The sequence below is a fragment of the Nocardioides albidus genome (genome assembly GCF_006335005.1).
GTDB lineage: Bacteria > Actinomycetota > Actinomycetes > Propionibacteriales > Nocardioidaceae > Nocardioides > Nocardioides albidus.
The window spans coordinates 457,089-497,469 of sequence record NZ_VDMP01000027.1 but is presented as its reverse complement, the minus strand read 5'-3'; the positions used below and the strand labels follow the sequence as shown (position 1 = coordinate 497,469).

At 72.6% G+C, this 40,381-nt stretch carries 40 protein-coding genes; 15 read left to right on the top strand and 25 right to left on the bottom strand.

Annotated elements, in window-relative coordinates:
* Nucleotides 1–16 precede the first annotated feature (16 nt).
* On the top strand, nucleotides 17–724 hold the full coding sequence (locus tag FHP29_RS20745; protein WP_139624745.1) for an IspD/TarI family cytidylyltransferase: 708 nt from the start codon (nucleotides 17–19) through the stop codon (nucleotides 722–724).
* A 10-nt stretch (nucleotides 725–734) separates the two neighbouring features.
* On the opposite strand, the gene FHP29_RS20740 is transcribed toward FHP29_RS20745, so the two are convergent.
* Both FHP29_RS20740 and FHP29_RS20735 read right to left on the bottom strand, forming a co-directional pair.
* A complete protein-coding gene (locus FHP29_RS20740) occupies nucleotides 735–1,343 on the bottom strand; it encodes a 2-C-methyl-D-erythritol 4-phosphate cytidylyltransferase (protein ID WP_139624744.1) in 609 nt (202 codons plus the stop codon).
* Between the two features lie 59 nt (nucleotides 1,344–1,402).
* Entirely contained in the window at nucleotides 1,403–1,888 is a 486-nt protein-coding gene (locus FHP29_RS20735) for a CarD family transcriptional regulator (protein WP_028654642.1), read from the bottom strand.
* A 230-nt stretch (nucleotides 1,889–2,118) separates the two neighbouring features.
* Between FHP29_RS20735 and FHP29_RS20730 the strand changes: the two genes are divergently transcribed.
* The 4 genes from FHP29_RS20730 (at nucleotide 2,119) to FHP29_RS20715 (ending at nucleotide 5,560) form a co-directional block, all read left to right on the top strand.
* The gene (locus FHP29_RS20730) at nucleotides 2,119–3,153 is read left to right on the top strand and encodes a UbiA family prenyltransferase (RefSeq protein ID WP_139624743.1); all 1,035 of its coding nucleotides are present in this window, start codon (nucleotides 2,119–2,121) and stop codon (nucleotides 3,151–3,153) included.
* A gap of 52 nt (nucleotides 3,154–3,205) precedes the next feature.
* Nucleotides 3,206–3,898, top strand: a complete 693-nt coding sequence (locus tag FHP29_RS20725; RefSeq protein ID WP_139624742.1) for a copper chaperone PCu(A)C — start codon at nucleotides 3,206–3,208, stop codon at nucleotides 3,896–3,898.
* A complete protein-coding gene (locus FHP29_RS20720; protein WP_139624741.1) occupies nucleotides 3,898–4,644 on the top strand; it encodes a phosphoglyceromutase in 747 nt (248 codons plus the stop codon). Before FHP29_RS20725 ends, FHP29_RS20720 begins: the two co-directional genes overlap by 1 nt.
* Before the next feature lie 97 nt (nucleotides 4,645–4,741).
* A complete protein-coding gene (locus FHP29_RS20715; protein ID WP_139624740.1) occupies nucleotides 4,742–5,560 on the top strand; it encodes a PDDEXK family nuclease in 819 nt (272 codons plus the stop codon).
* A 50-nt stretch (nucleotides 5,561–5,610) separates the two neighbouring features.
* Here the strand turns inward: FHP29_RS20715 and phoU are convergent, their stop codons facing one another.
* On the bottom strand, nucleotides 5,611–6,264 hold the full coding sequence (gene phoU, locus FHP29_RS20710) for a phosphate signaling complex protein PhoU (protein WP_139624739.1): 654 nt from the start codon (nucleotides 6,262–6,264) through the stop codon (nucleotides 5,611–5,613).
* Between the two features lie 122 nt (nucleotides 6,265–6,386).
* Here phoU and FHP29_RS20705 point away from each other — a divergent pair, with 122 nt between their 5' ends.
* The 3 genes from FHP29_RS20705 to FHP29_RS20695 are packed head-to-tail and all read left to right on the top strand — an operon-like array spanning nucleotide 6,387 to nucleotide 10,149.
* Nucleotides 6,387–7,511, top strand: coding sequence for a sensor histidine kinase (locus FHP29_RS20705; protein WP_139624738.1), 1,125 nt, complete (start codon nucleotides 6,387–6,389; stop codon nucleotides 7,509–7,511).
* Nucleotides 7,512–7,527: 16 nt separating this feature from the next.
* Nucleotides 7,528–8,205 carry a response regulator transcription factor gene (locus FHP29_RS20700; RefSeq protein ID WP_139624737.1) on the top strand — a complete coding sequence of 226 codons (678 nt, stop codon included), beginning with the start codon at nucleotides 7,528–7,530 and terminating at the stop codon, nucleotides 8,203–8,205.
* A gap of 48 nt (nucleotides 8,206–8,253) precedes the next feature.
* Nucleotides 8,254–10,149: a diguanylate cyclase domain-containing protein gene (locus FHP29_RS20695; RefSeq protein WP_139624736.1), complete on the top strand. Its 1,896-nt coding sequence runs from the start codon at nucleotides 8,254–8,256 to the stop codon at nucleotides 10,147–10,149.
* Between the two features lie 47 nt (nucleotides 10,150–10,196).
* On the opposite strand, the gene FHP29_RS20690 is transcribed toward FHP29_RS20695, so the two are convergent.
* On the bottom strand, nucleotides 10,197–11,120 hold the full coding sequence (locus FHP29_RS20690; protein WP_192904051.1) for a DMT family transporter: 924 nt from the start codon (nucleotides 11,118–11,120) through the stop codon (nucleotides 10,197–10,199).
* Between the two features lie 131 nt (nucleotides 11,121–11,251).
* Here FHP29_RS20690 and FHP29_RS20685 point away from each other — a divergent pair, with 131 nt between their 5' ends.
* The 3 genes from FHP29_RS20685 to FHP29_RS20675 all read left to right on the top strand — a co-directional run bounded on the left by FHP29_RS20685 (nucleotide 11,252) and on the right by FHP29_RS20675 (nucleotide 13,743).
* Nucleotides 11,252–11,665 (top strand): YciI family protein, encoded by a 414-nt coding sequence (locus FHP29_RS20685; protein WP_139624735.1) that lies wholly within the window; start codon nucleotides 11,252–11,254, stop codon nucleotides 11,663–11,665.
* Nucleotides 11,662–12,831, top strand: a complete 1,170-nt coding sequence (locus FHP29_RS20680) for an RNA polymerase sigma factor (RefSeq protein ID WP_139624734.1) — start codon at nucleotides 11,662–11,664, stop codon at nucleotides 12,829–12,831. Before FHP29_RS20685 ends, FHP29_RS20680 begins: the two co-directional genes overlap by 4 nt.
* Nucleotides 12,832–12,897: 66 nt before the next feature.
* Complete coding sequence (locus tag FHP29_RS20675; RefSeq protein ID WP_139624733.1) at nucleotides 12,898–13,743, top strand: hypothetical protein; 846 nt, start codon at nucleotides 12,898–12,900, stop codon at nucleotides 13,741–13,743.
* A 45-nt stretch (nucleotides 13,744–13,788) separates the two neighbouring features.
* On the opposite strand, the gene FHP29_RS20670 is transcribed toward FHP29_RS20675, so the two are convergent.
* From FHP29_RS20670 to FHP29_RS20655, 4 genes are all read right to left on the bottom strand, one after another.
* On the bottom strand, nucleotides 13,789–14,619 hold the full coding sequence (locus FHP29_RS20670) for an isocitrate lyase/PEP mutase family protein (RefSeq protein WP_139624732.1): 831 nt from the start codon (nucleotides 14,617–14,619) through the stop codon (nucleotides 13,789–13,791).
* Between the two features lie 28 nt (nucleotides 14,620–14,647).
* A complete protein-coding gene (locus tag FHP29_RS20665) occupies nucleotides 14,648–15,160 on the bottom strand; it encodes a type III secretion system chaperone family protein (protein WP_139624731.1) in 513 nt (170 codons plus the stop codon).
* Nucleotides 15,157–16,437, bottom strand: coding sequence for a D-inositol-3-phosphate glycosyltransferase (gene mshA / locus FHP29_RS20660; RefSeq protein WP_139624730.1), 1,281 nt, complete (start codon nucleotides 16,435–16,437; stop codon nucleotides 15,157–15,159). The genes FHP29_RS20665 and mshA overlap by 4 nt, the downstream gene beginning before the upstream one ends.
* A gap of 395 nt (nucleotides 16,438–16,832) precedes the next feature.
* Nucleotides 16,833–17,522 carry an aspartate/glutamate racemase family protein gene (locus FHP29_RS20655; protein ID WP_139624729.1) on the bottom strand — a complete coding sequence of 230 codons (690 nt, stop codon included), beginning with the start codon at nucleotides 17,520–17,522 and terminating at the stop codon, nucleotides 16,833–16,835.
* Nucleotides 17,523–17,588: 66 nt separating this feature from the next.
* On the opposite strand from FHP29_RS20655, the gene typA reads away from it, so the two are divergent.
* Nucleotides 17,589–19,505, top strand: coding sequence for a translational GTPase TypA (gene typA, locus FHP29_RS20650; protein WP_139624728.1), 1,917 nt, complete (start codon nucleotides 17,589–17,591; stop codon nucleotides 19,503–19,505).
* Between the two features lie 14 nt (nucleotides 19,506–19,519).
* The gene (locus tag FHP29_RS20645) at nucleotides 19,520–20,188 is read left to right on the top strand and encodes a histidine phosphatase family protein (protein WP_139624727.1); all 669 of its coding nucleotides are present in this window, start codon (nucleotides 19,520–19,522) and stop codon (nucleotides 20,186–20,188) included.
* A gap of 10 nt (nucleotides 20,189–20,198) precedes the next feature.
* Here the strand turns inward: FHP29_RS20645 and FHP29_RS20640 are convergent, their stop codons facing one another.
* Nucleotides 20,199–21,320: an FAD-dependent monooxygenase gene (locus FHP29_RS20640; RefSeq protein ID WP_139624726.1), complete on the bottom strand. Its 1,122-nt coding sequence runs from the start codon at nucleotides 21,318–21,320 to the stop codon at nucleotides 20,199–20,201.
* A 160-nt stretch (nucleotides 21,321–21,480) separates the two neighbouring features.
* Here FHP29_RS20640 and FHP29_RS20635 point away from each other — a divergent pair, with 160 nt between their 5' ends.
* On the top strand, nucleotides 21,481–22,014 hold the full coding sequence (locus FHP29_RS20635) for a MarR family winged helix-turn-helix transcriptional regulator (RefSeq protein WP_139624725.1): 534 nt from the start codon (nucleotides 21,481–21,483) through the stop codon (nucleotides 22,012–22,014).
* A gap of 35 nt (nucleotides 22,015–22,049) precedes the next feature.
* Here FHP29_RS20635 and FHP29_RS20630 read toward each other — a convergent pair whose 3' ends face one another.
* The 10 genes from FHP29_RS20630 to FHP29_RS20585 form a co-directional block, all read right to left on the bottom strand.
* Nucleotides 22,050–22,877 (bottom strand): ABC transporter ATP-binding protein, encoded by an 828-nt coding sequence (locus tag FHP29_RS20630; protein WP_139624724.1) that lies wholly within the window; start codon nucleotides 22,875–22,877, stop codon nucleotides 22,050–22,052.
* Entirely contained in the window at nucleotides 22,870–23,730 is an 861-nt protein-coding gene (locus FHP29_RS20625; RefSeq protein ID WP_139624723.1) for an ABC transporter permease, read from the bottom strand. Before FHP29_RS20625 ends, FHP29_RS20630 begins: the two co-directional genes overlap by 8 nt.
* The gene (locus FHP29_RS20620) at nucleotides 23,727–24,518 is read right to left on the bottom strand and encodes an ABC transporter permease (RefSeq protein WP_139624722.1); all 792 of its coding nucleotides are present in this window, start codon (nucleotides 24,516–24,518) and stop codon (nucleotides 23,727–23,729) included. Before FHP29_RS20620 ends, FHP29_RS20625 begins: the two co-directional genes overlap by 4 nt.
* 7 nt (nucleotides 24,519–24,525) lie before the next feature.
* The gene (locus FHP29_RS20615; RefSeq protein ID WP_139624721.1) at nucleotides 24,526–25,488 is read right to left on the bottom strand and encodes an ABC transporter substrate-binding protein; all 963 of its coding nucleotides are present in this window, start codon (nucleotides 25,486–25,488) and stop codon (nucleotides 24,526–24,528) included.
* 126 nt (nucleotides 25,489–25,614) lie between these two features.
* Entirely contained in the window at nucleotides 25,615–26,832 is a 1,218-nt protein-coding gene (locus FHP29_RS20610; protein WP_139624720.1) for an acetyl-CoA C-acetyltransferase, read from the bottom strand.
* Between the two features lie 35 nt (nucleotides 26,833–26,867).
* The gene (locus tag FHP29_RS20605; protein WP_139624719.1) at nucleotides 26,868–27,635 is read right to left on the bottom strand and encodes an SDR family oxidoreductase; all 768 of its coding nucleotides are present in this window, start codon (nucleotides 27,633–27,635) and stop codon (nucleotides 26,868–26,870) included.
* A 57-nt stretch (nucleotides 27,636–27,692) separates the two neighbouring features.
* The gene (locus FHP29_RS20600) at nucleotides 27,693–29,180 is read right to left on the bottom strand and encodes a DUF6297 family protein (RefSeq protein ID WP_139624718.1); all 1,488 of its coding nucleotides are present in this window, start codon (nucleotides 29,178–29,180) and stop codon (nucleotides 27,693–27,695) included.
* Nucleotides 29,181–29,187: 7 nt separating this feature from the next.
* A complete protein-coding gene (locus FHP29_RS20595; protein ID WP_139624717.1) occupies nucleotides 29,188–29,823 on the bottom strand; it encodes an ABC transporter ATP-binding protein in 636 nt (211 codons plus the stop codon).
* A gap of 34 nt (nucleotides 29,824–29,857) precedes the next feature.
* Nucleotides 29,858–31,282: a phospholipase D-like domain-containing protein gene (locus FHP29_RS20590; protein WP_158296662.1), complete on the bottom strand. Its 1,425-nt coding sequence runs from the start codon at nucleotides 31,280–31,282 to the stop codon at nucleotides 29,858–29,860.
* 46 nt (nucleotides 31,283–31,328) lie between these two features.
* Nucleotides 31,329–32,570, bottom strand: coding sequence for an MFS transporter (locus tag FHP29_RS20585; RefSeq protein ID WP_205014303.1), 1,242 nt, complete (start codon nucleotides 32,568–32,570; stop codon nucleotides 31,329–31,331).
* A gap of 70 nt (nucleotides 32,571–32,640) precedes the next feature.
* On the opposite strand from FHP29_RS20585, the gene FHP29_RS20580 reads away from it, so the two are divergent.
* Nucleotides 32,641–33,549, top strand: a complete 909-nt coding sequence (locus FHP29_RS20580; protein WP_240044639.1) for a LysR family transcriptional regulator — start codon at nucleotides 32,641–32,643, stop codon at nucleotides 33,547–33,549.
* A gap of 30 nt (nucleotides 33,550–33,579) precedes the next feature.
* Here the strand turns inward: FHP29_RS20580 and FHP29_RS20575 are convergent, their stop codons facing one another.
* From FHP29_RS20575 to FHP29_RS20550, 6 genes are all read right to left on the bottom strand, one after another.
* The gene (locus tag FHP29_RS20575; RefSeq protein WP_139624714.1) at nucleotides 33,580–33,888 is read right to left on the bottom strand and encodes a putative quinol monooxygenase; all 309 of its coding nucleotides are present in this window, start codon (nucleotides 33,886–33,888) and stop codon (nucleotides 33,580–33,582) included.
* Entirely contained in the window at nucleotides 33,885–35,108 is a 1,224-nt protein-coding gene (locus FHP29_RS20570) for an acyl-CoA dehydrogenase family protein (RefSeq protein ID WP_139624713.1), read from the bottom strand. Before FHP29_RS20570 ends, FHP29_RS20575 begins: the two co-directional genes overlap by 4 nt.
* Before the next feature lie 36 nt (nucleotides 35,109–35,144).
* The gene (locus FHP29_RS20565) at nucleotides 35,145–35,783 is read right to left on the bottom strand and encodes an HAD family hydrolase (protein ID WP_139624712.1); all 639 of its coding nucleotides are present in this window, start codon (nucleotides 35,781–35,783) and stop codon (nucleotides 35,145–35,147) included.
* 55 nt (nucleotides 35,784–35,838) lie between these two features.
* Nucleotides 35,839–37,209: an MFS transporter gene (locus FHP29_RS20560; protein WP_139624711.1), complete on the bottom strand. Its 1,371-nt coding sequence runs from the start codon at nucleotides 37,207–37,209 to the stop codon at nucleotides 35,839–35,841.
* Between the two features lie 139 nt (nucleotides 37,210–37,348).
* Nucleotides 37,349–38,104: a 3-oxoacyl-ACP reductase FabG gene (gene fabG / locus FHP29_RS20555; protein ID WP_139624710.1), complete on the bottom strand. Its 756-nt coding sequence runs from the start codon at nucleotides 38,102–38,104 to the stop codon at nucleotides 37,349–37,351.
* Nucleotides 38,105–38,148: 44 nt separating this feature from the next.
* Nucleotides 38,149–40,381: acetyl-CoA carboxylase family protein (locus tag FHP29_RS20550; RefSeq protein WP_205014302.1), on the bottom strand; the 2,233-nt coding region annotated here is incomplete at its 5' end.

The window sequence follows — 40,381 nt, the reverse complement described above, 5'->3', positions numbered from 1 at the left end:
CCTCTAACCTCCCCCTGTGACCACACCGAGCGCAGCCGTCGTCATCCTCGCCGCGGGCAGCGGCACCCGGGTGGGCGCCGAGGTCAACAAGGTCCTGCTGCCGCTGCGCGGCCGGCCGGTCCTGGCCTGGTCGGTGCTCACGGCCCTCGCGGTGGAGGGGGTCGACCCGGTCGTGGTCGTCCACCGGCCCGGCGAGCGCGCGGACGTCGGCGCGGCCCTCCTGCCGGTGATCGGGGAGCGCGAGGTGCTGCTCGTCGAGGGCGGCGCCACCCGGCAGGACTCCGAGCAGGCCGCCCTGGCGGCTCTCGCCCCCCGGGTCGCCGACGGCAGCCTCGACGTCATCGCGATCCACGACGGGGCCCGCCCGCTGGCCGGCCCGGGACTCTTCGAGGCGACCATCGCCGCCGCACGCGCGCACGGCGGCGCCGTACCCACGCACGAGCTCGCCGGTCTCCTCCCCCGCGACGCCGCTGCCGCACCCGCCCCGGGCGGACCCGGCACCCGGCTGGTCGGTGTCGCCACGCCACAGGCGTTCCGCGCGGGACCGCTCCTCGACGCCTACCGCGCCGCGGCCCGGGCGGGCTTCGACGGCACCGACACCGCGGCAGCCTTCGCGCAGTTCGCCCCGGCCGGGCACGAGGTGCGCGCCGTGCCGTCCGGCCCCGGCAACCTCAAGGTGACCTTCGCCGAGGACCTCGAGGTGGCCGCCCGGCTGTTGGCGTAGTCCCAGCGGGTCAGCGGGGGTCGGTCAGCGCGGCGAGCACCGCGACGTCGGCGTCGGAGGAGACCCGGCGCGCCTGGGGCGGGGCCTCGACGAGCAGGACCCGCTCGTCGCCGTACCGGTCGCGCAGGCCGGTCACGAGCGCGGTGAAGTCCGTCGACGGCAGCGAGCCGCCCGCGTCGAAGAGATCGGCGACGACCGAGGCGGGCAGCACCACGGGCGAGCAGACGGCCACCAGGGCGTCACGGTCCACCGTCGCGCCGACCGCCTCGCCGCCCTCGACCGGGTGGACCTCCTTGACGGTGTCGGTGACCGGGCGGACGCCGACCACGATCCGGTCCTCGACGGCGGCACGCTCGGCGCAGCGGCGCAGGAAGTCCGGCGGCGTCATCGGGCACAGGGGGTCGTGCAGCAGCAGCGGCTCGGCTCGCTCGACCACGACGTCCCACGGGACGGTCTGGTCGAGCAGGTCGACTCCGGCCTCGCCGGCCGCCCACGCGGCGGCGGCGACGAGCGACTCGCCGTGGATCAGGTGGAAGGGCAGGGCCCCACGGTCCTCCTCCACCACGATCCCGGAGACGGGGGCGAAAAGGTCGACGGCGTCATACGGGTGCGGGTTCATCGGAACCCACCGTATGACGCCGTCGCGTTGTTCTGCTGGTCAGGAGGACCCGCGAGCGTTCAGCTCGCCAGCACCTCGTCGAGGATGGTCTCGGCCTTGTCCTCGTTGGTGTTCTCGCAGAGGGCGAGCTCGGAGACCAGGATCTGGCGGGCCTTGGCGAGCATCCGCTTCTCGCCTGCCGACAGACCGCGGTCGCGCTCGCGGCGCCACAGGTCGCGCACGACCTCGGCCACCTTCATGACGTCGCCACTGTGGAGCTTCTCGAGGTTCGCCTTGTAGCGCCTCGACCAGTTGGTCGGCTCCTCGACGTGCTCCGCGCGGAGCACTCCGAAGACCCGGTCCAGCCCGTCCTTGTCCACGACATCCCGAACACCCACGAGATCGAGGTTGTCGGCCGGCACGCGGACCACGAGGTCCTGCTGGGCGACAATCCGAAGCACGAGGTACTGCCGTTCCTGGCCCTTGATCGTCCGCATCTCGATGTTCTCGATGACAGCGGCCCCGTGATTGGGGTAGACGACCGTTTCGCCGACGGTGAAAGTCATATGAGCAAAACCCCTTCCTAGGGTGACCTATCTTACCACGGCTTCTACGACTCTCCGAATGCGTTTGCGCAGGTCAGGGCCACAATCGACGGCTTGACAAGTAGCCGGACGTGTGGTCGCCGCAGGTCGGGTGGGTGTGGCGGAGGTCACCGGCGCCCTGCGGGCGGCCGCTCGGGCCCGTTCGGCGGGGGCGCGCCCATCGGGCTCCGGGGTGGTCAATACTGCTGGCCATGGCGAAGATGCAGCGCTGGCGGCCCGGCCGCTCCTCCACGGAGCGGACCCTCGTGGAGGAGACCCCGGACCCGGGTCCCGAGGACGCTCCCGAGAGCGCGCCCGAGACCGCCGCGGACATCACCGCGGAGGAGCCCGACGACGCCGACGAGGCGCCCGAGGTGAGCGCGGACGAGGCTGACGACGACGAGCTCGCCGCCGAGCCGGTCGAGGAGTCCGAGCCGGCCGAGGACGAGCCGGTCGACGACGAGGACGAGCTCGAGCGGCCCGTGCTGCCCGCCGAGCCGGTCCGCACCGGTCTGGGCGGCTGGCTGCTGGGTGGGCGCACACCCGCCGATGTGGTCCCGCTCCAGCTGCTCCAGGCCGCCCACGCCAAGCAGGCCGTCACCACGGCCCTCGCGATGGGACTGGTCGCCGCCGTCGCCGGTCGACCGGCCCGCGAGGCCGGGATCGTCCTGCTGACCGTGCTCGTGGGCCAGACCATCCTCGGCTGGCACAACGACATCGTCGACCGCCAGCGCGACCAGGCCCACGGACTGACCGGCAAGCCGATCGCCGCGGGACGGCTGGAGGTGGGGACGGCGTGGTACGCCATCGTGGTCGCCTTCCTGCTGCTCGTGCCGCTCGCCACGATGACCGGCGCCTGGGCGGCCATGTACTACGCCGCTTCCCTCGCGGTCGCGATGCTCGGCAACATCGTGCTGCGCACGGGCGTCCTGTCGTGGTGGTCGTGGGCGGCGTCGTACGCCCTCCTGCCGGCGTACCTCTCCTACGGCGGCTGGGGCGGCCAGGCGGTCGGCGAGGCACCGGAGCCGGCGATCGTGGCCCTGGCCGCGCTGCTCGGGGTCGGCATCCACTTCATGCGGGCGGTGTGGGGCCTGGTGGCCGACCACGAGGACGGATGGACCTATCTGCCGCTCAAGCTGGGGCTCAAGCTCGGCGCGACCCGACTCCTGGCCCTGTCCACACTGTTCACCGTGGCGGTCGTGGTGGCGATGATCGTCGTCGGTGCCCGGGTCGGCCTCAGCCGCTGACCGACGCTAGAGTGAGCCCGCTTCGACCCATCTGACCCGGAGGCCTGCCGACATGCCCCACCTGCGCCGATCCGCGCTCGCCGGACTGCTGCTGGCAGTCGTCCCCGCCGCCGCCCTGAGCGCCTGCGGCTTCGACTACCCCACCGACCGGGTCAACACCATCGCAGCCGGCGTCAACGACCGCAGCGGCGACGTGGACGCCCTCGGCATCCGGATCCTCGCCACGGCCCAGGGCGAGGGCCGGCTCATCGGCTCGCTGGCCAACAACCTGCGCGAGGACGCCTCCCTCGACGAGGTGAGCTCGGCCGACGGTGTCACGGCCGACTTCGAGCCGGTGGAGGTCGCCGGGCGCGGCACCGTCAACCTGGCCACCGACACCGTGGTCCCGGTCAGCGGCGACTTCACCGCCGGCGACGTCGTGCCGCTCGACCTGACCTTCAGCGACGGCACGACGCTGAGCCTCGACGTACCGGTCGTGAAGCCCTGCTTCCAGTACACCCAGGTCCCGACGGACCTCCCGAGTGCGTCGGAGTCGCCGTCGGAGAAGGGCTCCGGCAAGAGCACCGAGGCCAGCACCGAGGGCACCGAGGGCGAGGACGCCCACGCCGAGGAGGGCGAGGACGCCCACACCGAGGAGAGCGAGGACGCCCACGCCGAGGAGAGCGAGGACGCCCACGCCGAGGAGGGCGGAGACGCGACGTTCAACTGCGCGGACGAGGCCCCCGCACCGGAGGGTGCGCACTGATGAGCCTCACGCTGGTCCTGCTCCGCCACGGCGAGAGCGAGTGGAACGCCAAGAACCTGTTCACCGGCTGGGTGGACGTCGCGCTGACCGAGAAGGGCCGCGCCGAGGCGGTGCGGGGCGGTGAGCTCCTCAAGGAGGCCGGCATCCTGCCGGACGTCGTCCACACCTCGCTGCAGCGCCGCGCGATCAACACCGCCGCGCTCGCGCTCGACGCCGCGGATCGGCACTGGATCCCGGTGCGGCGCTCCTGGCGGCTCAACGAGCGTCACTACGGCGCTCTGCAGGGCAAGGACAAGAAGGCGATCAAGGACGAGTACGGCGAGGAGCAGTTCATGCTCTGGCGCCGCTCCTTCGACACCCCGCCGCCCCCGCTGGCCGACGACGACGAGTACTCCCAGGCCGACGACCCCCGCTACGCCGACCTCGGCGACGAGCTGCCGCGCGCCGAGGCGCTCAAGCAGGTCATCGAGCGGCTGCTGCCCTACTGGGACGCCGGGATCGTGCCGGACCTGCGCGCGGGCCACACCGTGCTCGTCGCCGCGCACGGCAACAGCCTGCGCGCGATCGTGAAGCACCTCGACGGCATCAGCGACGCCGACATCGCCGGCCTCAACATCCCCACCGGGATGCCCCTGGTCTACGAGCTCGACGAGAGCACCCTCGCCCCCGTCGTCCCCGGCGGCCGCTATCTCGACCCCGAGGCGGCCGCCGCGGCAGCCGCTGCCGTCGCCAACCAGGGTCGCTGACCGGCCCGTCCCCCATCCAGGCCCCGCTTCGCGGGAGAGCCTGTGGACGACCGCGAGCCGGGTTCGCGCTGCCTCGGCCTGCGGGCAACCCCCGGGGATGAACCCCGACGTCCTCGATCTCGCCGCCGGCCAGGCCGGCCTGATCGCGCGCAGGCAGCTGACGGCGCTCGGCTGCGACTGGGACCGCGTCCAGCGTCAGGTCGGCGCCGGTCGCTGGGCCGAGCGCTCACCGCGCGTCCTGAGCATCACCACCGGTGAGCTCACGACCGAGCAGCGGCGCTGGCTCGGCGTGCTGCACGCTGGTCCGCGCAGCATCGTGGGTGGTCTGACGGCCGGCGCCCGCCACGGACTGCGCGGTTGGGAGCGCAGCGACGTCACCGTCCTCGTCGACGACGAGCTCGCGTTCGAGCCGGTCGACGGCATCCGCTTCTTCCGCTCGCGGCGACCGTTCGATCTGCTGCGCGATCCTCGCCCCGGCATCCCGTCCGCCCGACTGGAGTGGGTGGAGCAGCTGCGACCGCTGCGCCGGGCGGGCGGCTTCCGGCGGATGCTCCACGATGTCGAGGGCGGAGTGCACTCGGGTGCCGAGCGGGACGTCGCGCGGCTGTGCCGCCGGTTCGGGCTGCCCCTGCCCGTGCGGCAGACCAGCAGGGTGGACAGCGCGGGCCGGCGCCGATGGACGGACTGCGAGTGGCGCCTGGGCGGCGGCCGCGTGCTGGTCCTGGAGGTCGACGGCTCGTTCCACGTCGAGGTGGAGCAGTGGATCGCCGACCTGCGCCGCGACCGGCGGCTCACCGCGGCCGAGAGGGTCGTCGTCCGGGCCTCGGCGTTCGAGATCCGCCACGAGCCCGAGGAGGTCGCCCGGGACCTGGTGGCGCTCGGCGTACGCCCGCTCGACGCGAGGTCGTGTGCCTGACGACCCGCGGAGAGGCGTTCTCAGGCACACGACCCCCGCGGAGCGGAGGCTCAGGCGGCGGGGGCGGGGTGGTGGCCGGTGACGACGAAGATGACCCGGTTGGCGACCGAGACGGCGTGGTCGGCGATCCGCTCGTAGTAGCGCCCGAGGAGAGCGATGTCGACAGCAGCCTCGACGCCGTGACTCCAGTCGTCGCCGAGCAGCTCGGTGAAGCTGCGGCGACGCAGCTGGTCCATCTCCTCGTCGTCGCGGCCGAGCGCGATGGCGGCCTCGACGTCGCGCCCGGAGATCACCTGGGTGACCCGGCCGACCATGTCCTCGGCGACCTCGGCCATCCGGGCCATGGTGGGGCGCACCTCCTCGGGCACGGCGACGGCGGGCACCCGCAGGCGGGCGATCTTGGCGACGTGGACCGACAGGTCGCCCATCCGCTCGAGCTCACCGACCATGCGCAGCGCGGCGACCACGGTGCGCAGGTCGCCGGCGACCGGCTGCTGCAGGGAGAGCAGGGCGAACGCGGAGTCCTCGACCCTCTCGCGGGCCCGGTCGATCTCGGCGTCCCGGCTGATCACCGTCTCCGCGAGGGAGGAGTTGCCGGTCATGAGCGCCTCGGTGGCCTCCCCGACCGCGGCCTGCACCCGGCGGGAGATGCCGGCGAGGTCGTCGAAGATCGCGTCGAGCTGGTCGGTGTAGACATCACGCATGGCGCCGAGCGTAGGCAGCGCAGGTGACCGGGCGGCGCGATGCGGTGAACGGGGGGTGAACATCGCGAAGCACGGCTTCGCTGATTGGCGGGCGGAGGCCGCGAGCGCCGTACGATCGAGGCGTGGATCCGACGACGCAGGCCTTCCTGGCCGCGCTGCTCGGCGCCCTCGTGGCCGGCGGCGCGGTGCTCGCCTGGCACCTCAGCGACCGGCAGCAGCGCGTCTTCCAGAAGCCCGAGGAGCCGCTCCTGCCCGACGGGGTGGCCGCGGTGCTCTCGGTGCTGCGCAGCAGCGCGGTGGTCGTCGACGAGTCCGACGCGGTCGTGAAGGCGTCCGCTCCGGCCTACGCGATGGGCTTCGTGCGCGGCACCACCCTGCTGTCCGACGAGCTGGGCGACCTGATCCGTCAGGTACGACGCGACGGCCAGATCCGCGAGACCGAGCTGATCGTCCCGCGGGCCGCCGGGTCGCCCCGCCATGTCACCGCACGGGTGGCGCCGCTGGGCTCGCGGCTCGTGCTGGCGCTGGTCGAGGACCGCACCCGCGAGCGCCAGGTCGACGCCGTACGACGCGACTTCGTGGCCAACGTGAGCCACGAGCTCAAGACGCCGGTCGGCGCCATGCGGCTGCTCGCCGAGGCCGTCCAGGACGCCGCGGACGATCCCGAGGCCGTCGACCGGTTCGCCTCCCGCATGCTCACCGAGAGCGCCCGGCTCTCGCGCCTGGTCCAGCAGATCATCGAGCTCTCGCGCCTCCAGGGCGACGAGCCACTCGACTCCCCCGTCCCGGTCTCGATCGACGACGTGGTCGCCTCGGCGGTCGACTTCGTCGACATGAGCGCGGGCGCCAAGGAGATCCAGCTCGTCGCCGAGGGCGAGGCGGGGCTGAAGGTGCTCGGCAGCGAGAAGCAGGTCAGCGCCGCCGTCTCCAACCTCGTCGCGAACGCGGTCGCCTACTCCGAGCCGGGCTCCCGGGTGGTGGTGACCCGCCGACGGGTCGGGACCACCGTCGAGATCTCGGTCATCGACCAGGGCATCGGCATCCCCGAGGCCGAGGTCGAGCGCATCTTCGAGCGGTTCTACCGGGTCGACCCGGCCCGGCACCGCTCGACCGGCGGCACCGGCCTGGGGCTGTCGATCGTCAAGCACGTGGCCGCCACCCATGGCGGCGAGGTGCGGGTGTGGTCGGTGGAGGGTCAGGGCTCGACCTTCACCCTCATCCTGCCGCAGCACCCGCGCCACGAATGACCAGGAGGACTCAGACATGACTCGCGTACTCGTCGTCGAGGACGAGGAGAGCTACAGCGACGCCCTCGCCTACCTCCTCCGCAAGGAGGGCTTCGAGGTCGCCGTCGCGGCCGACGGCAACGAGGCCCTCAGGGAGTTCGACCGCAACGGCGCCGACATCGTGCTGCTGGACCTGATGCTGCCCGGGATCCCCGGCACCGAGGTGTGCCGCACGATCCGGCAGACCTCGAACGTCCCGGTGATCATGGTCAGCGCCAAGGACGACGAGGTCGACAAGGTCGTCGGGCTCGAGCTCGGCGCGGACGACTACGTCACCAAGCCCTACTCCCCCCGTGAGCTGGTCGCCCGGATCCGGGCGGTGCTCCGCCGTGGCGTGGGCGAGGACCTGCTGCCCGACACCCTCGAGGCGGGGCCGGTGCGGATGGACGTCGAGCGCCACGTCGTGACCGTGGACGGCACCGAGCAGCGCCTTCCGCTCAAGGAGTTCGAGCTGCTCGAGATGTTCCTGCGCAATCCCGGACGGGTGCTCACCCGCGGTCAGCTCATCGACCGGGTGTGGGGCTCGGACTACGTCGGCGCCACCAAGACCCTCGACGTCCACGTGAAGCGGCTGCGCGCCAAGCTCGAGCCGGAGCCGAGCGAGCCGAAGTACCTCGTCACCGTCCGCGGTCTGGGCTACAAGCTGGACGTGTAAATCGACCTCAGCCCTCAGCTCGCGGGCCGTCCCGCCGACGAGGGTGTCATGTCGACCCCGCTCCGAGGCGTGCCCTTCCGTGACGGCGCCCGCCTCGTGGCCTGGGCGGCGACGTTCGTCGCGGCCGGGGCCCTGGGCCGGATGACGATCATCGACGGCGGAGCGCTGAGCCTGGTCTGGCCGGCGGCGGGCGTGGCGATGCTGTGGTTCGCGACCGGCGAGCGTCGTACCCGCCCGCTCGACGGGGCGGTCTTCATGGCGGCCACCTACGCGGTCAACGTCGCGACCGGGGCCCCGCCGGTGCTGGGGCTGGTGTTCGTGACCGCGAACGTGATCCAGGTGCTGGTGTTCCTGCTCCTGGCGCGGCGCTGGATCCCCGAGATCTGGGGGTTCGGGGGCAGGCGTCCGCTCGGCCGCCTCGACGAGCTCGGCGCGCTGGTGGCCGCGGCGCTGGTCGGCGCCCTGCTCGCCGCGCTGCTCGGAACGGTCGGGCTGACCCTCACCGGCACCGGCGGGAGCCTGCTGAGCTTCGTCGCCTGGTGGGGACGCAACGCGGTGGGACTCGTCGCGGTCGGCCTGGTCGGGCTGCTGGCCGGTCCCCCGCTCGCCGACGCCTTCCGTCGGCGCGGGATGCGCGGCGTCGCGGCGACCGCCTGGCATGCCGTGCGGCCCGACAGCCGGGCCAAGGGGGTCGAGGCCGTGCTGCTGCTCGCCGTGACGCTCGGCGTGTACGTCGTCGTGTTCGACCTGCCCGCGGGCGCGCCCCTGGCGTTCCTGGTCCTGGTGCCGACGTTCTGGGCGGGGATGCGGTTCTCGCCCCTGACGGCCACCGTGCACAGCATGGGGTGCGCCGCGACGGCCATCGGGTTCACCCTGTCGGGCTCGGGACCGTTCCTGGTGTTCGACGAGCCGCTCGCCCAGGCGCTGGTCGCCCAGCTGTGCGTGCTGATGACGATGATCGCCGGGCTCTCGCTGGCGTTCAGCCACGCCCTCGAGCGACACGTCGCCGCCGAGCTCACCTCCCTGATGAATGCGAGCCGGCTCGCGGCGATGATCACCACCGACCTCGACGGGCACGTGCGCACCTTCGGGGTCGGCGCCGAGCGGCTCCTCGGGTACGCCGCGCACGAGCTGGTCGGCAGGCGCTCGCCGGCGGACTTCATGGACCCCGCCGAGCTGGGTGCGGCGGCCGAGGAGCTCGGGGTCGGCCTGGCCGACGTGCTGCCGGAGCTGGCCCGCCGCGAGGCCGAGCCGCGCACCTGGACCTTCGTCCGGCGCGACGGCAGCCGCCTGCTCGTGCGGATGGCCCTGAGTCGGCTGCTGACGCCCGGCGGCGTCGTCACCGGCTACCTCGGCGTCGCCATCGACGTCAGCCAGGCGATCCGCGACCAGCAGGAGCTCGCCGACGCCCAGGCGCGGCTGGCCCACCTCGCCCACCACGACGCGCTCACTGGCCTGCCCAACCGGCGCTGGTTCCTGCAGGAGCTGCACGCCCACCTCGACCGGTGCGGACGGCGCCGGCGCGGCGCGCTGCTCATGCTCGACCTCGACCACTTCAAGGCCGTCAACGACACCCTGGGCCACGCCGCGGGCGACGACCTGCTGGTCTCCCTGGCCGAGGTGCTGCGCGGGCGCCTGCGTCGTACCGACGCCGTGGCCCGGCTCGGCGGGGACGAGTTCGCGATCCTGCTCGCCGACGCCGACGCGGGCGCCGTCGAGGAGACGGCGGCGGCCCTGGTCCGCGCCGTGCGGGCGCACGCGAGCACGCTGGACGGGGTGTGTCGCGAGGTCAGTGTCAGCGTCGGCGGCGTCCTCATCGACGACAGGGACGCCCGCGGGCTGCTGAACGCCGCCGACGTCGCGCTGTACGACGCCAAGCGGGCCGGGCGCGACCGGCACGTGGTGCGCGGCGCGGTGCCGGCGACCCTCGGCCGGACCGGATGACCCCGGCTGATCGCTGCTGACCCCGGCTGACCCCGGCTGACCGAAGCTCAGCCGACCGGGTCGGGGTCCGGATCGACGCAGATCGCGACCTCCGCCGCCGGATCGGCCGGGGCCACCGCCGCCGGGCGGGACCCGGCGGCCACGAAGCAGCCGACCAGGATCAGCGGGAAGCCGACGAGCATCCCCGTCGTGACCCGCTCGTCCAGCAGCAGGACGCCGAGCAGGAGCGCCACGGCCGGGTTGACGTAGGTGATGATCGTCGAGCGGGTCGGGCCCGCGACCTTGATCAGCTCGAGGAACACCACGAAGGCCAGGGCGGTGCACACCAGCGCCAGCACCACGACACTGACCCAGGCCTCGGCCGCGAGGTCGGTCGGCGGGTCCACCAGGGCGAACGGCGAGTAGACCAGCGCGGTCAGGCTGAGGGCGCAGGCCATCACGCCGAGCCCGGGGACGTCCGAGAGCCACCGGGTCAGGATCAGCGGTCCGGTCGCGTAGCACACCGCGACGCCCAGCATCTCCGCCACCGCCAGCACGTCGACGTGACCGAGGTCGAGACCCACGAGGGAGGCCACGCCCACGAATCCGAGCGCGAGACCACCCACCTGGGCGGGCGTGAACCGCTCGGCGTGGCTGGTGACCAGGAAGGCGAGGGCCCCGAACAGCGGCACGGCCGAGACGAGCAGTCCGGCCAGGGAGGAGGAGATGCGCTGCTCGGCATGGCCGAGGAGGACCCACGGGACCATGATCTCGATGACCGCGAACAGCACCAGCGGCCGCCACCGGGCCAGCACCGGGGCCACCTCCCGCCGGGCGAGTGCGAGCGGGAGCAGGATGACGGCCGCGAGCGCCGTACGGAGGAAGACGAGGCCCGCCGGGGAGACGTGCTCGACGGCGATCCGGATGAACAGGTACGGCAGGCCCCAGATCAGGCACATCGCCAGGAACAGCGACCATCCGCGCTTCGTCACAGCAGAACCCTAGGGACCCCCACGGACATCGGCGCGCGGATTTCCTGCCAGTCGATGTCGAGATCCTGTCGACGGCTCCGTCCCAGGGGTGAAGGCGGCAGGATGGCCGTCTCGGACACAAGGAGAGCACCATGGCGAAGTACCTCTTGCTCAAGCACTACCGCGGCGACCACGCGATCGCGAAGGACGAGCTGGTCCCGATGGACCGGTGGACGCCGGAGGAGGTCACCGCGCACATCGAGTTCATGCGGATGGTCGCCGACGAGCTGCGCGAGCGTGGCGAGTTCGTCGACGAGCAGGCCCTCTCCCCCGAGGGCACCTTCGTCCGGTACGACGGCGAGGGTCGCCCGCCCGTGACCGACGGCCCGTTCGCGGAGACCAAGGACCTGATCGCCGGGTGGATGGTCATCGACGTCGACAGCCAGGAGCGGGCGTACGAGGCCGCGGCGAGGCTGTCCTCGGCGCCGGGGCCCGGCGGCCGGCCGATCCACGAGTGGATCGAGGTCCGGCCGTTCTACGGCGAGCCGCCGGTCGTCACGGAATGAACGACGACCGGCCGGGGCTGGGCGAGCTGCTGCGCGATCTCACGCCCCAGGTCCTCGGCATCCTCGTCCGCCGCGGAGCCGACTTCGCGGCGGCCGAGGACGCCGTCCAGGAGGCGCTGATCGAGGCGCTGCGGCACTGGCCGGACGACCGGCCGGACGCCTGGCCGGACAGCCCGCGGGCCTGGCTGGTGAGGGTCGCCGGCCGCAAGCTGGTCGACGCCCAGCGCTCGGCCTACGCGCGAGAGCGCCGCGAGCTGCGCGTCCACCTCGAGCCCGAGCCGGGGCCGCGCGAGCAGGCCGACGACACGCTGCTGCTCCTCAGCCGCTGCTGTCACCCCTCCCTGACCGCGGCGTCCGCGATCGCGTTGACCCTGCGCGCGGTCGGCGGCCTGACCACCGCGCAGATCGCCGAGGCGTTCCTCGTGCCGGAGGCGACGATGGCCCAGCGGATCACCCGGGCCAAGCGCACGGTCAGCGGCGAGCGGTTCGACGTTCCCGGCGAGGTGGCCGCGGTGCTGCGCGTCCTCTACCTGATCTTCAACGAGGGCTTCAGCGGCACGGTCGACCTCGCCGAGGAGGCGATCCGGCTGACCCGGCAGCTGGCCGCGGCCACCGACGATCCGGAGGTCGACGGGCTGTTGGCGCTGATGCTGCTGCACCACGCCCGCCGCCGCGCCCGTCGTACCTCATCGGGGGCGGTGGTCCCGCTCGCCGAGCAGGACCGCTCGCTGTGGGACACCGCGATGATCGCCGAGGGCGTCGAGGTGCTGCAGGCGGCGCTGGCCCGCGACGCGCTCGGCGAGTACCAGGCCCAGGCCGCGATCGCCGCGCTCCACGACGACGCGGCGAGCGCCGAGGAGACCGACTGGACGCAGGTGCTGGAGTGGTACGACGAGCTGCTGCGGCTGGCGCCCGGCCCGGTCGTCGCGCTCAACCGGGCGGTCGCCGTCGGCGAGGTCGACGGGCCGCTCGCGGGCCTGCGCCAGGTCGAGGGGCTGCCGGACGACCTGCCCCGCCGCGACGCCGTCGCCGCGTGGCTCCACGAGCGGGCGGGCGACCGCCGCGAGGCGGCGCGCCTGTACCGGCTGGCCGCCGAGCGGGCGACCAATGTCGCCGAGCGCGACCACCTCACGCGGCAGGCGAGCCGGCTCAACGCCGGAAGGTAGATGTATCAGCGCGGTGCGCCCGCGGGTCCGAGGAGACGTCAGCAGTCCCCCTCGAAAGGACCAGCCATGCGCCGTCTCGCGCTCACGACCGCGGGCGTCATCGCCCTCGGCAGCCTCACCGCCCTCACCGGCCTCACCGCCACCCCGGCCCTGGCGGCGGTGCGCACCGTCACCTACCCGCTGCCGGTCGTCGTACCGGACGCCGGCTCCACCACGGCGACGCTCGACGTCGCCAACCTGCCCGGCACGATCACCGACGTCGACGTCGTGCTCAACAACGTGCATTACAGCTACCCGCAGGACCTCGACCTCTACCTCCGCGCGCCGGGGTCCACCAAGGTCGTCAAGCTGTTGTCCGACGTGTGCGGCACCAGCGTCACGCCGCTCGCCGGATCGGTGCTGACCGTCGACGACGAGGCCGGGATCTCGTTCCCGGTGGCGTCGGCATGCCCCACGGGCAGCTACCGCCCCACCAACGCCGACACCGTCGGAGACACCGATCTGGTGCCGCCGGGCACGACCTTCGCCGCGAGTCTCTCGGCCTTCGACGGAGGCAACCCCAACGGCGCCTGGACGCTGTACGCCTCCGACGATCTCGGGCTCTTCAGCGGGCAGTTGGCGGGCGGCTTCAGCCTCGTCGTCACCACCGACGACGCGCCCGGGCACACCACCATCACGTCGCACCCGAGGAAGCGCACGCGCAGCCACCGCGCCACCATCGGCTTCAGCGCCGACAAGACCAACGTGACCTTCCAGTGCAAGGTCGATGACAAGGCCTGGAAGGCGTGCACCTCCCCGCTGACGCTCAAGCGCCTCAAGGTCGGCAAGCACAAGGTGCGGGTCCGCTCGGTCGGCGCCTCCGGCCAGCTCGAGGCCACGCCCGCCGTCTTCAAGTGGCGGGTCCGTCGCTGACCCGGCGAGCTCGCCGCGGAGCCCGAGAACAGCGCAGGAGGCGGGTCAGCCGGGCTGGCCCGCCTCCGTCGTGCGGTCGAACAGGGCGTTCAGGTCGGCTCCGGGAACGGCGCGCTCGAACCCGTCGAACCGGCCCTCGACCAGGCCGGCGGCGGCGCGCTCGAACCCGCCCCACGCGGCCCGGGCCAGCGCTCCGCCGACGCTGATCCGGCGTACGCCGAGCGCGGCGATCTCCGCAACCGTCAGCGAGCTGGGGCCGCCGACGAGGACGTTGACCGGCTTCGGCGCGACGGCCTCGACGATGGTGCGCAGCGCCTCGGGATCGGCGACGCCGGGGGCGTAGAGACAGTCGGCGCCGGCCGCGGCGTAGGCGCGGAGGCGGTCGACCACATCGCCCAGGTCGGGCCGCCCGGCGATGAAGCCCTCGGCCCGTCCGACCAGCAGCACGTCGTGGCCGGTGGAGTCGATCGCCTCCCGGGCGGCCGCGAGCCGCTCGACGGCGACGTCGAGGTCGTAGAGCTCGCCGTCGAGGGCATCCTCGACGGACAGTCCGGCCACGCCCGTCTCGACAGCGAGCCGCACACTCTCGGCCACCTCGTCAGGAGTCGCGCCGTAGCCGTTCTCGAAGTCGGCGTTCACCGGCAGCGAGGTCGCAGCCACGATGTCGGCGAGGTGGTCGAGCGCGTCGTCCAGTGTCGCCGAGCCGTCGGGACGGCCCCGGCTCCACGCCGCCCCCGAGCTCGTGGTGGCGAGGGCGGCGAAGCCGAGGTGCTCCAGGTAGCGCGCGGAGCCACGGTCCCACGGGTTGGGCAGGACGAAGCAGCCGCGCTCGTGGAGGGCGCGGAAGGCGGTGCGGCGCTCGGCGATGCTCGTCATGCCCCGACCGTAGACCGGGCTGCCGACATCACTTCGCGGCGTCGGCCTCCAGCCAGCCGCGGAACGCCTCCAGGTTGGCGGTCGACTCGCCCCGCTCGATGCGCCACGCCCACTCCTTGCGGATGGAGGACTCGAAGCCGAGCTCGAGGATGGTGTTGAACGCGGAGTCGGCGTTGCTGAGGACCGAGCCCAGGACCCGGTCGAGGTCGTCGGAGGTGACCGAGGAGAGCGGCAGCCGGGCGTCGAGGTAGATGTCGCCGTGACGGTCGATCCCGAACGCGACGGCGTACATCCGCATGTTGCGCTCGAGCAGCCAGCGGTGGACCCGCTCGAACTCCTCGTCGGGCCGCCGGCACACGAAGGCGTGCACGCCGAGCGCGTGGACGCCGAGGTCGAGGCGGACCGGGGTCTGGAGCTTCTTCTCGCCGGGGAGCGCGAAGCTGAAGGTGCCGTCCTCGGTCTCCTCGAACTCGAGCTCGTTGGCGGCGAGCCAGCCGCGGATCACGTCCGCGGGACCGGACCGGTCGGTGGTGTCCGTCATCGGGTGAGTGCCTCCTGCCGGATCAGCGCGTGCGCGCGCTGGTAGACCTCCACGGTGTGGGCGGCGGTCGCCTCCCACGAGAACTGGCGGGCCTGCTCGAGCGCCCCGGTCGCGAGGCGGTCGCGGTAGGCCGCATCGGTGACGACCCGCTCCAGGGCGAGCGCCCAGTCGTGCGGCTCGTGGGTGTCGACGAGCAGGCCGCTGTGCCCGTCGCGCACCACGGTGGTCAGCCCGCCGACGGCGGCCGCCACGACCGGCGCCCCGGAGGCCTGCGCCTCCGCGGCGACCAGGCCGAAGGACTCGTTGTAGGACGGGACCGCGACGAGGGTCGCGGCGGAGTACCAGCCGGCGAGCTCGGGCTGCGGGACGGGCGGCACGAACCGGACCACGTCGTCGATGCGGAGCTCGGCGGCGAGGTTGGCCAGTGCGGTGGGGCGCTCGAGGCCGCTCCCGGAGGGTCCGCCGACCACGGGTACGACGAGCCGGGAGCGCAGGTCCGGGCGGCGCGCGACCAGCTCGGCGACCGCCCGCAGCAGCACGTCGGGCGCCTTGAGCGGCTGGATCCGGCCCGCGAAGAGCAGCACCAGCGCGTCGTCGCCGAGCCCGCGCTCACGGCGGGCGCGGGCCCGCTCGGCCGGGGTGCGGGCGCGGAACACGTCCGTGTCGACGCCCGGGTGGACCACCTCGACCCGGCCGGGGTCGGCGTCGTACAGGTTGATCAGCTGCTTGGCCTCGAGATCGGTGTTGGCGATGAGCACGTCGGCGGCCTCGACCACCTGCTCCTCGCCGATCACCCGGGCCTGCGGCTCCGGGGTGTCACCGGTCGCCAGCGCCTCGTTCTTGACCTTCGCCATCGTGTGCATCGAGTGGACCAGCGGGACGCCCCACCGGTCCCGGGCGAGCGCGCCGACCTGGCCGGAGAGCCAGTAGTGCGAGTGGACGACGTCGAAGTGGCCGGCCGGGTGCGCGGCCTCGGCGCGCAGCACCTCGCGGGCGAACACGCACAGCTGGCCGGGCAGCTGCTCCTTGGTGAGCCCCTCGAACGGGCCGGCGTGCACGTTGTGGACCGTCACCCCGTCCCGGACGGGGACGACCGGGTCGAGCCGCGAGCTCGTCGCGCGGGTGAAGATGTCGACGGCGGTGCCCTGCTCCGCGAGGCGTCGGGCCAGCTCGACGACGTAGACGTTCATGCCGCCCGCGTCGCCCGTGCCCGGCTGGTCGAGCGGCGAGGTGTGCAGGCTGATCATGGCGACGCGCCCGATCGCCGACTCCCCCATCGCGCCTCCCTGATCGCCGTGCCCGCCTGATGCTGGCTCAGTCGGTCAACCCTGTCAGTGTGCCCGGCATTCCCGTGCTGCTCCAGAAAGGGCCAGGACCTCGCGGACCGCCGTCGTCACCGGCGCCTCGGGCGGGGTCAGCGCCGCACGAGGCGGCGTGGGCCCGAAGCGATCGGGCGTCGAGCGGGCGCGGGCACCGGTGCGGTGGATCTAGGTCCTGGACCGGCACGACGGCCCGCTGCGCGTCGTACCCGTCACGGGGCGGCGGTCTTCACCAGCCTGCTTGAGCACGGCGACCGCAACGAGAGCTTCGTCGGCGACCTCCGGCGTACCCACCGTCGCACCTCCCGCCCCAGTGGTCACACCGGTCAGGGAGTTCATGCAGCCGCGAGCCCTCAGGCCAGCGCCCGGTCCAGCGCCGCGGTGACGTGCAGGGTGGTGCAGGGGAAGACGGGGATCTCGGAGTCGGCCTGGCGGATGAGCAGCTCGAGCTCGGAGCAGCCGAGGATGACCCCACCGGCGCCGGCGTCCCAGAGCTCGCTGATCATGGCGACGACCTCGCGCCGGGAGTCGTCGACGACCTTCCCGTGCACCAGCTCGTCGTAGATGATCCGGTTGAGCTCGTCGTGGTGGCCGGCGTCGGGGACCAGGACCTCGAGGCCGTGGCCGGCGATCCGGTCGGTGAAGAAGGTGCGCGACATCGCGAACTCGGTGCCCAGCAGGGCGACGCTCTCGACGCCCTCGGCCTTGCACGCCTCGGCGACGACGTCGCCCAGGTGGAGCAGCGGGATGGAGACGGCGTCCTGGACCTGCTCGGCGACGCGGTGGAAGGTGGTGGTGCAGAGCATGAGGAAGTCGGCTCCGGCCCGCTCGACCGACTCGGCCGCGGAGCGCAGGATGCCGGCGACGCCGTCCCAGTCCTCGGCCTCCTGGAGCTCGGTGACCTCGGCGAACTCGACCGACGCCATCACCGTCCGCGCCGAGTGGAGGCCCCCGAGCCGCTCCTCGACACCGCGGTTCAGCGCCTCGTAGTACGCCGCACTGCTCTCCCAGGACATGCCGCCGACGAGGCCGATGGTCTGCATGGGCCGAGTCTAGGGTCATCGCGACGATGCGAGGCGGGAGGTCCGCGGCCAGTAGGCTGGACCCTCGTGTCCCAGACTCGTCGCACCGATCTCCGCAACGTCGCCATCGTCGCCCACGTCGACCACGGCAAGACGACCCTCGTCGACGCGATGCTCCGCCAGGCCGGTGCGTTCACCGAGCACCAGGCCGAGAGCGTCGCCGACCGGGTGATGGACTCCGGAGACCTCGAGCGCGAGAAGGGCATCACCATCCTCGCGAAGAACACCGCGGTGCACTACCGCGGCCCGTCCGCGCGGGAGATGCTCGGCGACGGTGCCGCCGACGGCATGGTCATCAACATCATCGACACCCCCGGCCACGCCGACTTCGGTGGCGAGGTCGAGCGCGGGCTGTCGATGGTCGACGGCATCGTGCTCCTCGTCGACGCCTCCGAGGGCCCGCTCCCCCAGACCCGGTTCGTGCTGCGCAAGGCGCTCAACGCCGACATGCCGGTGATCCTCGTGGTCAACAAGACCGACCGCGGCGACGCCCGCATCGACGAGGTCGTCGACGAGACGTACGAGCTGTTCATGGACCTCCTCGACGACAACCACAGCCAGGACGCGCTCGACTTCCCCGTCGTCTTCGCCTCCGGCAAGGCGGGCATCGCCTCGCTGACCAAGCCCGAGAACGGCACCCTGCCCGAGGGCACCGACCTCGAGCCGCTGTTCCGCACGATCCTGGAGACCATCCCCGCTCCGGTGTACGACGAGGGCGCGCCCCTCCAGGCCCACGTCACCAACCTCGACGCCTCCCCGTTCCTGGGTCGTCTCGCGCTGCTGCGCATCAAGCAGGGCAACCTCAAGAAGGGCCAGCAGGTCGCCTGGATGCGCCGCGACGGCGCGGTCAAGAACGTCAAGATCACCGAGCTCCTCATCACCGAGGGCCTCGAGCGCAAGCCCGGCGAGTCCGCGGGCCCCGGCGACATCGTCGCCGTCGCCGGCATCCCGGACATCACCATCGGCGAGACCCTGGCCGACCCGGACAACCCGGTCGCGCTGCCGCTCATCCACGTCGACGAGCCGGCCATCTCGATGACCATCGGCACCAACACCTCGCCGCTGGTGGGCAAGGGCGGCAAGGGCCACAAGGTCACCGCCCGCCTGGTCAAGGACCGCCTCGACTCCGAGCTGATCGGCAACGTCTCGCTCCGCGTCCTGCCGACCGAGCGCCCCGACGCCTGGGAGGTCCAGGGCCGCGGCGAGCTGGCGCTGGCGATCCTGGTCGAGCAGATGCGCCGCGAGGGCTACGAGCTCACCGTCGGCAAGCCGCAGGTGGTCACGCGCGAGGTCGACGGCAAGGTGCACGAGCCCTTCGAGCGCCTCACCATCGACGCGCCCGAGGAGTTCCTCGGCACGATCACCGAGCTCCTCGCCAACCGCAAGGGCCGGATGGAGGGCATGACCAACCACGGCACCGGCTGGGTGCGGATGGAGTTCGTCGTCCCGGCGCGCGGTCTGATCGGCTTCCGCACCGACTTCCTCACCGAGACCCGCGGCACGGGCATCGCCCACCACATCTCCGAGGGCTACTTCCCCTGGGCCGGCGAGATCCGCTCCCGCAACTCCGGCTCGCTGGTGGCCGACCGCTCGGGCGCCGCGACGGCGTACGCCATGACCTCCCTGCAGGAGCGCGGCGTGCTGTTCGTCGAGCCCGCGACCGAGGTCTACGAGGGCATGATCGTCGGCGAGAACTCCCGCGCCGACGACATGGACGTCAACATCACCAAGGAGAAGCAGCAGACCAACATCCGCTCCGCCACCTCCGACAACTTCGAGAAGCTCATCCCGCCGAAGAAGCTGTCGCTGGAGCAGTGCCTGGAGTTCTGCCGCGAGGACGAGTGCGTGGAGATCACGCCCGAGACCGTCCGCATCCGCAAGGTGGTCCTCGACGCCAACGAGCGCGCCAAGATCACCAGCCGGGCGCGCAAGGCCAACAAGTAGGTCTCGGGACCGACGTGAGACTCCTCCTGCTGCGCCACGGCCAGACCACCTCGAACGTCGCCGGAGCGCTGGACACCGGCACGCCGGGCGCCGACCTCACCGAGCTCGGCCGGGCCCAGGCCGAGGCCGCGGCCGCGGTGCTGGCCGATCGCGACATCGCGTCGATCCACTGCTCGACGCTGGTCCGCACGCAGCAGACCGCCGCGCCCCTCGCGCAGCGGCTCGGGCTGCGCCCGACGATCCACGACGGGCTCCGCGAGATCACGGCCGGCGACCTGGAGATGCGCACGGACACGGCGTCCGCGCACGCCTACCGCCACCTGATCGCGTCCTGGCTCCTCGAGGGCGACCTCGACGCGCGCCTGCCCGGCGGCGAGACGGCCCACGACTTCCTGGAGCGGTACGACGCCGCGATCGACGAGATCCGCGCCACGACCCGCGGCACGGCGCTGGTCGTCAGCCACGGCGCCGCGATCCGGTCGTGGGTGGGCCTGCGCGGCGGGGACATCCCCGAGCATCTGCACGAGCTGGCCGTCGAGTACCTGCAGAACACCGGCTGCATCGAGCTGACCGACGATTCCGGCCGGGGCTGGGAGATCGTGGACTGGCTGAGCCATCCGGTCGGCGGGCACCTGCTCGAGGACGACACCGCGGCCGACCCCACCGGCCGCGCGCCCGAGTAGCCAGGTCCGATCAGACCGCTGTCGTCCACGCGTCGTAGCCGTAGACCCAGTCGCCGTTGCCGGCGTCCTTGAGCCACTCGTTGCCGCGCGATCCGATCTGGATCCGTGCGGTGCGCTCGCGGCGAGCCGTCTCGTAGGCCCGCAGCTGCTGGGCGACCTCCACGTCGAGCTCGGTCAGCGCACGGGACAGCACGACGGCGTCCTCCACCGCCTGTCCGGCGCCCTGGGCCATGAACGGCATCATCGGATGACAGGCGTCGCCCAGCAGCGTGACACGGTCGGTCGACCAGGACGGCAGCGGGTCGCGCACGTAGAGCGCGGACTTGAGGACCTCGTCGACGGCGTCGAGGAGGCCGCGCGCCTCGGGGTGGAAGTCGGCGTACATCGCCCGCAGCTCGTCGGCGTCTCCGGCGGTGGTCCACGACTCCTCGGTCCAGGAGTCCTGGGGCGCGGTGGCGAAGACGAAGATGTCCTCGCCCCGGCTGAGGGGGAAGGTGACGATCTGGGTCTCGGGGTTCGGCCCCCACCACTTGGTGAAGGCGCCGAGGTTCGGCAGTCCGGCGAGGCGCTCGGCCGGCACGACGGCGCGGAACGCGACCACGCCGGTGAAGTCCGGGTGTTCGGGACCGTGCAGCGCGGTGCGGACCACCGAGTGGATCCCGTCCGCGCCGATCACCACGTCCGCCGTGGACGTGCTGCCGTCGTCGAAGGCCAGGTGCACCTCGTCGGGCTCCTCGACCAGGCCGGTGAGCCGGCGGCCGAGGACGAGCGCGTCCGGCGGCACGGCGTCCTCGAGCGCCCCCAGCAGGTCGGCGCGGTGCAGGGTGAGCTGCGGGGAGCCGTAGCGCTCCTCGGCCGCGCCTCCCATCACGAGCCGGGAGGTCTCCTCGCCGGTGTCCCAGGTCCGGCTGATCCGGTGGCTGGGCCGCGCGGCCGTACGCCGCAGCGCGTCGCCGATCCCGATGCCGTCGAGCCCGCGCACGGCGTTGGGCGTGAGGTTGATGTCGGCTCCGACGCGCGCGAACCGAGGGGCCTGCTCGTAGACGCGCACGTCGCGCCCGGCCCGGGCCAGGGCGATCGCGGCGGTGAGCCCGCCGATCCCACCGCCGATCACAGCCACCCTCGCGGTCATGGCGTCTCCAATCTATAAGTGCTTATATATTAAGCGCAAACATAGATCCGGGACGGCGGTCCGTCAAGGGGCTCGCGCCGAGGCCCGTCGGGGGCCCGACCCGACGGCGTGGCACGATCAGCCGGCGACCCGGGACACGGCGAGGGGCGGAGGAACACAGGTGACGGAGGCCGACGACGGCGTCGAGCGGATCATCGAGGAGTGGCGGCGCGAACGGCCCGACATCGACGCGTCGAGCATCGGCGTCTTCGGCCGGATCAACCGTCTGCAGCCGCTGCAGCGGGCGGCGACGGCCCACCTGCACGAGCGGCACGGACTGAGCGTGGCAGCCTTCGACGTACTGGCCAGCCTGCGACGCTCGGGAGCGCCGTTCCGCAAGACCGTCGGCGAACTCGCGGCGTCCTCGCTGCTGACGTCGAGCGCGGTGACCCTGCGCCTGGACAACCTCGAGCGCGACGGCCTCGTACGTCGCGTCCGCACGGGCACCGACCGGCGCCAGGTCCACGCCGAGCTGACCGAGCAGGGCCGCGAGCGGATCGACGCCATCTTCGAGGAGCACATCGGCCTGGAGCAGCGGATGATGGCCGCCCTGACGGCGACCGAGCAAGCCGAGCTCGCCGGCCTCCTGCACAAGCTCACGGCCTCGGTGCGCGCGGAGGCCGCGCGCAACGGGGCGGCCGACGACGCCACCTGAGCCCGAGCCCGGCCCGGGCCCGGCCCGAGGGTCCCTCAGACCCCGACTTCGAGGGTGTCGTCGGGCGTGGCCGCCTCCGGCTCCGCCTCGCCGCGCAGCAGCCGGAGCACGTGGGCGCGCGCGTGCACGAACTCGGGCTCCTCCTTGGTGGCGATCTGGTCGCGGGGGCGGGCCAGGCCCACCCGGATGACCTCCTGGACGGTGCTCGGCGCCTTGGACATCACGATGATGTTGTCGGCGAGATAGACGCTCTCGTCGATGTCGTGGGTCACGACCAGCACCGTCACGTTGAGTCGCGTCTGGATCTCGAGCAGCAGGTCCTCGAGCTCGGCGCGGGTCTGCGCGTCGACGGAGGCATAGGGCTCGTCCATGACCAGCAGGCGCGGGTGGCAGGCCAGGGCGCGGGCGATCGCGACCCGCTGCTGCATGCCGCCGGACATCTGCCACGGGTAGAGCCGCTCCTTGCCCTCCAGGCCCACCGCCTGCAGCGCCTCGAGGACGCGGCGGCGGCGCTCGGCCTTCTCCACGCCGCGGCGCAGCGGGAAGGCGACGTTGTCCTCCACGCGCATCCACGGGAACAGCGAGCGGGAGTAGTCCTGGAAGACCATCGCCAGTCCGTCCGGAACGCCCTTGATGGGCGAGCCGTCGAACAGCACCCGACCGGTGGTGGGAGTGTCGAGGCCGCTGATGATCCGCAGGAGCGTGGTCTTGCCGGCGCCGGAGGGGCCGACGATCACGGTGACCTCCCCGGCCGGGACCTGGGCGTTGATCTCGTCGATCGCGCGGGTGACCCCGTAGACCTTGGAGATCGCCTCCAGTTCGAGCGAGGCCGGAGCCGTGCGCTCGGTCGTGTGCTCAGTCATGCTGTGCCGTCACTCCTCTGTGCCAGGCGAGGACCCGGCGCTCGATCTGGATCATGATCACGTTGAGGACGATGCCGACGACCGCGAGGACGACGAGCACGGTCCAGAATCCTGGATAGTCGAAGTTGCGCTGGCTGTAGACCAGCAGGTAGCCGAGTCCGTTCTTGGCCTTCTGCAGCTCGGAGATCACCATCATGATCAGCGAGAGCGAGAGCGCGACGCGCACGCCCGCGAAGATCTTGGGGGCCGCGCCGGGGAGCACGATCCGGAGCAGGACGTCGCGGCTGGGGATCTTGAAGACGGACGCGACGTGGGCCCGGGCCGTGCCGATGCCCTGCACGCCGTCGATGGTGTTGAAGAGGATCGGCCAGACGACGCCGAACGCGATGAGCAGGACCTTGGGCCAGTCGCCGGTGCCGAACAGCAGGAAGAAGACACCGATCAGGGCGGGCGTGGGCAGGGAGCGGCCCAGGTGGACGAGCGGCTGGAAGAGGGCCGCGAGCACCGGCCGCAGGCCGAGCACGATGCCGAGCCCGACCCCGACCACGACGGCGAGCCAGAAGCCCAGCGCCGCCCGCCACAGGCTCGGGACCAGGTCGTGGCGGGCGACCTCGCCGAGGAAGAGATCGCCCGGATGGGGGCTGAGGAAGTCGCTCAGCGTGCGGTCGAGGACGTCGCGCGGCGGGGCGATGAAGAGGCCGTTGACGGCACTCTCCGAGCCCCACCACCACAGCGCCACGAGCAGTGCCGGCACCACGAGCGGGAGGATCGCCGAGGAGCCTGCGCGCCGGATACGACGGGAGACGGCCGACGGCGCCGGGCGCACCGCCCGGTCCCGGGTGATCGCGCTCATGGGGCCAACCCCGCCTTCCAGCCGAAGAGCAGCCGGTCGGCGACCGCGAACAGGACGCTGACCAGCACGCCCATCACCCCCGCGACCAGGGTCGCGGCGTACACCGCGTCGAGGTTCGAGGCGCTGGTGCTGGCGAGCAGGATGTAGCCGCCGATGCCGACCCCGTTGCCGAGGAGGAGCTCGGCGCTGACCGCGACGATGAGGCCGATCGAGGCGGCGACCCGGATGCCGGTGAACATGAACGGCAGCGCCGCGGGGAGGCGGATCCTGGTCAGGATGCCGAGCGGCGAGACGTGCAGCGTGCGTGCGGTCTGGATCGCGACCGGGTCCACCGCCTTGGCGGCGTACATCGAGTTGAACAGGATCGGCCAGGTGCAGGCGATGGCGACGGTGACCGCCAGCGGAAGCATCCCGTCGCCGATCAGGAGCACCAGGAGCGGGCCGACCGCGATCGCCGGCAGTGGGCGCAGGATCTCGACGGTCAGCGCGAACAGCTTGAAGACCGTGCGCGAGGCACCCATCAGGCCGCCGAGGACGACGCCGGCGACCGACGCGATGGCCAGGCCGAGCATCCACTCGCGCAGGGTGTAGAGGATCTGCGACCAGAAGTCGACGTCACCGAGCAGACCCCGGGCCTGGTCCGCCACGGCGCTGGGAAGGGGCAGACCCGACCCGGTGACGATCTCGAGGCGGATCAGGAGCTCCAGCACCAGCGCCGACCCGAGCACCCCCGCGACGCCGAGGACGACCTCGGAGCGCCGGGAGAGGGGTTCGTGGATGAGCTGCATGGCGTGCTCAGCTGGCGTCGAAGTTGTATTCGGCGGCGGCGTAGCCGTCCTTCACGAGTCCGAGCTCGATCAGGATGTCGGCGACCTTCTGCATGCCGTCGTCGGTGAGGCCGATGCTGAAGTCCGGCAGGTTCATCTGCTCGGAGGCGGAGACGTCGAGACCGAGGCCGTCGGGCATCCACGCGCGGTACGCCGCGGTGTCGGCGGCGATCTGCTCGCGCGCCTCGTCGAGGGCGGCCGCGAACTTCTCGACCGTCTCGGGGTTCTTGGCGGCGTAGGTCTTGCTGGTGATGAAGGTGGCACCGGGGAGGCTGACGTTGTCGGCCTGGATCAGGCTCGCCACATCGCGCAGGCCGGCAGCCCGGGCCGCCGTGGCGAAGGGCTCGGGGAGGTAGCCGGCGTCGACGGATCCGTTCTTGACGCCGTCGATCATCGCGGGGAAGGGCACCTCGACCCAGTTCGGCTCGGCCTCGACGCCCTTGCTCTTGGCGAGGTTGGCGAAGAGCACGTCGCCGACGTTCTGCGTGGTGTTGATGCCGACGGTCTTGCCGTCGAGGTCGGCCATGTCCTGGATCGGCGAGTCGGGCTTCACGAAGACGCCGAGCTCGCCCTCGCCCCAGCCGGAGGTGACCGACACCGTCTCGACGGGCGCGCCCTTGCTGGTCGCGATGGCCGAGCTGATCGGGTTGCTGAAGCTGAAGTCCAGCTGGCCGGCGACGACCTGCTGCAGACCGACCGGTCCGCCCTGGAGCGGCTCGAACTTCACCTCGAGGCCCTGCTTCTCGAACAGGCCCTTGTCCTGGGCCCAGTAGACGGGGCCGTAGTCGGCGAGCGGGAGGACGCCGACGGTGACCGACGCCTCGCCGCCGCCCGCTGCCTTCTCCTCGCTGCCGCAGGCGCTCAGGGTGGTCGCTGCGACGACTGCGGCGACCGCGGACAGCGCGGCGACCTTCCAACGACGGTGCTTCATGGCGGGGCTCCTCGGGTCTCGACCGGGTCCGACCGACCCGGCAATGCCCCCGAGTGTGACTGGGTTAACACTAAGAGGTCAAGCCCTAAGTCATTTTGTTCTTAGCCATTTACCCCGCGGGTCGGATCAGCTGAGCCGCTCCAGCACCATCGCCATCCCCTGCCCGCCGGCGGCGCACATCGTCTCGAGGCCGAACCGCGCGTCCCGCTCCTGCAGACCGTGGATCAGGGTGGTGGCCATCCGGGCGCCGGTCGAGCCGAAGGGGTGCCCCAGGGCGATGGCGCCGCCGTTGACGTTGACCCGGTCGAGGTCGAGGCCGAGCCGATCGACGCACGGCAGCACCTGCGCAGCGAAGGCCTCGTTCATCTCGACGAGGTCGATGTCGCCGATCGCGAGCCCGGCGCGGGCGATCGCCTGGAGACTGGCCTCGACCGGTCCGAGGCCCATGATCTCGGGGCTCAGCGCGGAGACCCCGGTGGACACGACGCGCGCCAGCGGCGTGATGCCCAGCTCGGCGGCCCGGGTGTCGCTCATGATCACCAGCGCGGCGGCGCCGTCGTTGAGCGGGCAGCAGTTGGCGGCGGTGACCGTGCCCTCGGGGTGGAAGACGGGCTGCATCGAGGCGACCTTCTCCAGCGTCACCCCGGCGCGCGGGCCGTCGTCGGCGTCGACGACGGTGCCGTCGGCGAGCGTCACGGGCGTGATGTCGGTCTTCCAGAAGCCGCGCTCGGCGGCGGCCTCGGCGAGGTTCTGGCTGCGCACGGCGTACTCGTCCTGGGCGGCCCGGGAGACGTTGCAGTACGACGCGACGTTCTCGGCGGTCTCCCCCATCGCCAGGTAGACGTCGGGCAGCTCGCCGAGGGAGCGCGGGTCCACCCAGGGCTCCCGGGCCGCGGCCCGGTCGGCCGCCCGGGCCGCCGCGTCGGCGTACCGCGGGTTGCGGGTGTCCGGCATGCCGTCGGCCTTGCCGTACTGGAAGCGGGAGACGGTCTCGACGCCGGCGGCGACGAACACGTCGCCCTCGCCGGAGCGGATGGCGTGCAGCGCCATCCGGGTCGCCTGCAGCGAGGACGCGCAGTAGCGGTGGACGGTGGTGCCGGGGACGCCGTCCAGGCCGAGGCGCAGGGCGACCATCCGGCCGATGTTGTAGCCCTGCTCGCCGGCGGGCTGCGCGCAGCCCATCATCAGGTCCTCGACGAGGGTGCGGTCGAGCTCGGGGACGGCGGACAGCGCGGCGTCGACCATCTGGGCGGCGAGGTCGTCAGGCCTCATCTCGCGCAGCGAGCCCTTGTAGGCACGGCCGATCGGCGAGCGGGCGGCGGAGACGATGACTGCTTCGGGCACGGAGAGGCTCCTGCTGGTCGGGCGGATGTGACAGGTCAGGCGTTGGGGGTGTGCTGCAGGAACGCGGGCCACTCGCCGCCGCCGTCGACGTTGAGGACGGCGCCGGTGACGTGGGCGGCCAGCGGCGAGGAGAGGAGGACGCAGGCCTGTCCGACCTCGAGCGGCGTGGCGAAGACGCCGCGCGGGATGGTGGCCGCGACCCGCGCGAACTGCTCCGCGTCGCCGTAGTGGTCGGCCGATCCGGGCGTCGCCACGAGGCCGCAGCTGACCGCGTTGACGCGGACGTCGGGAGCCCACTCGACGCCGAGGCTGGCGGTGAGGCTCTCCAGCGCGGCCTTGGCGGCGCCGTAGACGGCGGTGCCGGGACTGGCCCGCCGCGCGGAGATCGAGGTGACGTTGACCATCGAGCCGCGGGCGGCCGCGAGGTGCGGGCGCACGGCGAGGGCGACGTAGACCGCCGACATGAAGTTGAGGTCGTTGATCTTGGCGTGGAAGCGCGGGGAGGCGGTGTCGAACTGCGCGAACGGCGCGCCGCCGGCGTTGTTGACCGCCACATCGAGCCGCCCGTGACGTCGTAGGACGTCCTCGACCCAGGCCGCGACCTGGTCGGCCTCGCGGACATCGACCGCGGAGAAGCGGGCCGTGCGCCCGTCGACCTCGCGCAGCGACTCGGGCGTGCTGCGACCGCAGATCTCGACCGCGGCGCCGGCCTCGAGATAGGCCTGCACGATGCCGTCGCCGACACCGCGGCCGCCGCCGGTCACGAGGACCACCTGGCCGGTCATGTCGATGGTGTATGCCACGGGATCCCTTTCGTCGTCCTCCGAGCGACGATCATAGGGGAAGATACCAAGCAAGTGCTAGGTTGCTCGCCGTCCGCACAGGAAGCCGACCACGCCGACCGAGACGACGAGAGAGACCGCCGCGCCGCCGGAGGTCGGACTGAGCAGCATCGGCAGCGCGGTCAGCACGGCGATGTCGAAGCCGCGCAGCACGCTGCCGTAGAGGTTCGTCGGCACTCCCCCGGCGGGCGTGGAGACGAGCGGTCGGGCATAGTCCGGCGGCCGGCCGGTGACCCAGCGCACGCCCGCGGCCAGGCCGGCGACACCCGAGGCGACACCCAGCAGGGCGAGATCGCCGGGCGACCGGTCGAGGGTGCGGTGCAGGGCGGGCGCGCTGAGCAGGCCGTGCCCGACGAGCAGCACGCCGGGGACGACGATGGCCGCGGCGCGGGTCGGGCCCCACGCGGTCGGGAACATCCGGACCATCCCGGACGAGCGGGTCAGCACCCGCAGCGAGACCAGGAACGGCACCACGAGCACGAAGCAGACCAGCACCTCGACCAGCACGACCACGACCCGGCCGCCGACCGCGGCGGTGGCGTAGGGCAGCACGAGGGAGCCGGCCAGCAGCGCCAGCCGTGCTGGGTGGCGGCGGATTCGGATGACGTCGCGCCAGGCGAGCGCGGCGAGTCCCTGCGGTCCACCCCGGCGCGGGCGCGCCGCCGCGCGCCGCCCGGCGGCATGGTCGACGAGGACGTCGAACATGAGGGCCAGGTCGAGGGTGGCCAGCGCCCCGCCGAGACCGGGCACGAGGACGCCGCCCGGGGCGACGTCGCGTCGTCGCAGGCGGCTGGTGAGCACGCGGGCGCGCAGCAGCACCGCGACCACGCCCGCCCAGACCAGGGCGATGCCGACCAGGGCCGGCGCCCCCAGGATGGCCGACGCGTCGACCTCCGGGGCGCGCGAGGCCGCGATGGCGGCGAGGCCCGCGCCCACCGCGAGCAGGCTGACCGGGCCCAGCAGGAGCGCCGGATGGCGCGCGCGAGCAGCGGCCTGGGCGCGCACCAGCGCGCCGACGCCGTACGCCGCCAGACCGGCCGCGCCCACGGTGAACGCCACCAGCGGACCCACTCCGAACCCGGCCAGGGTTGCGGCCGCGGCGGCCACCGGAGCGACCAGCGCGGCAGCGAGCAGCGTCGTGCCGCGGGCCCGGCCGCGGAGCAGCTCGCCCCGGTCGACCGGGGCAGGCAGCAGCCAGGCGGCCGCACCGGGGCCGACCGCCACGGGGCCGACCAGCCGGGCGAGCGACCAGAGCACCGCCAGGAGGGTGCCCACGACCAGCCAGGGCAGCAGGGAGCGGGCCGACGCGCAGTCCGAGGCGACGCACGCGCGGTCGCCGACGTCGGAGAGGTTGACCAGGACGCTGACCAGCATCGAGCCGAGCATCAGGACGGCGAAGACCCCGATGTAGAGGTCCTGCAGCGCCTCGCCGAGGGAGAGCGTGCGGCGGCTGCGCCGCCAGTGGCGGATGTCGGCGCGCAGCTCGGCCGACTCGGAGCGCCTCACCGACGGCTCACGTCGGGCGCGCCAGGGTGACGACGTCGTCGGCGATCGCGTCCACGAGCACCTGCGAGTGGCTGGCCAGCACGATCGCCAGCCCCGCCGCCTTCTCGGCCAGCAGCCGGTCCACCAGCCAGGCGAGGCCCTCCTGGTCGAGCCGCTGCTCCGGCTCGTCGAGGACGAGCAGCCGGCGCGGCCGGACGAAGGCGCTGGCGAGCGCCAGCCGCCGACGCTGTCCCGAGGAGAGCGAGGCCGGGAGCTGCCCGGACTGGGCGATCAGGCCCACCTCCTCGAGGACGTCGTCGACGACATCGTCGGCGTCCGGCGTGCGGTGCGCCCGGGCGAACAGGTCGAGGTGCTCCACGACGGTGAGGTCGGGGAAGAAGTCGAGGTCGTCCATCACCACGGCCATCGCGGCCCGGACCGTGGCCGAGCGCTCGTCGAGCGGCTCCCCCAGCACCTCCACGGTGCCGGCGTCGGGCTGGTCCGCACCCGTGATGCACCGCAGGGCCGTGGACTTGCCGGCTCCGTTGGGCCCGACGAGGACGGCCGCCGCGCCGGCACGGACCTCGAGGTCGAGGTCTGCGAGGACACGGTGGTCGCCGAACGAGCGGGCGATCCCGCGCACGGTCAGGACGGGCTCGCTCACGGGGCAAGGATGGCAGCCGCCCCCCAGCCGGGGGTCAGCTCAGCTCGGCCTCGAGCTCGTGGAAGGGATACTCCTTCGGTCCGAGGTACTCCGTGTCGGAATGGCCGCGGGTGCGCGGCGTCGGGTCCGGGTCGGCTGAGTTGACGTAGTTGCTCAGCTTGCGGGGCGCCTCGCGGTAGATCAGGTCCACGTGGTCCATGTACTTCTGCGTCAGCGCCGGGTCGTCGCGGATGATGATGTTCTCCTCGTCGGAGTGCCATCCGAGCCGCGTCCAGTTCTCGCTGCTGGACAGCACGACGTTGCCGTCGGGACGGCCGTCCACGTTGCCCTGGACGGCGAGCCCCTTCATGTGGACGTAGCGATCCTTGAACTTGTCGGCCGTCGCTCCGATGATGTAGACCATCTGCTTGGCCCGCGTCCCTCGGAGGATGTGCCGGATCCGGCGCTGCATCATCATGAAGACGATCTCGACGTCGCAGCCGGCGCGATCGAGCTCGCGCACCTTCCGCGCGATCCGGGCCCCTCGCGCCTCGCCCCAGACCGCGTTCGCCACGCGCACCTTGGTGCGCCCGTCGGGCGTGTTCGTCGCCCCGGTGCACTGCACCTTGTTGAGCACGCTCAGCGCGGGGTCGATCTCGCCCTTGTGAGGCGCGAACATCGTGGTGACGTTGCCGGTGGTGAACCGCATCGGCGGGAAGTTGCGGTCCTGGACCGCCTGGTCCCACATCTGCATCCAGCCGTCGTAGAGCGGCTGGTTCTCGGTGACGGTGGTCCAGTCGTTGAACTGCTGGACCGCGGCGGCGCCGGTGAGGTTGCCCGAGCCCTGCATCACGATCCAGTTGGTGGCGCCCGAGCGGTTGACCAGCATCAGCTTGGAGTGCATCGACCCCTTCCGGCCGCGGCAGGTCTGCTTGCAGGTCCGGATCCAGCTCTGCAGCTCCTTGGGCCGGTCGTCGTTGCCGCGCTCGAAGGCACGCCGCACCATCGGGTAGGAGCGGGCCAGGTTGTTGCCCTGGGACCGGGCCAGACCGCGGGACATGATGATCTGCACCGAGACGCCGCGCTCGTGGGCGGCGATGAACCGGTGCGCCAGATAGGGCGAGTCGAAGTTCCAGGTGATCACCCGGACCTGGCCGCCGGCGGGCACGTTCTTCAGCGTCTTGGCGATCTTGCGGTGGATCTTGCCGCGCTGGCCGTCACGGAACGGGTGGTTGAAGGTGATGCCGGGCGTCACGACGTACGCCGGGTTCGGCTTGGCCGCGCGCCCCGCCCCGACCACCTGGGCCGACCGGTCCGCAGGGGCCGCCTGGGCCGAAGCGGCCGCCTGGGCCGGGACGAGCAGGCCGTGCCCCCCGGCCAGGGCCGTCAGGGCGAGCAGCAGACCGAGTGCCGCCGCGGCCACCCGCTTGCGGGCCGCCCGGCCCTTCGAAGCGATCCCCCATGCACTCGCCACGATCACGTGTCTCCTCCATCGGTCCTGCTGACTCAGGGACACTACCCAACGATCACCGGCCATGAACCGGAAGCACGGGTATCCGTCGCAACCGCCCGGTGGCGAGCCCCGCGACGGCCAGGAGCGCGAGACCGAGGACACCGACGCCGGGCCAGCCGTACGCCGTCCAGGCGCTCCCGCCGAGACTGCCGAAGACCGACGATCCGAGGTAGTAGGCACACAGGTAGAAGGCGGCCGCCTGGCTGGCGCCGGCGCCCGCGAGGTGGGCGCGGACGGCCACCCAGCCGCTGGCGAGTCCGTGCATCACGAAGAACCCGGCCGTCAGGAGGGCCAGACCGACGACGATCGCGGCCAGGGACGGCAGCAGGGTCAGCCCGACCCCCGCGACCGCGAGCGCGCATCCCGACGGCAGGACGGCGCGGCGGCCGAGCCGGTCGGCGAGCGCACCGGAGACCGTGGAGCTCACCGTCCCGAGGGGGTAGACGAGGTAGAGCAGGCTGATCGCGGCGAGGCTGAGGTCGTACGGCGCCCCGCTGAGCCGGAAGCCGAGCGCGTTGAAGACCGCGACCAGCGTGCCGACCGCGCAGGCTCCCAGCACGTAGAGCGCGCGCAGCGCGGGGTCCGCCACCGCGGCCCGGGCCATCGAGCGGAGCCGGGCGCCGTCGCGCCGGCGGGGCGCGAAGTGGCGTGAGGCCGGCAGGGTGAGGGTGACCGCGACGGCGCAGCCGAGGGCGAAGACGGCCGCGGCGGCCATCGCCCACCGCCACCCCGCGAGATCGGCCACCGGGGCCGTGAGCAGCCGGCCGGCCATCCCGCCGAGGGCCGTGCCGCCGATGTAGAGGCCCGTCGCCCGGGCCAGGGCGGCGGGGTGCAGCTCCTCGCGCAGATAGGCCGTGGCGACCGCCGGGAGCCCGGCGAGCACGACGCCCTCGAGCAGGCGCAGGCCGAGGAAGACGTGCCAGGACGGGGAGAACGGCGTCAGGCAGGCGACGGCGGTGGCGGCCCAGGTGGATCCCAGGATGAGGGGCGTGCGGCCGATCGCCTCGGAGGCCGGGCCGGCGACCAGGAGGCCGAGCGCCAGTCCCGCCGTCGTCAGCGACATGCTCAAGGTGGCCGCGGTCGGGCTGACGCCGAAGGTCGCGCTCAGCTCCGGCAGCAGGGCCTGGGTCGCGTACAGGAGCACGAACGTCGCCATGCCGGCGGCGAACATGGCCGCCATGATCCGCCGGTATCCGCCGCTGCCCGGCGCGTGCCGACCGGTCTCGAGCGGCCGGCTCTCGAGGGTGCTGCTCACCCGCCCAGACTGCGCCTGGATGATCAATACGTCCAATGTCGGACGCGTGCCATCATCATACGCTTGACGTATGATGTGGGGCGTGCTGGTGCGGGACCTCGAGTGGATCGTGGCGTTGGCCGACCACGAGCACGTCACCGACACGGCCGCGGTCCTCGGCGTCAGCCAGCCGACCCTCTCGCGCACCCTGGCGCGGGTGGAGTCCGAGCTCGGGGTCCGGCTCTTCGAGCGCGTCCCGCACGGCCTGGTCGCCTCACCGGACGGGGACCTGGTGGTCGCCGCGGCCCGGGACCTGCTGGGCCGCTATCAGCAGCTGCGCCACGAGCTCGAGACACGCCACGACCCGGAGCGCGGCTTGGTCCGGCTCGCCTTCCTCGACTCGATGGCGACCTCGCTGGTCCCGCGGATCCTGCGCGCCTTCCACGAGGAGGCTCCCCTGGTCCGGGTCGAGCTGGCCCAGGAGCCGGGCCACGACATCATCAGGGACCTGGCCACCGGCGCGGTGGAGCTCGCGATCACCTCGACCCGCCCCGACGGTGAGTTCGCCTGGGTCCAGCTCCAGGAGGAGCGTCTGGTCGTCGCGGTCGCGCCCTCCCACCGGCTGCACGCCCGCAAGCGCGTCGACCTGGCCGAGCTCGCCGACGAGGAGCTGGTGACGACACCGGCCGGGTTCGGCCACCGGACCCTCGTCAACGGCCTGCTCGCCGACGCCGGCGTCGCGCCGCCGGTCTCCTTCGAGAGCGCCGACCTGGCCACCATCGAGGGCCTGGTCGCCGCCGGCCTCGGCGTCGCGATCATCCCCGAGGCGATGGTGGGCCTGTCGGGGACGATCGGGCTGCGGATCAGCCATCCGGGTGCGCGACGCGTCATCGGGCTGACCTGGCGCAGCGACCGGCCACTGGCACCCGTGGCCGCGCGCCTGCGCGACCACGTCGTCGCACGGGCGCCGTACGACGCGGGCCCGGGGGCCGTCCGCTAGGGCGGACGGCCCCCGGGCCGCGGGGACGGATCAGGCCAGGGCCACCTGGTCGCCGACGGGCTCGTAGACCGTCACGACCGGCGGGCCGGCCACGACGTCGGCGAGCTCGGCGCCGAACGCGGCGAACGCCTCGGAGGAGCCGTGCTCGCGCAGCGCGGCAGGCGACTCCCAGCACTCGAGCATCACGTAGTCGACCTCGCTGCGACGGACGCGCTGGAGGTCGTAGCGGTGGCAGTCCGGGTTCTGGATCACCTGGGCCCGAGCTCGCGCGACGGCCGCCTCGAACTCGGCCGACCGGCCGGCGCGCACCGTGAGCGCGGCGACCACGTTGATCGTCATCGGGCCTTCTTCCACTCGGGGTCGCGACGACGCAGCTCGGTCATGGCGATGGTGCGCTTGTGCACCTCGTCGGGACCATCGGCGAGGCGCAGGGTGCGCATGTGGGCGTACATGGAGGCCAGCGGGAAGTCGTCGGAGACGCCGCCGCCGCCGTGCACCTGGATGGCCCGGTCGATCACCTTGAGCGCGACGTTCGGCGCGGCGATCTTGATCGCGGCGATCTCGACGCGCGCCTTCTGGTTGCCGACGGTGTCCATCAGCCATGCGGCCTTGAGGGTGAGCAGGCGGGCCATCTCGATGTCGATGCGCGACTCGGCGATCCAGTCCTGGATGTTGGCCCGCTCGGCGACGGGGGCGCCGAACGTGACCCGCGACTGGGCACGGTCGATCATCAGGTCGAGGGCACGCTCGGCCATGCCGATCGAGCGCATGCAGTGGTGGATGCGTCCCGGGCCGAGCCGGGCCTGGCTGATCATGAAGCCGTCGCCCTCGCCGGCGAGCAGCGCGGTCACGGGGACCCGCACGTTCTCGAAGAGCACCTCGGCGTGACCCTCGCGGTCGGCGTACCCGAAGACGGGGAGGTTGCGCAGCACCGTGATGCCGGGGGTGTCGATCGGGACGACCATCATGGACTGCTGACGGTGCTTGGGCGCGTCGAAGTCGGTCTTGCCCATGACGATGAGCACCTTGCAGTTCTTGTGCAGGGCGTTGGAGGTCCACCACTTGCGGCCGTTGAGGACGTACTCGTCGCCGTCGCGCTCCATGCGCAGCTGGATGTTGGTCGCGTCGGAGCTGGCGACCTCCGGCTCGGTCATGGCGAACGCCGAGGCGATCTCGCCGTTGAGGAGCGGCTTGAGCCACTTCTCCTTGTGCTCGTCGGTCCCGAAGAGGGTGAGCACCTCCATGTTGCCGGTGTCGGGCGCGTTGCAGTTCATCGCCTCGGGCGCCAGCTCGGCGCTGCGGCCCATGATCTCGGCGAGATGGGCGTACTCGAGGTTGGTCAGGCCCGGGCCCCACTCGGGGTGCGGGTGGAAGAGGTTCCACAGGCCCCGCTCCTTGGCCTCGGCCTTGAGCTCCTCGAGGATCGGCGGGTGGAAGTGCGGGTCGCCCGACTCCCTCATCTGCTGGTGGTAGATCGCCTCGGACGGGTAGATGCGCTCGTCCATGAACGCGATCAGCTTGTCGCGGTATTCACGGCCTCGCTCGGACAGCTCCAGCATGGGTGACTCCTTCTCGTTCTGCAGGGGTGCGGGGGGTCAGGCGGTGGGACAGGTGGCGAGGAGCGCGTCGAGCTCGGCAGCCGACGTCGCCGCGTCACGGTGGACGACGCCGGCGATGCCCACCCGGGCGGCGGCGACGATGTTCTGCTCGAGGTCGTCGACCATGACGGTCTCCTCGGGTGCGACGCCGAGGCGCTCGCAGGCGATGAGGTAGGCACGGCGCGACGGCTTGCGGACGCCGATCTCCGCGGAGATCGTCACGGCGTCGAACATCGCGGGCAGGTCGAAGCCGGCGTAGCAGTCGTCGCCGAGGGAGTTGGACAGCAGACCGACCCGGTGGCCCGCCTCGCGCAGTCGCGCGACGAGGTCGATCGTGTCGCGGTCAGGGGTGAGGCCGGCCTGCATCCGGCGCAGCAGGCCCTCGGCCGGGACGGGCGCGCCATGGGCGGCGAAGCGCTCGGCCAGGCCGGCTTCGAAGGTCGCCGCATCGATGCGGCCCTCCTCGTGGTCGGTGAGCAGCGTCTTGCCGACGGGATCCTGGGACAGGACGCGCAGGGGCAGCCGGGCGTCGCCGATCTGGCGGCCGAAGTCCGCGAAGGCGTCGAGGACGCTGGCGGTGAGGACACCGCCGAAGTCGAACATGACGGCGGTGCGCGCGGTGGACGGCGTACTCATAGGGCTCCTCGGACGTGGCTCGATGGCGCGACGCTACTTGAATCCGACCTCAAGTTCAAGAGACGCCGCCTGCCCGGTGCGCGCCACCCACCCGCGGGATCGCGAGGGTCGCGGGGATCGCGAGGAGGAAGAGCACGCCGAGCACGAAGAAGCTGATCAGGTAGCCGGCCTCGGTCGAACGCCCGTCGGTCAGCGCGGTCGCGGTCAGCACACTGGCCGTCAGGGCCGTGCCGAAGGCCCCTCCGACGTTGCGGATGTTGGTGTTCATCCCGCTCGCGGCACCGGTCTGCTCCGGAGGGACCGATGCCACCACGACCACGGCGAGTGCCGCGAAGGCCACGCCGATCCCGAGGCCCGCCACCGCGAACGACACGACGACCTCCCACACCCGGTCGTGGGCGAGGACGAACCAGAACGTGCCGGCCGCGGAGAGGCAGGAGCCGAGGATCAACGTCGCCCGGGCCCCGATCCGGACCTCCAGGAGCGAGGCGAGCCAACCCGAGAAGCCGAACACGACTGCCGTCGGCAGGACCATCAGCCCCGACTCGGTCACCGTGGCGCCCAGCCCGAAGCCGCCGGCCGGATCGGTCTGCATGAACTGCGGGGAGAAGGCGTACGACGCGAACATGCCCCCGCCGAGGACGAGCGCGACGAGGTTGGCGGCCCAGATCGGGCGCCGGCGCATCATCGCCATGTCGATGAACGGCGAGCGGGCCCGCAGCTCCGCGCGCACCCACCCGGCGGTGAGGACGACGCTGGCCGCGAGCAGGCCGAGGATCGCGGGCGACGTCCAGCCGTGCCGCGGGGCCTGGGTGACGCCCAGCAGCAGGGCGACGAGGGCGAGGGCCATCAGCAGGGGCGGCACGACACCCGGGCGCGCGGCGCCGGTGGCCTCGGAGCGCGGCAGCCAGCGCACGACGAGCGCCGCGGCGACCGCCGTGACCAGGCCGGGCAGCCAGAACAGCCACGGCACGCCCAGCAGGTCGATGACCGGACCCCCGAGAACGGTGCCCGCCGCCATGCCGACGGCGATGAGCGAGCTGAGGACGCTGACCGCCCGGGCGACGCGCTCGGCGGGGAAGGTGTCCCGGACGATCCCGAAGGACAGCGGCATCAGGCCCCCCGCGAAGCCCTGGACGACGCGAGCCGCGAGCAGCAGCTGGATGTTGGGGGCGAGGGCCGCGAGGGCGGATCCGGCGCTGAGCAGCAGGAGGGTGGCGACCAGGCAGCGCTTGCGTCCGAAGCTGTCGCCGAGTCGACCGATGATCGGTGTCGCCACCGATGCCGAGACGAGATAGGTGGTCAGCACCCACGACGCCGTGCCGAGATCGGTGCGGTAGTGGTGCTGGAGCGCGCTCAGCACCGGGATGGTCATGGCCTGCACGAGACCGAACGACGTCGCGCCGACGGCGAGCAGGGCGAACACGACGCCCGTCCTCACCTCGGCCGGCACGACGGCAGGTGGATCGGCAGGTGCGGCGGCAGGTGTGGCGGCCGAGGCTCCGGCCGTCCCGAGAGAAGGGGCACCGGCCGGGCCCGTCACCGGGCCCGGCCGGTCCCGCTGCTCAGTCGCGGGGACCGCCGGCGACGTAGATGACCTGGCCCGAGACGAACCCGGCGCCCTCGCTCACGAGGAACGAGACGGTGTGCGCGATGTCGTCGGGCGTGCCGGTCCGGCCGACCGGGATCTGCTCGGCCGCCATCTTCTTGAAGTCCTCGAAGGGCACCCCGACCCGGGCCGCGGTCTCGGCGGTCATCTCGGTCTCGATGAAGCCGGGACCGATCGCGTTGGCGGTCACGCCGAAGCGGCCGAGCTCGATGGCCAGGGTCTTCGTGAAGCCCTGGAGACCCGCCTTCGCGGCCGAGTAGTTGACCTGGCCGCGGTTGCCGAGCGCCGAGACGCTGGACAGGTTGACGATCCGACCGAAGCCGGCGTCGACCATGGCGCTCTGGACGGCGCGGGTCATGAGGAACGAGCCGCGCAGGTGCACGTTCATCACCGAGTCCCAGTCGGCGACGCTCATCTTGAACAGCAGGTTGTCGCGGATGATGCCGGCGTTGTTGACCAGCACGGTCACCGGACCGGCCTCGGCCGTGATCCGCTCGACGGCCGCCTTGACGGCGTCCTCGTCGGCGACGTCGGCGCCGACCGCCATGGCGCTGCCACCGGCGGCGACGATCTCGTCAGCGACCGTCTGGCAGGCGGCCTCGTCGAGGTCGAGGACCGCGACGGTCATCCCGTCGGCGGCGAGGCGGCGGGCCACGCCGGCCCCGATCCCCCGCGCTGCTCCGGTGACGATCGCGACGCGCTGCGTGCTCATGGTTCTCCTCTGACTGTGGTGGTTGTTGTTGTCGGAAACGGTGATCACCAGGTGTCGACGAAGCGCCGCGGGCGCGGCGTCCGCTCGGCACCGGGAGCGGGCAGGGCGGCGATCACCCGGGCCCGGGTCTCGGCCGGGTCGATCACGTCGTCGAGCTCGAAGACGGCGGCGGCGTTGACCGCCTTGCCCTGCTCGTACTGGTCGGCGAGCAGGGCGTCGAACGCCTTGGCCCGCTCGTCGAGGTCCTCGATCGCCTCCAGCTCGCGGCGGTAGCCCAGGCGCACGGCGCCTTCGAGGCCCATCCCGCCGATCTCGCCGGTGGGCCAGGCGAGGGTGACGGCCGGTCCGTGGAAGCTGCCGCCGACCATGCCCTGCGCGCCGAGGCCGTAGCCCTTGCGCAGGACGACGGCGACGACGGGGACGCTCAGGTGGGCGCCGACGACGAAGAGCCGGCTGAAGTGCCGCACGGTCGCCGAGCGCTCCGACTCCGGCCCGACCATGAAGCCGGGGGTGTCGCACAGCGTGACGACGGGGAGCCCGTGGGCGTCGCACAGCTGGAGGAACCGGGCGAGCTTGTCCGCGCTGGGGGCGTCGATCGCGCCGCCGAGGTGCGTGGGGTCGTTGGCGACCAGACCGATGGGACGGCCCTCGATCCGGGCCAGGCTCGTCACGACGCTGCGCCCGAACTCCGGGCGCAGCTCGAGCACCGACCCGGTGTCGGCGACCAGCTCCACCACGCGGCGTACGTCGTAGGCGCGGACGCGGTTCTCCGGCAGCGCCGAGCGCAGCAGCCGCTGGTCGGCGCACTCCCACTCCTCGAGCGGGCCCTGGAAGTAGGACAGGTAGCGCCGGGCGACCGAGACCGCCTCCGCCTCGTCGTCGACGAGGACGTCGATGACGCCGTTGGGCACCTGCACGGACGTCGGCCCGACCTCCTCGGGCGTGAAGACGCCCAGCCCACCGCCCTCGATCATCGCGGGGCCACCCATGCCGATGTTGGCGTCGCGGGTGGCGATGATGACGTCGCAGCAGCCGAGGAGGGCGGCGTTGCCGGCGAAGCAGCGGCCGGCGACCACGCCGACGGTGGGAACGAGCCCGCTGAGCCGGCCCATGCTGGTGAACGTGCGCACGTCGAGGCCGGACACGTGGGCGGTGTCGGTGTCGCCCGGGCGTCCGCCGCCACCCTCCGCGAAGAGGACGACGGGCAGCTCCTGGCGCTCGGCCAGCTCGAGCATGCGGTCGGTCTTCTTGTGGTTGATCATGCCCTGGGTGCCGGCCAGGACCGTGTAGTCGTAGGACATCACGACGGCGCGGCTGCGGGAGCCGCCCACCAGGTCGCGGTTGATCGAGCCCACGCCGGTCACCATGCCGTCGGCGGGCGTGTTGACGATGAGGTCCTCGAGCGACCGCCGCTGCCGCTGAGCGGCGATCGTCAGGGCGCCGTACTCGGCGAACGATCCCTCGTCGACGAGGTCCGCGATGTTCTCCCGCGCAGTGCGGTGGCCGGTACGACGACGCCGGGCGACGGCATCGGGGCGCGCCTCGTCGAGGCCGTGCCGGTGCCGCTCGACGACCTCGGCCAGGTCGGGGCGGACGTGGTCGGGATCGACGGCGACGACGTCGTCGGCCACCTCGCTGTCGGTGCCGTCGGGGACCAGCCGCACGACGACCTCGCCCTCGGCGAGGGTCTGTCCGACCACGGCGGGGATCTCGGCGACCGCCCCGGAGGTCGGGGCGACCAGGACGTGCTCCATCTTCATCGACTCGACGACGAGGAGGGGGCTCCCCTTGCTGACGCCGTCCCCCACCGCGGCGGTGACCGCCACGACCGTGCCGGTGAAGGGCGAGCGCACCTCGTCGGCCGAGCCGACCGGTGCGGCCGGCTCCTCGTCGGGCAGAAGCTCGTCCAGGTGGGTGTCGACGAAGGACGTGCCGGCCGTCCCGGCGACCAGCTCGGGACGGGCGAGGATCGCCCGCAGCAGGGCGACGTTGGAGGCCGGTCCGTCGATCCGGAAGTCGGCGAGGGCCTCGTCGGCGAGCCGGACGGCCGCCGTCAGGTCGTCGGTCGGGACATGGGTGATGACCTTCGCGAGCAGCGAGTCGTAGCCGCCGGCGACCTCGAGGCCGCTGAAGCCCGCGGTGTCGACGCGCACGCCCGGTCCGGTCGGGACCTCGAAGCGGGTGATCGTGCCGGTGGAGGCACGGGCCGACCCGTCGGCCGAGAGCCGTTCGAGGTTGACCCGGGACTGGATCGCGATGCCCCGGGGCTCCGGCACG

Bases quoted from the DNA above. Each gene is read 5' to 3' on its own strand.
- FHP29_RS20680 (WP_139624734.1), top strand. From the start codon at position 11,662: ATGAACGACGACCGGCCGGGGCTGGGCGAGCTGCTGCGCGATCTCACG.
- FHP29_RS20655 (WP_139624729.1), bottom strand. From the start codon at position 17,522: ATGCAGACCATCGGCCTCGTCGGCGGCATGTCCTGGGAGAGCAGTGCG.
- FHP29_RS20620 (WP_139624722.1), bottom strand. From the start codon at position 24,518: ATGCAGCTCATCCACGAACCCCTCTCCCGGCGCTCCGAGGTCGTCCTC.
- FHP29_RS20640 (WP_139624726.1), bottom strand. From the start codon at position 21,320: ATGACCGCGAGGGTGGCTGTGATCGGCGGTGGGATCGGCGGGCTCACC.
- FHP29_RS20615 (WP_139624721.1), bottom strand. From the start codon at position 25,488: ATGAAGCACCGTCGTTGGAAGGTCGCCGCGCTGTCCGCGGTCGCCGCA.
- FHP29_RS20740 (WP_139624744.1), bottom strand. From the start codon at position 1,343: ATGAACCCGCACCCGTATGACGCCGTCGACCTTTTCGCCCCCGTCTCC.
- FHP29_RS20630 (WP_139624724.1), bottom strand. From the start codon at position 22,877: ATGACTGAGCACACGACCGAGCGCACGGCTCCGGCCTCGCTCGAACTG.
- FHP29_RS20700 (WP_139624737.1), top strand. From the start codon at position 7,528: ATGACTCGCGTACTCGTCGTCGAGGACGAGGAGAGCTACAGCGACGCC.
- FHP29_RS20725 (WP_139624742.1), top strand. From the start codon at position 3,206: ATGCCCCACCTGCGCCGATCCGCGCTCGCCGGACTGCTGCTGGCAGTC.
- FHP29_RS20625 (WP_139624723.1), bottom strand. From the start codon at position 23,730: ATGAGCGCGATCACCCGGGACCGGGCGGTGCGCCCGGCGCCGTCGGCC.
- FHP29_RS20580 (WP_240044639.1), top strand. From the start codon at position 32,641: ATGATGTGGGGCGTGCTGGTGCGGGACCTCGAGTGGATCGTGGCGTTG.
- FHP29_RS20570 (WP_139624713.1), bottom strand. From the start codon at position 35,108: ATGCTGGAGCTGTCCGAGCGAGGCCGTGAATACCGCGACAAGCTGATC.
- FHP29_RS20665 (WP_139624731.1), bottom strand. From the start codon at position 15,160: ATGACGGACACCACCGACCGGTCCGGTCCCGCGGACGTGATCCGCGGC.
- FHP29_RS20685 (WP_139624735.1), top strand. From the start codon at position 11,252: ATGGCGAAGTACCTCTTGCTCAAGCACTACCGCGGCGACCACGCGATC.
- FHP29_RS20730 (WP_139624743.1), top strand. From the start codon at position 2,119: ATGGCGAAGATGCAGCGCTGGCGGCCCGGCCGCTCCTCCACGGAGCGG.
- FHP29_RS20720 (WP_139624741.1), top strand. From the start codon at position 3,898: ATGAGCCTCACGCTGGTCCTGCTCCGCCACGGCGAGAGCGAGTGGAAC.
- FHP29_RS20715 (WP_139624740.1), top strand. From the start codon at position 4,742: ATGAACCCCGACGTCCTCGATCTCGCCGCCGGCCAGGCCGGCCTGATC.
- fabG (WP_139624710.1), bottom strand. From the start codon at position 38,104: ATGAGCACGCAGCGCGTCGCGATCGTCACCGGAGCAGCGCGGGGGATC.
- FHP29_RS20670 (WP_139624732.1), bottom strand. From the start codon at position 14,619: ATGACGAGCATCGCCGAGCGCCGCACCGCCTTCCGCGCCCTCCACGAG.
- FHP29_RS20675 (WP_139624733.1), top strand. From the start codon at position 12,898: ATGCGCCGTCTCGCGCTCACGACCGCGGGCGTCATCGCCCTCGGCAGC.
- FHP29_RS20565 (WP_139624712.1), bottom strand. From the start codon at position 35,783: ATGAGTACGCCGTCCACCGCGCGCACCGCCGTCATGTTCGACTTCGGC.
- mshA (WP_139624730.1), bottom strand. From the start codon at position 16,437: ATGGGGGAGTCGGCGATCGGGCGCGTCGCCATGATCAGCCTGCACACC.
- FHP29_RS20735 (WP_028654642.1), bottom strand. From the start codon at position 1,888: ATGACTTTCACCGTCGGCGAAACGGTCGTCTACCCCAATCACGGGGCC.
- FHP29_RS20575 (WP_139624714.1), bottom strand. From the start codon at position 33,888: ATGACGATCAACGTGGTCGCCGCGCTCACGGTGCGCGCCGGCCGGTCG.
- FHP29_RS20695 (WP_139624736.1), top strand. From the start codon at position 8,254: ATGTCGACCCCGCTCCGAGGCGTGCCCTTCCGTGACGGCGCCCGCCTC.
- phoU (WP_139624739.1), bottom strand. From the start codon at position 6,264: ATGCGTGATGTCTACACCGACCAGCTCGACGCGATCTTCGACGACCTC.